This window comes from Actibacterium sp. MT2.3-13A (genome assembly GCF_018139985.1).
GTDB lineage: Bacteria > Pseudomonadota > Alphaproteobacteria > Rhodobacterales > Rhodobacteraceae > JAGSOU01.
In genome coordinates this window covers 109858-164551 of record NZ_JAGSOU010000008.1, presented here as the reverse complement: position 1 = coordinate 164551, position 54694 = coordinate 109858, and the positions used below count along the sequence as shown (strand labels likewise).

Sequence of the window (54694 nt, the reverse complement as noted above, 5' to 3'; positions counted from 1 at the left end):
GGCGGCGTGGCCAAGGCCGACCTGGGCCAAGAGAACGTGGCGGCGGTGACGGCCGGCTGCCCCAACCTCGGCCGGCATATCGAGAACGTGAAATCCTTCGGCGTGCCGGTGGTGGTGGCGATCAACCATTTCGTCACCGACACCGAGGCCGAGGTCCAGGCGGTGAAGGATTACGTCGCCTCGATGGGCTCGGAGGCGATCCTGTGCAAGCACTGGGAGAAGGGCTCGGCCGGGATCACCGAGCTTGCCACCCGCGTGGCCGAGATCGCCGATGCCGAGACGGCGAATTTCGCGCCGCTCTATCCCGACGAGATGGGCCTGTTCGAAAAGATCGAGACCGTCGCCACCCGGATCTATCGCGCCAGCGAAGTGCTGGCCGACAAGAAGATCCGCGACCAGCTGCGCGCCTGGGAGGAGGCGGGCTATGGCCACCTGCCGGTCTGCATGGCCAAGACGCAGTATTCGTTCTCGACCGATCCCAACCTGCGCGGCGCGCCGACCGGGCATGGCGTGCCCATCCGCGAAGTGCGGCTGAGCGCCGGGGCCGGCTTCATTGTGGTGATCTGCGGCGAGATCATGACCATGCCGGGCCTGCCGCGGCGGCCTTCGGCCGAGGCGATCATGCTGAATGACCTTGGCCAGATCGAGGGACTGTTTTAAGGGGGAACCGCCGGGCCGGGCATCGAGCCCGGCCCGGCGGTGATGCCTCCGGCGGGGATATTTGCGGCCAGCAGGAAGAAGGAAGCGCGCGACATGACGGCACAGATCATCGACGGCAAGGCCTTTGCGGCGGATGTGCGGGCCCGGGTGGGCGAGCAGGTGGCGCGCCTGAAGGCGGCGCATGGGGTCACCCCCGGGCTGGCGGTGGTGCTGGTCGGGGAGGATCCGGCCAGCGAGGTCTATGTCCGCAACAAGGGCAAGCAGACGCTGGAGGCCGGAATGGCCTCATTCGAACACAAGCTGCCGGCAGAGACCTCGGAGGCGGAACTGCTGGCGCTGATCGCGACGTTGAACGCCGATCCCGAAGTTCACGGGATTCTCGTGCAATTGCCGCTGCCGGCTCATCTGAACTCGGATCTCGTGATCAACGCGATCGACCCGGCCAAGGATGTCGATGGCTTTCACATTTCGAACGTCGGTCTGCTGGCCACGGGACAGAAGGCCATGGTGCCCTGCACGCCGCTGGGCTGCCTGATGATGCTGCGCGACCATCACGGCTCGTTGTCGGGGATGGAAGCGGTGGTGCTGGGGCGGTCGAACATCGTGGGCAAGCCGATGGCGCAGCTTCTGCTGCGCGACAGCTGCACGGTGACCATCGCGCATTCGCGCACCCGCGATCTCGAGGCCGTCTGCCGGCGCGCCGATATCCTGGTCGCCGCCGTGGGCCGGCCGGAGATGGTCAAGGGGGACTGGATCAAGCCGGGCGCCACGGTGATCGACGTGGGCATCAACCGGGTGCCCGCCCCGGAGAAGGGCGCGGGCAAGACCCGGCTGGTGGGCGACGTGGATTTCGCTGCGGCCAGCGCCGTGGCGGGGGCCATCACCCCGGTGCCGGGCGGGGTGGGGCCGATGACCATCGCCTGCCTGCTGGCCAACACCCTGACCGCCTGTTGCCGGGCCCATGGCCTGGCCGAGCCCGAGGGGCTGACCGCCTAACCGGCCGGCACGGGCACGATCGTGCCCAGGAGCGTGGCGACGTGGCGGCTGTCCTCGCCGGTCTCGGCGAAGACGTCGGCGCGGGCGACCACCAGCCGGCGGCCCGCGCGCAGAACCTCGCCGCGGGCCACCAGGCGCGCGCCGGTGGCGGGCGCAAGAAGGTGGATCTTCATCTCGCTGGTCAGCACCTCGATCCCGGGCGCCTGAAGGCTGAGCGCGGCGTAGCCACAGGCGCTGTCGCCGATGGCGAAAGTGGTGCCCGCATGGGCAAAGCCGTGCTGCTGGGCGGTTTCCGGGCGGATCGGGGCGGTGATCGTGCAGCGCCCCGGCGCGATCTCGGCGATCTCGGCGCCGAGGGTGCGCATCAGCCCCTGGCGCGAAAAGCTTTCCTTAACGATTTCGGGATAGGCCGGGTTGCGGGGGCTGTGTGTCATGCCGAGGGGTCTCCTGCCGGGTCTGGGGGAGGGGCTGCTTGCTTTCCGCGACGTGATCGGGCAAACCCCCTCGAACGCCATTGAAACATGCGGCGCGGCTGCGGGAAAGTGGACCTGCCGGTCGCTGCGAACGACGATTGAAAAAGTAAGTTTTAAAGGCCGTATGACGGGCATTTTACAGGAATTGAGGGCGCTATTGCTGCGGCCGTGGACCCTGACGGCCTGGGGGCTGATCTCCCTCGCCGTGGCCCTGGCCGGGCCATTCGGCACCTATCAGAGCCTCGCGCTGCCCGAACGGGTCGTCTACTGGGCCGGAATGACGGGTTTCGCGATTGTCGTCGGCAGTCTGCTGCGCGTCCTGCTGCGGCGCTGGCTGTCGGGCCACGGGGCCTGGACAGTCGCGCTGGCGGTGGCGGGGGCGCTGTCGGTCCTTCTGGTGGAGCCGCTGCGCCAGCTCACCTTGTGGATGATCGGCGACGCGACCGGGGTCGCGCCGCAGCGCTCGGAGATCATGGCGATCATCTTCACCGCCTCGATCGGCACGACCGCGATGCGTCGGGTGCTGGAGCCGCCGCCGCCCGTCCGCGACCCGGCGCCGCGCCTGCTGGAACGGCTGGAACCGGGGCGGCGCGGGCGGGTCATCCGGCTGGCGGTGTCAGATCACTATGTGGAGGTGGTCACCGATCGCGGCGCGCAGCGCCTGCTGATGCGGTTCCGCGACGCCATTGCCGAGCTGGACGGGATCGAGGGGCTCAGGGTGCACCGCTCGCATTGGGTGGCGCTGTCGGAGATTCGCGGGCGCGAGGCGGACAAGGGGCGGCTTCTGCTGGTCCTGTCGGATGGCGCGCGCGTGCCGGTGAGCCGGCAATACCGCGGCGCCGTGGCCGCGCGCGGGCTGGCCTAGCGCCGACGGGGCATCGGGATGGCCCGCGCCGCCGGGCCGGTCAGAACCGCGACGGCCTGCGGCCCCATCAGCCCCTCCAGCACCGGGTCGTCGCTGCGCAGCCCGCCGGTATAGGCGCCGAAGGCGGGCAGGATCACCCGATCCGCGTCGATCAGGAAGCACGGGCGCGAGATCGCCTGCCCGCGCAGGGAAAGCCGCGCCTTGGGGTGGTAATGGCCCGAGACCTCGCCGCGCGCGCCGGGCGTCGCGATGTGGCGGAAGCTCAGCGCGCGGAGGCGGAATTCGGCCAGATGCGTGCCGCCGAGCTCCACCGGGCCGGGGTCGTGGTTGCCCTCCGCCCAGATCCAGCGCCGCCCCGCCATCAGGCGCGACAGCGCGGCCCTGTCGGCGGGATCGAGGCCGTCGGCCGCGGCGACATCGTCGAAACTGTCGCCGAGGCACAGAACCGTGCGCGGCTCGGTGGCCGCGATCTCGGCGGCCAGGCGGGCCAGCGTCTCGCGCACCTCATAGGGCGGCAGGAGCGCGCCGCCGCGGCGGGCCAGACGCTCGGATTTGCCCAGATGCAGGTCGGAGACCGCCAGCAGCCCTTCGGCGGGCCACCACAGCGCGCCCGAGGCCCGCGCGGTGAGCGCGGCGCCGGCCAGGGTGAAATCGTATCCGTTCATGCGTCGTCCGTGACGCGCCGCGGCGCGGAATGCAAGAGGGTCAGGTCAGCCCGGCCTCGGCCATCAGCCGCGCGGCCGCCTCGGCCATCAGCCGTTCCTCGCCGGCGCCCTTCACCGGCACCCGGCCGACCTCGAGGAACAGCGGCGCGGCCAGCGGGCTGACGCGGGGCAGGCGGGCGTGGGTGATCCGGCCGTTGGTGCGTGCCAGCATCTCCTCCAGCCGGCCGAAATCCACGAGGCCCTTCAGCGCCTCCTCGCGGGTGATCTCCAGCATCAGGTGGCCGGGGTCGTATTTGCGCAGGGTGTCATAGAGGATGTCCGACGAAAACGTCGCCTGCCGCCCGGTCTTGCGCCGCCCCGGCGTCACCCTGTCGATCAGCCCGGCGATCACCGCCGAGCTGCGGAAGGTCCGCTTCATCACCGCGTTACCGGCCAGCCAGTCGGCGAAACCCTCGCGCAGGGTCTCGGTCTCGAACAGCGGCGCGGGGTCGGCGACCTCGTCCAGCCCCCAGATCAGCGTGGCGTAATCGGTGGCGACGAAGCCCAGCGGGTGCAGCCCCGCGCGCTCCATCTGCTGGGTCAGGAGCAGGCCCAGCGTCTGCTGCGCGTTGCGCCCGGCAAAGCCGTAGGCGACCAGATGCGCGCGCCCCTCGTGCGGGAAGGTCTCCACCAGCAGGCGTTCGCGCCCGGGCAGGTGCGAAAGGTCGCGTTGCAGGGCCAGCCAGTCGGCGGTGTGGCGGGGCAGGGCGGGCCAGTCGCCCTGCCGGAACATGGCGAGGATGCGGTCGGAAAGCTGGGTCGAGGTGGCGAATTTCGTGCCCATGTAGGTCGCGACGCGCGGCGTCCTGTCGGCGTGGCGGGTGACCTCGACCGTCATCTCGCGCAGCCCTTCGTAGCGCACCACCTGCCCGCCGATGAGGAAGGTGTCGCCGGCCGTCAGCGTCGCGGCAAAGCCCTCCTCGACCTCGCCCAGCGGCGTGCCGCCGCGGCCGTTTCTGAGCCGCACCTTCAGGGTTTCGGTATCGACGATGGTGCCGAGGTTCATGCGGATCTGCGCCGCGCTGCGCGGGTCGCGCAGTTGCCATTTGCCCTCGCGGTGCAACAGCCGCTGGTAGCGGTCATAGGCGCGCAGGGCATAACCGCCGGTGGCCGCGAAATCGAGGCAGGCGTCGAATTGTGCGCGCGTCAGGGCCGCGTAGGGGCCGGCGCCGGTGACTTCGGCATGAAGCGCGTCGGCCTCGAAGGGGCCGGCGGCGGCGGTGGCAAGGATATGCTGGCAGAGCACGTCGCGCGGGCCGGGGCTGCGCGGCGCGCCGTCCAGTTCGCCGGCGCGCGCGGCCTCAAGGGCGGCCACGCATTCCACCACCTCGAAGCGGTTCGCGGGCACCAGCAGCGCCTTGGAGGGCGCGTTGTAACGGTGGTTGGCCCGCCCGATCCTCTGCACCAGCCGCTTGACGTTCTTGGGCGCGCCGACCTGGATCACCAGGTCCACGTCGCCCCAGTCGATGCCGAGATCGAGGCTGCCGGTGCAGACCACGGCGCGCAATTCCCCCCGTGTCATCGCGGCCTCGACCCTCTCGCGCGCCTCGCGGGCGAGCGAGCCGTGGTGGATGCCGATCGGCAGCCCCGCGTCGTTGGCCAGCCAGAGATCGTGAAAAAAGATCTCGGCCTGGGCGCGGGTGTTGTGGAAGATCAGCGTGGTGCGGTGGCGCCGCACCTGATCGAGGATCGCCGGGATCGCGTAGCGCCCGCCGCCGCCGGCCCAGGGCGGGGGCGCCCCGGTTTCCAGCATGGCGATGTCGGGGGCGGAGCCGGGGTCGGCGGTCAGGATCTCGCAGGGGCCGGGATGCGGGGCGAGGAAACGGGCCAGCGCCGGCGGGTCCTCGACCGTGGCCGACAGGCCGACGCGGCGCAGGCCCGGGCAGAGGCGCTGCAGCCGCGCCAGCCCCAGCATCAGCTGATCCCCGCGTTTGCTTTCCGCCAGCGCGTGGATCTCGTCCACGATCACCCGTTTCAACCCGGCGAAGACGCGCGGCGCATCCTCGTAGGACAGGAGCAGCGCGAGGCTCTCGGGCGTGGTCAGCAGGATGTGGGGCGGGTCGGCGCGCTGGCGCTTGCGGCGACTGGCCGGCGTATCGCCGGTGCGGTCCTCGATGCGGATGGGCAGGCCTATCTCCTCGACCGGGGCGCGCAGGTTGCGGCGGATGTCGGCGGCCAGCGCCTTGAGCGGCGAGATGTAGAGCGTGTGCAATCCCGGATGAGGATTCTCGGCCAGATCGACGAGGGAGGGCAGGAATCCTGCAAGCGTCTTGCCGCCGCCCGTGGGGGCGATCAGCAGCAGCGCGGGCGCCTTGGCGCGCGCCAGCATGTCCCGCTGGTGCGGATGGACGGTCCAGCCGCGACGGGCGAACCAGTCCTGGAAAGAGGCAGGAAGCGGGGCCATACGCCCAATCTAGGGCGCCGGCGGCGGCGCGACTAGGGGCGCGGCGTCAGGGCGCGGATGGCGTCCTGCACGGCGCGGGGCAGGGCGGTGTCGGCGCCCTCGGGGGCGGCGTCCAGCGCGCTTTCCACGTCCTTGACCAGGATGCCGATGGAATTGTCCTCGGCCAGCCCGTCGCGGGCGAATTCGATCTCGTTGAAGCCCGAGGCGAACCAGTTCTGCCCGGAGGAGGTGTGGATCAGCGCCAGCAGCGCCGCCTCGTCGAGCCCGGCGGCATCGGCCCAGTCCAGCACCAGCCGGGTCATGGCGGTATTGGCGGCGGCCAGCAGGTTGTTCAGGACCTTGGCGCTCATCCCCGCGCCGAGCGCGCCCATGCGGTGGAAATGCCGCCCCATCGCGTCGAACAGCGGCTGCATCCGGTCGAGATCGGCCGCATCGCCGCCCAGCATGAAGGACAGCCGCGCCTGCTGCGCGGCGATGGCGGCGCCCGACATCGGGGCGTCGATCAGGGCGATATGGCCGGGCAGGCGCGGACGCAACTCGCGCAGATAGCGCGGCGACAGGGTGGAACTGACGATCACCGTCTCCAGCCCCGGCGCGCGGGTGACGAACCCCTGCGCGCCGAACAGCACGTCCTCGGTCTGCAGGATGTCGCGCACCACGGTGATCAGGTGCCGCAGACCGCCAGCAAAGCTGTCGGGGTCATCGGTCATCGCCGGGGCCAGGGGGCCGTAACCGGCCGGCGGGCGGATGTCGAAGCCGCGCGCGGCGAAGCCTGCGGCGCGCAGCGCGGCCAGCATCGGCGCGCCCATCCGGCCGCATCCGGCGATCCCCACACCGCGCAGCATCAATGCACGATCGCCTCGTCGCGGACGAACATGTTCGCCCAGGCCCGCTCGATCAGTTCGGGGCTCATCTGATAGGGGATGCCCTCGAATTCGCAGATCGCGATCATCTGTTCGATCAGGAAGACCGGCTGATAGTTGGCGTAGACATTGTCGATGGTGGGGTATTTTTCCTTCATCAGGTAGACCAGCGTGCGCTCGTCCAGCGGCATCTTCTTCTTGCGGGCCACCATCGCGAAAATCTTGAGGAAATCCTCCTGGCTGGGGCCGTCGATCTTGATCTTGAAGAAGATCCGGCGCAGCGCCGCCTTGTCGAAGATCTCGTTCGGGTGGAAGTTGGTGGAGAAGACTACCAGCGTGTCGAAGGGCACCTCGAATTTCTCGCCCGATTGCAGGGCGAGGATATCGCGCCCTTCCTCCAGCGGCACGATCCAGCGGTTGATCAGCGCCTGCGGCGGCTCCGCCTGCCGGCCGAGGTCGTCGACGATGAACACGCCGCCGGTGGATTTCAGCTGCAGCGGCGCCTGGTAGGTGCGCGCGGTCGGGTTGTAGACCAGATCGAGCATGGACAGCGACAGCTCGCCGCCGGTGACCACCGTGGGCCGGTCGCACAGCACATAGCGCGTGTCGAACCGGCCGGAACTGCGGCGCAGCGAGGTCGGGTCGTCCTGCATTGCCTCGGCCGCGGAATGCACGATCGGGTCATAGACGGTGATCACCTGGCCGGAATATTCCACCGCGCGGGGGACATAGATCCGGTCGCCCAGAGCATCGCGGATGCCGTTGGAGATCGAGGATTTGCCGTTGCCCGGAGGGCCATACATCAGGATCGACCGGCCCGAGGACACCGCCGGCCCCAGATGGTCAAGCAGGGAATTGGGCAGGATCAGGTGGCCCATCGCCCCGGTCAGCTGCTCGCGCGTGATCTGGATGTTCTTGATCGACTGCCGCTGGACCTGCTCCTGATAGACCTCCAGCGGCACCGGCATCGGGCCGTAATATTCCGACTGGCTGAGCGCATCCAGCGCGCGGGCCTTGCCGGAATCGGTCAGCTGATAGCCCATCTCGCCGCCCGAATTGGCATGCAGCGTGCCGGTGGCCTCGACCAGTTTCTGGCCGCGGGCGAGGTCGATCAGCTCCTGCGTGACGGGGACGGGCAGGCAGATCGCGCGGGCGAGGTCGCTGACGAACTCGATGTTCTGGCGGAACAGGGTCTTCAGCAGGATGTCGCGCATCATGACCATCGGCAGGCGCATCTGTTCCAGCGTGCGCGGGGCCGGCGGGGCCATGACGGAGGGGCTTTGAAGGGTCATCGGGGGTCTCGGGACGTGGCTGTTGCCCAACGCTATACGGGGCCGGTGTGGCAAGAATTTGGCGGATCAGGCCACGCGCAGCGCCTGCGCCGCCAGATAGATCACCAGCACCCCGCCCAGCGCCAGGCCCATCGGGAAATCCTTCTTGCGGTGCCACGATTCCCAGTCGGGCAGGGCGTTGACCACCGCCGGGATTCGCCGCGCGGTGCGGTGGGTCAGAAACGCCGCCAGCAGGACCGCGGAAAACATGTAGCAGAACATCACCGCGTCCGAGAGCGCCACGAAGGGGGCCATGGCGGCGGCGAATTTCGCGTCGCCCGCCCCGATCAGCCCGCCGGTGGCCAGCACGAACCCGATACCGAGCACCACGGCGAGATGCAGCCAGCGCCACAGATAGGCCTCCAGCGGCAGCGCCAGCAGGCCGACCACGGCAAAGACCGCCACCAGCGCCAGCACCGCCTTGTTGGGGATCTTCATCGCCTTCATGTCGGACCAGGCCACGAACAGGGCGATGGGGGCGACGAAGGGCAGGAACCACAGGGCGGCGGCGGGCGTCATCGGCTCAGTTCACCACCTTGCTGTCCAGCGCGCGCAGGCTGCGCACGGCGGCCTCGAAATGCTGCGGGTGGGTCTCGATCGCCTCTTCCAGCAGGCCCTTGCCGATGGCGACGTCGCCCTGCTTGATCGCCGAGAGCGCCAGCGTGTGCAGCAGCTGCGCGCGCTCGATCTGGGTCATCGGCATCACCGGCATCTGGTAGTTGCGCTGCGCGCCGCGGGCCAGCACCAGGTTGTTCTTGGCGGTGAACAGGCTCTGGTCGTAGCCGATGGCCTCAAGGAACAGACGCTCGGCCTCGCGGAAATCGCCGCGGGTCAGTTTCGAATAGCCCCAGTTGTTCAGCACGCCCGAGGGTTTCGTGGTCAGCCCGACGGCGGTCTCGTAGAAACTGTCGGCCTTGCCCCATTCGCGGTTGCTGTCGGCGACCATCGCCTCCAGACGGTAGCGCTTGTAGGTCTCGTGGGTGGGCGGGATGGCGTCGAGAACCGCCTCCGCCTCGTTCCATTCGCCGGTGCGGATCAGCGCGTCGGCGAAATCGACGCGGTCCTCGCTGGTTGCCTCGGGGTGTTCGCTGACCCTGCGCCAGGCGGCCACGGCCTCGGTCTGGCGGTGGGCGCGGATCAGCGATTTCGCCAGCCCGCGCTGGAAGTCGATGCGGTCGGGCTTCTCGGCCGAGACGCGCTTGAAATAGACCACCGCCTCGTCCGGGTCGGCCACGGTCAGCATGATGTCGTTCAGGCTGCTTTCGTCGCCGGCGATCACGTCCTGCACGGCGCGGTCGACCTCGGCCTCGCCGGCCTTCTGGCAGGCCGACAGGGCAAGCGCGCTGCCCAGGCAAAGGGTGACAAGGGAAACGAGGCGCATTTCCGCGTCCTTCTTGCTGCTCTGTCCTCAGGGCGTGGAGAGCAGAAGGTAGCGGCCGCTGCCCCGTCTCACCAGGCCGAATTTTTCATTATTGCCCGCATCATACGCGGGATTTTCCGATTTTGCGATAGCCAGGCGCAGGTTTTCGCGGATTGCGTCAGATTTGCCGCTGTCCAGCGCGAAGGCGATCTGGAACACCCGGCGCGCCTCGGGCGCCTGGCCGGTCTCCATCAGAACCACGCCGAGATTGTTCCAGGCCGGCGCGAAACGGTCGTCCTTTTCGGTGGCGCGGCGCAGGATGGTCTCGGCCTGGCCCAGCCGGCCGAGCCTCAGGTTGGCCGAGCCGATCGCCGAGAGCACATCGGCATTCAGGCCGTATTCCCCGGCGGCGCGGTAATAGGCCTTGAGCGCCAGCTCGTATTCGCCCGCGGCCATCAGCCGGTGTCCGACCACCAGCCCGTCCACCGCCTCGGTCACCTGCGGCGTGCCGGGCGGAGGCTTGGGCCCCTCGTTCAACGGCACAAGGCCGCCCGTCTGTTGACAGGCGGCCAGAAGCGCTGCGAGCGCGGCCATTCCCACCCGGTTTTTCAGCATGACCTCAGAAGTGTGACGAACTCAGCGTGACGTAGATGTCGTAGACCGACGGGCCGATCATGATCACGACCAGCGGCGGCACCGTGAACATCATGGTGCCAAGAGTGAGCTTGGTCGGCAACTTGTTTGCCGCCTCCTCGGCGCGCATGACGCGCTTGTCGCGCATCTCGGCGGCATAGACCCGCAGCGCGTCGGCGATCGAGGTGCCGAAGCTGGCCGACTGGATCAGCACGGTGACGAAGGAGGAAACGTCGGTCACGGCGCAGCGTTCGGCCATGTCCTTGAGCACCTGGGTCTTGTCCTTGCCAGCCTTCATCTCGTGCGCGACGATCTCATACTCGTCGGCCAGCGAGGGGTAGCTGGCGCGCATCTCATGCGCGACTCGAATGATCGACTGGTCCAGCGACTGGCCGGCCTCCACGCAGACCAGAAGCATGTCCAGGCTGTCGGGGAAGCCGTTGGTGATCTCCTCCTGCCGGGTCTGCAGGCGGCGCTGAATCCAGTATTTGGGCAGGAAATAGCCGGCGGCGCCGGGGATGATCACCGAGAGGATCATCTGCTGGGTGGTGACCTCCTGGGTGACCGAGACCAGGACAGCGTAGAGCACGCCCAGCCCGAGGCCGCCCAGACCCAACGCGAACTGGGCGAAGTGGAAGGTCCGCACCGCCGCCTTGGAGCGGTAGCCGGCCTGCATCAGTTTCAGCCGCGCGGCGGAATATTCCTCCTCGTCCTGCGGTTCGAGGAAATCCGCGAAACGGTCCAGCTTGTCGTTCTTCGTGGTATGGCGCAGCGCCTGGGGTTGCGCCGAAATCGCGGCGTGGCGGGATTCCTGCGTGCTGCGCTTGAGCTTTTCCATCGGGTCGTCGCTCTTCTTCAGCAAGACCGGCAACGTCACAAGGATCAGCAGCACGCCGAGCGCGCCCACCGCGTAGAGCGGCCCCATGGGACCTAGAAGATCAACCAGAAAGCCGTTGATTTGGTTCAGGATATTCATCTCTGCCTCAGACCTTGATATTGACCATCATCTTCATGAAGAAGACGTTGATGATCAGGAAGGCGGCGACGAAAAGGGCCGCGGGGACGAAGAAAATGGTTTCCTTCACGCTGTCGTAATAGTCGGGCTTGATGACGTTGATCATCACGATCACGACGATGGGGAAGCCGGACAGGAAGGTGCCCGACCACTTGGCCTCTGCGGTGATGGCCTTGACCCTGCGGAACAGCTTGAACCGGGCGCGGATCACCCGCGCCAGACCTTCGAGGATCTCGGCCAGGTTGCCGCCCGACTGCTGCTGGATGGTCACCGCCACCGCGAGGAAGCGCAGGTCCTGCATATCCATGCGTTCGGCGAGGTCTTTCAGGCTTTCCGAAATTTCCCGGCCATAGGCGGCTTCATCCGCGATCATGCCGAATTCGCTGCCCAGCGGGTCCGCGACCTCCTTGGCGACCATGCTCACCGCCGAAGAGAAGGGGTGGCCCACCCGCAGGCTGCGGACCATCAGCTCGACCGCGTCGGGCAGCTGCTCCTCGACCAGTTTCATCCGTTTCTTGGCCTTGCCGTTGATCCAGACATAGACCCCGCCGAAGCCCATCACCACGGCGACCAGCGCGCGCACCGGCAGCGAGGCGGCGGTGCCCACCGTCAGCCCGAGGAAGGCCAGCGCCGAAAGCATGACCATGATCAGGACCAGCGCCCGTGGCGAGAAGGCGATATTGGCCTTCTGCGCCTTGCTGGCCAGCAGCGAATAGAGCGGGATGCCCTTGACGTTGAGGTGCTGGTGCATCTCCTTGCGGAGCTGTTCCATCACCTCTTCGCGGGCGGTGCCCTTCTCCAGCAGTTCCAGCCGGCGGTTCACCCGGTTGTTCAGGCTGATCGACTTGCCGAAAACGGTGAGGTAGATGCCTTCGACAAGCACCAGGACCGAGATGAAGATCAGGCCGTAGATGATCGGTTCAGCACTCAGTTGCATGGGCGGGCCTCAATTGATGGGTTCGAAAATCGCCGCGGGCAGGTTGTAGCCCCATTGCTTGAAGCGGTCGGAATAATGCGACCGGACGCCGGTGGCGTTGAAGCGCCCGATGATCTTGCCGTTGGGTTCCAGCCCGAGACGCTCGTAGCGGAACACCTCCTGCATCGAGATCACGTCGCCCTCCATGCCGGTGATCTCGGTGATCGAGATCATCCGGCGCGAGCCGTCCTGCAGGCGGCTGGCCTGCACGATCAGGTTGACGGCCGAGGCGATCTGGCTGCGCACCGCCTTCAGCGGCATCTCGATCCCAGCCATGGCGATCATGTTCTCCAGGCGGCTGACCGCATCGCGGGCGGAGTTGGCGTGGATCGTGGTCATCGAGCCGTCATGGCCGGTGTTCATGGCCTGCAGCATGTCGATGACCTCCTCGCCGCGGGTCTCGCCCACGATGATGCGGTCGGGACGCATCCTGAGCGCGTTGCGAAGGCAGTCGCGCTGGGTGACGGCGCCCTTGCCCTCGACGTTGGCGGGGCGGCTTTCCATGCGGCCGACATGGGTCTGCTGGAGTTGCAGTTCGGCGGTGTCCTCGATCGTCAGGATGCGCTCGGAATTGTCGATGAAGGAGGACAGCGCGTTCAGCGTGGTGGTCTTGCCCGAGCCGGTGCCGCCCGAGACGATCACGTTCAGCCTGCAGGCCACCGCGGCCTGAAGGTAGACGGCCATTTCCTCGGTGAAGGCGCCGAATTTCACCAGGTCGTCGATGCCCAGCTTGTCCTTCTTGAATTTCCGGATCGACACCAGGCTTCCGTCCACCGCGATCGGTGGCACCATGGCGTTGAAACGCGAGCCGTCGGCGAGGCGTGCGTCCACATAGGGGTTCGATTCGTCGACGCGGCGGCCGACGGCGGAGACGATCTTGTCGATGATCCGCAGCAGGTGCCTTTCGTTCTGGAAGGTGACGTCGGTCAGCTCCAGCTTGCCGCCGCGCTCGACGAAGATCTGCTGCGGGCCGTTGACCAGGATGTCGCTGACCGATTCATCCTTGAGCAGCGGCTCCAGCGGGCCGAGGCCCATCACCTCGTCGAACAGTTCCTTGTTCAGGGTGGTGCGGTCCTCCTTGTTCAGGATGACGTTCATCTCCTCCAGCGCTTCGGAGGCAATGGCCTGGATCTCGGCCCGCAGGTCCTTTTCCGAGGCGAATTCCAGCGCCGCGAGGTTCAGATCCTCCAGCAGGCGCTTGTGCAGCTCGACCTTGATCTGCCCCAGCCGCTCCTTGCGCTTGCGGTCCTTGTCGCCCGAGGCGGGCTTGGCCGCGGCCTGCGGCATGGGCTTGCGGATCATTTCGGGCGCGGGAGCCGCGACGGGCTCCTGTGGCGCGGCCGGGGGGGCCGGCTGCGGCGTGGCGGCGGCGCCTTTCTTGTATCGCGAGAACATCTGGGATCCCTCTTCCTGCCTCTACCTGCGCTTGACGGCGGCCAATTCGCCCTGAGCGTGCGCGTGCAGCGACTCCGCCAGTTTGCGGATCTCCTTGCGCAGCGGGTTCTTCTTGGCGGTGTCTGCCAGGGGCAGGCCGTGATCTCCGGCCTGCACCACCTGGCGGCCGCCGTCGGGCAGCATCAGCTCGATGTCGATGTCCAGGCTTTCGGCCATGCGCTTGGCCCGGCTCTTGCCTGACAGATCGGTGAATTTCGGCGCGCGGTTCAGCGCGAAGCGCAGCTTCTCGTGGGGCAGTTCCTCGGACTTGAGGGCCCGGATCACCCGCAGGGTGTTCTGCGCCGAGCGCATGTCCAACTCGACCATCGCGAAATAGACATGGGCCTGGTTCAGAACCGCCTCGGTCCATTGCACCAGGGTCGTGGGCATGTCGATCACGATGAAATCGAAATGGCTGCGCGCGAGGTTCAGCAGCGCGTTGATGTCCTCGGAACTGACGAAGTCCAGCGGCAGGATGTCGGGCGGCGCGGTGAAGACATAGAGCTTGTCCTGGAAACTTTGCAGCGCCTGCATGAACGCGTCGTCATCCATCGCGCTGGTGTCGGCCAGCAACTCGTAAATGACTTCGCGGCGCGGCAGGTCGAGATAGGTCGAACTGGCGCCGAATTGCAGGTCGAGGTCGATCAGGCAGACCCGCGGTGCGTCCTTCTTGCTGAGTGTCGCCAGCTCCCAGGCCAGGTTCGTGGCCACGGTCGAGGCCCCGACGCCGCCCGCGAATCCGTGCACCGGAAGGATCACGCCGTCATGGGTGATTCCGTCCTTCAGGGCGTGGTTGGCGGTGGCCGGCGCAGCCGGTGGCGCGATGGCCTGCAGCACCGGGGTCGGGTGGCGCAGCCGGTCGATCGCCTCGTGCAGGGAGCCCTCGGGCAGGGGGTAGGGGACGAAATCGTCGGCGCCCAGGCGCAGCAGCTGGTGCAGCGCCATCGGGCCCAGTTCCTCGGCGATCAGGATCACCCGGATCTGCTTTTCCTTGGCGATGCGGATCAGATCGCCGATGGCGGGCAGATCGGCCTCGTCCTCCTCATCGACGGCGATGGCGATGAATTCCAGCATCTCCGCGTCGGGCTGCTGCAGAAAGGTCAGGGCATCTTCGAAGGAAAGATCGCCCCAGCTTTCGCCCAGTTCGGCTTCCATGTCCTCGATGAGCAGATCGAAGTTCTGCACATCGCGGGACACCGTGCATGCGACGATCGGCGCCGGTTCAGATTGCAACGCTGCGTTACTCGCCATCTCAAACATCCTTCATTCACCAGGCAACCCGCGTTGGCACACACACGAGACAGCCGTGCGGCGGCTGGCCTCGCGGGTGCCCGGCGCGACTCGTTCTTCGCGCCCACTGGCCCCTTCGTCCGGACCATGCTTTTCAATCTGGGCAACATTACGGCCTAAAAGCCGAAATTGTTTGGTGATTATCGCTCTTCAGCGCCACCTTGTTTGTCGACCAGAACCAACTCATGCGGTTCGGTCGCGCTGGTGACATATTCGCTGTAGGTGAACAGCGCGTATTTGCCGTCCAGGAGCGATGCAGGGCGGCGCAGGAAGCCCGAAACCTCGGTCACGGTGCGGCGGTTTTGCCGCTCGCGGCCCTCTGTGACGATCAGGGGCTGGGTTTCGCCGAAGGAAACGACGGCCTCGAGCTGGCGGCGCGGAATGCCCTGGGTCACGAGGTAATCGACGGCCACGTTCGCCCGGCGCAGGCCGAGCCGCTTGTTGTAGCGATCAGAGCCGACCTTGTCGGTATGGCCGTAGACGCGGAATTTCAGGTCCGGGTATTGGGAGATCCAGCGCGCCTGCTCGCGCAGCGTGGCGCGGGCCGCGCCGTCCAGCTCGGCGCTGTTGAAGGCGAAGTTGATGGTGCTGGGCACCTCCGCGGCGAAGCGGTGCGACAGGTCGATGGCCAGGTCGCGGGCGCTGGTCATCGCCAGCGTGTTGTTCATCGTGGCGTTTCCGAAATCGCCGGTGTCGATGTCGCTGCCCGCGCCCTGATCGGTGCAGGCGGACAGTCCGGCGATGGCGGCGGCGGTGACGAGGACAAGGGGGGCGCGCATCGGGATCACTCCATCACATAGCCGTAGGAGCCGCTGAAATCCTGCCGGGCGACCTCGCCCGCGGCACCGGTTTTCGGGGCGTTCGCCCTGGCGACATCGCCGAACAGGAACAGCTCTTTCTCGGTGGGCAGGCGCACGCGGTCGGTGGGCATCGACAGCGCCTCGCCGCGGGTGGGCGTGACCAGGTGGGCGGTGATGATGATCACCAGCTCGGTCTGGTCGCGGTTGTAGGAGGCGCTGCGGAACAGCGCGCCCAGGACCGGGATGTCGCCCAGCCAGGGCACCTGGCCCTTGAGCGACGAGAAATCGTCCTGCAGCAGCCCCGCGATGGCGAAGCTCTCGCCGTCGCGCATCTCGACCGTGGTCGAGGTGGAGCGCGTGGAGAAGCCGTTCACGTTGAAGGTGCCGTCGGAATAGGACACCGTGGTGTCCACGCCGCTGACGGTGGCGGTGAGGCGCAGGTTGATGTTGTCGCCGACCACGCGGGGGGTGAAATTCAGTTGCACGCCGAAGGGCTTGTAATCGACCTTGATGCCGCCGTCGCCGTCCGAGATCGGCACCGGGTATTCGCCGCCGGCCAGAAACTCGGCGGCCTGCCCGGACAGGGCGGTCAGGTTCGGCTCGGCCAGGGTGCGGACGAAGCCCTTGGTCTCCAGCGCCTCCAGCAGGATTTCGAATTCCATGCTGCCGGCGCCCAGCCCGAAGGAGAACACGCCCTGGCGCGAGGCGCTGCTGGTCGGGGCGGTGGCGGGATCGCCGTCGAACACGGCGCCGAGATTGGCGTCGGTGCCCAGCGTGCCCGAGCCGCCGCGATAGCCGATGTTGCCGCCATCGGCGCTGCCGCCGATCGCCAGGCTGGAGCTGAGCGACTTGCTGACCGAGCGGTTCATCTCGGCGAAGCGCACCTTCAGCATGACCTGCTGGCTGCCGCCCACCGACATCAGGTTCGACACCCGCTGCGGCGCGTAGCGCTGCGCGAGATCGAGCGCGCGGTCCAGCGCCGCGGGGGAGGAGACGATGCCCGACAGCACCAGCCCGTCATTGGCCGACCGCACCTCGATCGGCTCGTTCGGCAGCACCTCGCGCAGGCGCTCCTTCAGTTCGCTGACATCGGGGGTGACGCGGACTTCGACATTGGTGATCAGCCGGCCATCGGGGCCGAGCAGGGTGAGGGTGGTGCGGCCGGGCGTCTTGCCCAGCACATAGATGGTGCGGTCCGACAGGGTGGAGATATCGGCAATCGAGGCGTTGGCGATGGACAGTTCGGCGAACACCACGTCGCTTTCGATCACAACCGCCCGGTTCATCGGGACATTCAGCTTGCTCGAGGTGGCGCCCGACATCACGCGCAATGTCTCGGCCGTGGCCGCGGGCGCGGCTGCCAGCGTCACGGCGCACCCGATCAGGGCTGCCTTGAGAAGTGTCTTGATTGTCATGTGATCCTGCCTCTCCGATCACGCCTCAGCACGGGTCTCTTTCGCCCAATTACCGGCCACCATGCGGCAATCTTCGTTTTTTTGCAAGAATCAAGCTCTTGGGAGGCTGAACTTATGTGTGTAACCCGCAACACCGCGGCCCGACGGGGGGCGGAAACGGCACGGGCCGCCCCATGGGCGGCCCGGCTTTGACTGGCGCGGATCGGCGGCATCAGTTGGTGCAGGGGATCGGGATCTCCACCACCTCGGAGCCGCGGCGCGTGCGGATGGTGCAGACCTTCTTCTCTTCCTGCTTGGCGACGACCTCGGCCTCCTCGATGCCCAGAAGCTGGTTCTGGTCGATCTCGACGAGGCCCGCGACGGTCTCGTCCTCGGCGCCGACCAGCGACAGCGACAGCTGGCCGGTCGATTGCGCCTGGGCCAGGGCGGCCACCTGCTTGGGCGTGGCCTCCACCGTCACGGTGCGGGCGATGACCGGGTTTGCGCGGTCCTCGTCGGCGGTCTGGTCGACGGCGATCAGACGGACCGTGGCCTCGATCAGCTTGGTCACCTTCTCGTGGCCCTGCGCGGTGCCGGTCCAGTAGATGTCGACCCTGTCGCCGGGACGCAGGAAACCCGACACGCCCGAGCTGACATCGACGCTGATGGCGAAGGCGCGCATGCCCTTGGACAGGCGCGAGGTGATGCCCGCATCCTCGCCCGGCTGGGTCACCTTGACGGCGAGCAGCGGCTCTTTCGCCTCCATCGCGCGCAGCACCGTGCGGAAGCTGGGCTTGCCCTCGGGGAACAGCTCCGCGGCGGTGACGAAGGCGCCCTCGGGCAGGGCGGCCTTGGGCCAGGCCACCAGTTGCACGTCCTTTTCGGTCAGCTGCTCGCCGTAGCGCAGCGGCCGCTTCGCCACATAGATCTCGGCCAGCTCGATCTGCGGCTTGTTGGCCGCGCGCTCCTTGGCCAGGGCGCTTTCGTATTTCGAGATATAGCCCTGCGCCATGTAGACCGCGAAGCCTGCCAGCCCGAGGCCCAGAACCAGTACCAATCCAAAAACCATACGCATGGCGTTTCCTTCCATCGTGCTTGCGGCCGGCACCGCCTTTCGGGGCGCGGCCGTATGCTTCCTCCTGGTCAGATTGCCGGGGGAATGCGGCAAAAGCTGGGTCGATCGGGGGCCGTGGAAAGGATTCTGTGCGGCCGCTCCGTGGGCGCGTTACTGGCCGCCGTTCGTGCGGACGGTGACATTGCCGATCTTGCCGTCAAGCTCGGTGCCGAGGTCGTTGCTCGCTCCGCCGATCGCCGTCAGAACGCCGATGCCCAGCCCCACGATGGTGGCGGTGAGCACCACCCAATCGATCGTGACGGCGCCATCCTCGCGCTTAAGGAAATCTTTCAGATACAGGCGCATCGCGGCCTCCTTGCTGCTCTTGCCCCGCTCGGTGCGCGCGCTGGCGGTCCGCTGGGAGCGCAGGATCAGCACGGGCATCCTGTATCCTGGGGGACGAATGAGGCGAATTCGCGCCGGCCCAGTGTCAGCAATGCGCCTCTGGGCGTGGCCCGAAAAAAGAAAAGCCGCGCTCCGAAAAGCGCGGCGATTCTCGCTACTTGCAGGGTCAGGCTTACGAGCCTGCCGCCTGGCCGCCGTTCACCGACACGGTCACGGTTTCCAGCTCGGTCTCGATCTCGCCGGCCAGGTCCTCGATGGAACCGCCCACGGCGGCCAGGACGGCGATGCCCAGGCCGACGATGGCTGCGGTCAGCACGACCCAGTCGATCGTCACGGCGCCCGATTCTTCGTCGCGGAAGGTCTTGATGATGTCGAAGAGTTTCATGGTTATCCCTCCATAAGGATGCTTGCTCGTTTCGGTATCGCCTCTCCGGATCGCGTCGGGCTGGCCTCTTGTTTGCCCGATCCCCGTCTTGGCATGGCTGCTATATAGCCGGGAGAATCGGGCAAGAATTTGGCGTGCTGTTGTTAATTTTTCTATGGGGTGGGTGGAGGGGGTGCGTTTAGCTAATGCACTGCTATTAAACGATATTAACTCAAATTTAACCTTAATTAATGCTTTGTCGGCCCCGAATTTGCCGGTATTGAGGGGCCGAATCCCCGCGCGAATCCCGCAAATCTGTGGTCTCGAGGCCGGTTTTTTGCGATCCTGTCCGAAAATCCTCCGGGGCAGGGCAGGTCCGGCACAATGAACAGTATATTCAAGGCATTTCTGGCCGTATTGCTGGCCGGCGCCACGCCGGCCGCGCCGGAAACGCCGCCGCCGTATCCGAACTTCACCTTCAAGAGGGTGACACCGCCCCAGCCGGGCGCCACGCGCAGAATCACCGTCCAGATCACCCCCGGCGCGGCCCAGCCCGCCGCGCCGGCCCGCCTGCCCGCGGCGCAGGGCGGGGGGCGCTATGACTGGTACTGGGGGCTGGTCTCGCCGGCTCTGTCGGAAAGTGGGCCGGGGCGGCTGGGGCCGGCCCTGACGGCGCTGGACAGCGCGCCGGAGGGGCAGCAGGTGGACGCGCCGCGGTTGCAGGCGCTGCAACAGATCGCCCAGGCGCACGGCATCGAGATCCTGAAGGCGACCGTTGGCACCCAGGTCTCGCCGGCGCTGGTCCTGGCGGTGATCGCGGTGGAAAGCGGCGGGGATCCGGCCGCGCTCAGCGGCAAGGGCGCGGCGGGGCTGATGCAACTGATGCCCGCCACGGCGGAGCGATTCGATGTCACGGACGCCGCGGATCCGGCGCAGAACATCCGCGGCGGGGTGGCCTATCTGAACTGGCTGATGTCCGAATTCAAGCGCGACCCTGTTCTGGTCCTGGCCGGCTACAACGCCGGAGAGAACGCCGTGCGCAGCCACGACGGCGTGCCTCCCTTCGCCGAGACCCGGGACTATGTGCCGAGGGTGCTGGCCGCCTGGACGGTGGCCCGCGGCCTGTGCCTGACCCCGCCCGAGCTGGTCACCGATGGCTGCGTGCTGCGCGTGGCAAGCGCCGGCTAGCGTCCCGGCGCCGCCCCGATGGGCGGCCGGCGCCCGAGGGCCAAGAAAAACGGGGGCCCGCCGGGCCCCCGTTCTGGATTAAGATCAGGCGCCGCCGCGTCAGTCGACGATCGTGGCCTCGGTCGCGGCGCGCAGCTCTGCCTCGGTCACGCCATCGGCCAGCTCGACGAGTTTCAGCCCGCCCTCGACCACGTCCAGAACGCCGAGATTGGTGATGATGCGGTTCACCACGCCCTTGCCGGTCAGCGGCAGGGTGCAGGCCTTCAGCAGCTTGGACTCGCCGTGCTTGTTGGTGTGGTCCATCACCACCACCACGCGGCCGACGCCGGCCACAAGGTCCATCGCGCCGCCCATGCCCTTGACCAGCTTGCCGGGGATCATCCAGTTCGCCAGATCGCCCTTCTCGTCCACTTCCATCGCGCCCAGGATCGCCATGGCGATCTTGCCGCCGCGGATCATCCCGAAGGAGGTCGCGCTGTCGAAATAGGCGGTGTTGGGCAGCTCGGTGATGGTCTGCTTGCCGGCGTTGATCAGGTCCGGGTCCTCTTCGCCCTCATAGGGGAAGGGGCCCATGCCCAGCATGCCGTTTTCCGACTGCAGCGTCACGTTCACCCCCTCGGGGATGAAGTTCGGCACCAGCGTCGGGATGCCGATGCCGAGGTTCACATAGGTGCCGTCCTGCAGCTCTTTCGCGGCGCGTGCCGCCATCTGGTTGCGGTCCCAGGCCATTATGCTTCCTCCCGCTTGCGCACGGTGCGCTGTTCGATCCGCTTTTCATGCTGACCCTGGATCAGGCGGTGCACATAGACGCCCGGCAGGTGGATGTGGTCGGGGTCGAGGCTGCCCACGGGCACGATTTCCTCGACCTCCATCACGCAGACCTTGCCGCACATCGCCGCCGGCGGGTTGAAGTTGCGCGCGGTCTTGCGGAAGATCGCGTTGCCGGTCTCGTCGGCCTTCCAGGCCTTCACAATCGACACATCGGCGAAGATCCCTTCCTCCAGGATATAGGTCTCGCCGTTGAACTCCTTGTGCTCCTTGCCCTCGGCGATCACGGTGCCCACGCCGGTCTTGGTGTAGAAGCCCGGGATGCCCGCGCCGCCGGCGCGCATGCGCTCGGCAAGCGTCCCTTGCGGGTTGAATTCCAGCTCCAGCTCGCCCGAGAGATACTGGCGCATGAATTCCGCGTTCTCGCCCACATAGGAGGACAGCATCTTCTTGATCTGGCGGGTGTCCAGCAGCTTGCCCAGCCCGAAGCCGTCGACGCCGCAATTGTTCGAGGCGACCGTGATATCCTTCACGCCGCTCTCGACCAGGGCGTCAATCAGAAGCTCGGGGATGCCGCATAGGCCAAAGCCCCCCGCCGCGATGAACATGCCGTCGAACAGAAGCCCGTCGAGGGCCTCCGCCGCCGAGCCGTAGACTTTCTTCATGGAATTCTCCTCCGAAACGGTCTCGCTTACGGGGCGTTCTGACGCAGGGCGGATGCGGTGTCAAATATTTGCCACCCAAAATGCCGCCCCGCAGCATCGCGTCACTTCTTCTTTCGGCCGGTGCCCTTCTTCGCGGTCTTCTCGGCGATCAGCTGCAGGGCCATCTCCAGGGTGACATCGGCCGGCTCCATGTCCTTGGGCAGGGTGGCGTTGACCTTTTCCCATTTCACATAGGGCCCGTAGCGGCCGGCCATCACGTTCACCGGCCCGCCCTTTTCGGGATGTTCGCCCAACTCCTTCAGCGGCGCGGCGGTGGAGGCGCCGCGGCTCTTCTTCTGCGCGAGGACCTCGACCGCGCGGTTCATGCCGATGGTGAAGACCTCGTCCACATCGGCGAGGTTGGCGTATTTCCTGCCGTGCTTGACGAAGGGGCCGTAGCGGCCGATGCCGGCCTCGATCATCTCGCCGTCGTCGGGATGCGGGCCCAGCTCGCGCGGCAGGCTGAGCAGCATCATGGCCCTGTCGAAATCCATCTCCTCGGGCGTCCAGCCCTTGGGCAGGCTGGCGCGCGGGGGCTTGGGCTGTTCCTCGGTCGGTTCGCCCTTCTGCACATAGGGGCCGAAGCGGCCGATGCGCAGGGTGATCTCGTCCTCGCCGTCATGGCCCAGCACCTTGCCGTCCAGCGCGTTGCCATCCTCGCCGCCGGGCGCCGAGAGCGGCCGGGTGTAGCGGCATTCGGGATAGTTCGAGCAGCCGATGAAGGCCCCGCCCGAGCGCGCGGTCTTCAGGTTCAGCCGACCCTGGCCGCATTTCGGGCAGACCCGCGGGTCGGAGCCGTCCTCGCGCGGGGGGTAGAGATGCGGCGCCAGCACCTCGTCGATCTTGTCCAGCACCTCCGAGATGCGCAGATCGGCGGTCTCGGCGATGGCGGCCGAGAAATCCTTCCAGAAACGGTCGAGCACGTCGATATAGTCGCGTTCGCCGGCCGAGACGTCGTCGAGCTCGTCCTCGAGGTTCGCGGTGAACTCGTAGCCCACATATTTGCGGAAGTAATTGCTCAGGAAGGCCGTCACCAGCCGCCCCTTGTCCTCGGGGATCAGGCGGTTCTTCTCGTTGCGGACATAGCCGCGGTCCTGAATCGTGGTCACGATCGAGGCATATGTCGAGGGCCGGCCGATGCCCAGCTCCTCCATCCTCTTGACCAGCGTCGCCTCGGTGTAGCGCGGCGGGGGCTGGGTGAAATGCTGCTCGGGCGTGACGCTCTGCTTGGCGGCGGGTTCGCCCTGCATGATCTGGGGCAGGCGCTTGTCGTCCTCGTCGACCACCACGTCGTCGCGGCCCTCTTCGTAGACCTTGAGGAAGCCGTCGAACAGCACCACCTGGCCGGTGGCGCGCAGGCCGACCTGGCCGTCGGCGCTGGCGATGTCCACCGTGGTGCGCTCCAGCCGGGCGCCCTCCATCTGGCTGGCCAGCGTGCGCTTCCAGATCAGGTCATAGAGCTTCTTCTGGTCGGCATCCGTGACCTTCAGCGCCTCGGCGGTGCGGGTCATGTCGGTGGGGCGGATGCATTCATGCGCTTCCTGCGCGTTCTTGGCCTTGTTCTTGTAGATGCGGGGCTGGGCCGGCACATATTCGGCGCCGTAGCGATCCTTGATCGCCGCGCGCGCGGCGCTCACCGCCTCGGGCGCCATGTCGATGCCGTCGGTCCGCATATAGGTGATGTAGCCCGCCTCGTAGAGCCGCTGCGCCGCGCTCATGGTCTGGCGCGCGCCCATGCCGAACTTGCGGCTGGCTTCCTGCTGCAGGGTCGAGGTCATGAAGGGGGGCGCGGGGTTGCGGCTGGCCGGTTTCGCCTCGACCGAGGCCACGCTCAGCTCGCGGCTGTTGATCGCCTGCACCGCCATCTCGGCGGCGGTGCCGTTCTCGATATCGTATTTGTCGAGCTTCTTGCCCGCCAGCGTGGTCAGCCGCGCCTCGTAGCTCCGGCCGCGCGGGGTGGTGAGGATCGCCTTGACGGTCCAGTATTCGCGGGGGCGGAATGCCTCGATCTCCATCTCGCGCTCGACGATAAGGCGCAGGCAGACCGACTGCACGCGGCCCGCCGATTTCGCGCCGGGCAGCTTGCGCCACAGCACCGGAGACAGGTTGAAACCCACCAGGTAGTCCAGCGCGCGGCGGGCCAGATAGGCATGCACCAGCGGCTGGTCGACCTGGCGGGGATGTTTCATCGCCTCGGTCACGGCGGATTTGGTGATGGCGTTGAACACCACGCGCTTGACGTCTGTGTCCTTCTTGATCGCCTTGCGCTTGCGCAGCGCCTCTTCGAGGTGCCAGCTGATCGCCTCGCCCTCGCGGTCGGGGTCGGTGGCCAGGATCAGTTCGTTGTCGTCCTTCAGCGCGTCGGCGATCGCCTTGACGTGCTTTCGGCTGTCGCTGCCGATCTCCCACAGCATCTCGAAACCGTGTTCGGTGTCGACCGAGCCGTCCTTGGGCGGCAGGTCGCGGACATGGCCGTAGGAGGCAAGCACCGTGTAGTCGGAGCCCAGATATTTGTTGATTGTCTTGGCTTTGGCTGGGGACTCGACGACAACGACGGGCATGAAATTCCTTTCGACTCGGGCCTGGGCCTTATGGCGGCGCAAGATGTGGGCCGGAAGCGGAGTTTGTCAATGCGCGTCACGATGCGCTTGATCCGGGGGGCGCGGCGGCGGAAACTGGGGGCCGCAACGGAAGGATCCCGCCATGCGCGCCATTCTGATCGCCTGCCTCAGCCTCTTCGCCGCCGCCGCGGGCGCCTCGGACTGGACCGTCCCGGCGCGTGGCAGCGCGACCCGCGCGGCGCTGATGGACGCCATCCGCCCGCATGCCGAATGGGCGCTGGGCCGCCCCGTGGAATTCGTGGTCCGGGAACTGCGGGTGGCCGGCGACCTAGGCTTCGCGATGCTGAAGGCGCAGCGCCCCGGCGGCGTGCCGATCGACATGCGCGACACCCCGATCGCCCGGCGCGGCGGCTTCGACGCCGATATCGCGGAGGCCGCCGAGTTGCAGGTGCTCTACCGCAGGTCGGGAGAGACCTGGGTGGCGGTGCACTGGATGATCGGGGCGACAGATCCGTGGTTCACATTCGCGCCGCTGTGCCGGGAATATCATCCGGTCATCCATGACTGGTGCGCGCAGGCCCCGGTCTCAACACACGAGTGACAGCAGGCCGCCGGCCTGACGCCGTATCCTGCCGGCCAGTTCCAGTTCCATCAGCGCGGGCGTCACCGCCTGCGCCGGCGCGGCGAGGTCGCGGATCAACTGATCCTCGGCCAGCGGCGAGGGGCCGAGGCGGCTCAGGATCTCCGCCTGGAGGTCTGCGATCGCGGGAGCGGGGGCGCGAACCTGGGCGGCGCCGCGGGCCGGGGCGGGGCGCGCGGGCAGGGGGCAGGGGGACCCGCCCAGCGCCTCGATCACGTCCTCGGGGCCGCGCACCAGGATGGCGCCGTCGCGGATCAGAATGTTGCAGCCCGAGGCGCGCGCGTCGAACGGGTGGCCGGGCACCGCCAGTACCTCGCGCCCCTGGTCGAGCGCCTCGCGCGCCGTGATCAGGCTGCCCGAGCGCGCCGCGGCCTCGACCACCACCACCGCGCGCGACAGCCCCGAGATGATGCGATTGCGTCGCGGAAAATGGCGGGCGCGGGGCTGCAACCCCATCGGCTGTTCGCTTATCAGCAGGCCGCGGGCGGCGATCCGGTCGGCCAGCGCGGCGTTTTCGGGCGGGTAGATCACGTCGACGCCGCCGGCAAGAACCGCCACCGTGCCGCTGTCGAGCGAGGCGCTGTGCGCCGCGGTGTCCACCCCGCGCGCCAGGCCCGAGACGCAGGCGAAGCCGGCCGTGCCCAGCCCCTCGGCCAGCCGCCGCGCCATGCGCGTGCCCAGCGACGAGGCGTTGCGCGCCCCGACAAGCGCCACCATCGGCCGCTTCGCCAGCGCCGGGTCGCCCCGGAGCCACAGCAGCGGCGGCGGATCGGGGATCTCGGCCAGGGCGGCGGGGTAGTCGGCGCTGCCATAGGCGACCGGCCGGGCGCCGGCATCCCGGCCCGCGGCCAGTTCGCGCGCCGCCGTCTCGGCGCTGCAGGGGGCGTAATCCGCCGTGCCGGCGGCGCGGGCGACGCCTGGCAGGGCCTCCAGCGCCGCCTCGGCGCTGCCATGCGCGGCGATCAGCCGGAAGAAGGTCGCCGCGCCGACCCGACGCGACCGGACGAGGCGGAGCCAGGCGACCAGCGCGCGCTCCCCCTCGGGGGGCGCGAGGGGGCGCGAAAAGAGAGTTTGACCGTTCACGATCCTGCGACTCCGCTCATGCACGGGGCCGAATCTTCCCGCAGCAGGGTTAACGGGAGGTGAACGGGCAGGGGCCTTTCGGCGGCGCAATGGCGACGCGGTCGCGCCGGGGCGCGTCAGGCGGATGTCCTCCGCCCGGCGTTTCCCGCCCCCCACGCGGCCAGGAAGATCAGCGCCTGCGGTAGCCACAGGCCGATCACGCTGCGGAACATCTCGAAGCTGCCCTCGAAAACCGGCGCCACGAGAAACGCGTCGAGAAAGAGCGCGGTGGCCACGAAGGCCGCGGCGACCGAGACCGGCGCCACGCCGCCGCGGAGGCGCTGAAAGCCCCAGGCGGCGACCGCCGCCGCGAGCGGCGCGCCGATGGCGTGCAGCAGGAGCGTGGTCTCCAGCGTCGTGACGGCGCGCCCGAGTCCCATGATCGCGCCGCAAAAGGCCCAGACGGCAACCGCAAAGGCCAGAAGGATCAGATAAACGCGCATTGCGGGGTCCTCTGCCAGCACGACGGCATGATGCCACGGCGCGCGCCGGCGCGCGCGTCTTTATTTGGGGCAGGCCCCCCGCGCGTTGCGCGACCGGCCGGGGCGCGGGAAGGCCCGGGGCCCGCGCCCCGGCGCGGGCGTCACGCCCCCGCGCCGCCCACCGTCAGCCCGCCGATCAGCAGCGTCGGCTGACCCACGCCCACCGGCACCCATTGCCCGGCCTTGCCGCAATTGCCGATGCCGGGGTCCATCTGCATGTCGTTGCCGATGCCGCGGATGCGCTGCAACGCCGTCGGTCCGTCGCCGATCAGCGTGGCGCCCTTCACCGGCGCGCCCACCTTGCCGTTCTGCACGCGATAGGCCTCGGTGCAGGAGAAGACGAACTTGCCGTTGGTGATGTCCACCTGGCCGCCGCCGAAGCCCACGGCATAGATGCCGTCCTTCACGTCGGCAACCAGATCCGCCGGGTCGGCATTGCCCGACAACATATATGTGTTGGTCATCCGCGGCATGGGCGGGTGGGCGAAGCTTTCCCGCCGCCCGTTGCCGGTGGCCTCCATCCCCATCAGCCGCGCGTTCTGCCGGTCCTGCATGTAGCCCACCAGCACGCCGTCCTCGATCAGCGTGGTGCGGTGCGAGGGCGTGCCCTCGTCGTCGAAGCTGATCGAGCCGCGACGGTCCGGGATGGTGCCATCGTCGAGCACGGTCACGCCTTTCGCCGCCACCTGCCGGCCCATCAGCCCGGCGAAGGCCGAGCTGCCCTTGCGGTTGAAATCGCCCTCCAGCCCGTGGCCGATCGCCTCGTGCAGCAGGATGCCCGGCCAGCCGGGGCCGAGCGCCACCTCCATCACGCCCGCGGGCGCGGGTTCTGCGCCCAGGTTGACGACCGCGATGCGCAGCGCCTCGCGCGCGGCGTCCTGCCATGTCGCTCGGTCGATCATGCCCGACAGCCCGACGCGCCCGCCGCCGCCGTGGCTGCCGCTTTCGCGCCGGCCGCTCTCCTCGACGATGACCGAGACGTTGAGCCGGCTCATCGGGCGCGTGTCCTGCAGCAGCGTGCCGTCGGGGCGCAGGATATAGACCTCCTGCAGCGAGGCTGCGAGGCTGGCGGAGACCTGCACCACCCGCGGGTCGAGCGCGCGCGCGAAGGCGTCGATCTCGCGCAGGGTCTCGATCTTGACCGGAAAGGCGGCTTCGGCCATCGGATCGGCATCGGTATAGAGCCGGCGGTTGGTGGGCTGGGGGGGCGGCGCCATCACCCCGCCGCCGTCACCCACCGCCAGGCGCACGGTTTCGGCGGCCCGCCGGATCGCGGCCTCGCTGATCTCGGTGGAATGGGCATAGCCCGAGGTCTCACCCTTCACCGCGCGCAGGCCGAACCCCTCGGAGGCGTCGTAGCTGGCGTTCTTCAGCCGCCCGTCGTCGAAGACCAGCACCTCCGAGCGGCGCCGTTCCAGGAACAGTTCGCCATCCTCGGCCCCGTCGGTGGCGGCGCGCAGAAGGCCGAGCGCGCCTTGCTGATCCAGCGTTTTGTCGAAGGGCCGGAAGCTGCTATGCTGCATGTGCACCCCCTAGAGATGTCTTTGATGTGGAACAATTCGCGGCTTATTGACGCACCATCCGTGCTTGTCAGCCCTACGCTAATATGGTTTTTGGGGCCGGGAACACAACGGTATTCCGAGGCGACTCGGGGTCCGTTCGGCGGCCGGGAGGGCGCCGCGACGCGAACAGGGAAAGAACATGCGAATTTCGACGTTGCACACCGGCCTCGGGGCCGTAGCTCTTGGTATCTTCTCGGGCGCAGCCGCCCGCGCTCAGGATGCGATCGAGGGACTGGAAATCATCGGCAAGCCGGTGGACGGGGCGATGGGCTTCCAGCCGGCCGCGACCGAACTGGCCCATGACCTGCAGTGGCTTGACGGGATGATCACCTATATCATCGCCGCCATCACCCTGTTCGTCACGCTGCTGCTGGCCGTGGTCGTCCTGCGCTACAACAAGCGCGCCAACCCCAAGCCTGCGACCTTCACCCACAACTCGCCGATCGAGATTGCCTGGACGGTGATCCCGATCATTATCCTCGTGTTCATCGGCGCCTTCTCGCTGCCGGTGCTGTTCAAGCAGCAGGAAATTCCCGAGGGCGACGTGGTGATCAAGGCCACCGGTTACCAGTGGTACTGGGGCTATGAATACCCCGAGCACGAATTCGCTTTCGACAGCCTGCTGCTGGCGCGCGACGAGCTGGAGGATTATGGTTACTCGCAGGACGAATACCTGCTGGCCACCGACACCGCCATGGTGGTTCCGACCGGCAAGACCATCGTCGTGCAGGTCACCGGCGCCGACGTGATCCACTCCTGGACCGTGCCCGCCTTCGGGGTGAAGCAGGACGCCGTCCCCGGCCGTCTGGCCGAGCTGTGGTTCAAGGTCGACGAGGGCAAGGAAGGCATCTATTTCGGCCAGTGCTCCGAACTGTGCGGCAAGGACCACGCCTACATGCCGATCACCGTCAAGGCGGTCACGCAGGAGCAGTACGACGCCTGGCTGGAGGGCGCGATCGAGGAATACGCCGGCGCGCCGCGCGCCATGAAGCTGGCCTCGAACTGAGCGCTGACGGGGGAGGGGCCGCCGCGACGCGCGGCCCGCTCCCAGGGAGGCTGAGATGACCGACACGACCAGTGTCTTCGAGAATTCTCCGGAAGCGGAATTCGGCGACTATGTGGCGCTGCTGAAGCCGCGCGTGATGTCGCTGGTGGTGTTCACCGCGTTGACCGGCCTGCTGGTGGCGCCGGTGTCGGTGCACCCGCTGGTCGGCTTTGCCGCGATCCTGTTCATCGCGCTGGGCGGGGGCGCCTCGGGGGCGCTGAACATGTGGTGGGATGCCGATATCGACCGCATCATGCGCCGCACCCGCAACCGCCCCATCCCGGCCGGAAAGGTCTCCGAGGGCGAGGCGCTGGGCTTCGGCCTCGCGCTGTCGGGGATCTCGGTGGTCATGCTGGGGCTGGCCGCGAACTGGTTCGCGGGCGCCTTCCTGGCCTTCACCATCTTCTTCTATGTGGTGGTCTACACGATGTGGCTGAAGCGTTCGACGCCGCAGAACATCGTGATCGGCGGCGCCGCGGGCGCCTTCCCGCCGATGATCGGCTGGGCCGTGGCCACGGGCGGCATCAGCGTCGAAAGCGTGCTGATGTTCATGCTGATCTTCATGTGGACCCCGCCGCATTTCTGGGCGCTGGCGCTGTTCATGAAATCCGACTACGCTGAGGCCGACGTGCCGATGCTGACCGTGACCCACGGGCGCAAGGCGACGCGGACGCACATCCTGGTCTACACGCTGCTGCTGGCGCCCTTCGCGCTGGCGCTGGCGGCGACCTCGATCGGCGGGCCGGTCTACCTGGCCGCCTCGCTGGTCCTGAACGCGATGTTCATCGCGGGCGCGCTGCGCATCCGGCGCCGCGACGAGGCCGCGGCCGAGGCCGACGGCTACCGCGTCGAGAAGCGGTTCTTCGGCTTCTCGCTGTCTTACCTTTTCCTGCATTTCGTCGCCCTTCTGGCCGAGGCGGGTCTCGCGCAATTCGGCTGGGGAGGCTGGTAAGATGGCGTTTCAGGAAGAACACGAACTGCACAAGCGCCGCTTCGGCCGCAACCTCGGCCTGGGGATCGTGCTGGCGCTGTTCGTGGCGCTGGTCTTCGGGCTGACCATCGTCAAGGTTGGCGGCGAGAGGCCGCAGCCGGCCCCGGCGGGCGCGCCGGCCGCCACGGAGGCGGGCAAATGAGCCTGCAGGGCAAGCAGAAGACCCTGACCCAGCTGCTGGGCGTCGTCGTCGTGATGGGCGCGATGGCCTGGGCGGCGGTGCCGGCCTACAACCTGTTCTGCAAGGTCACCGGCTTCGGTGGCACCACCGACGTGGCCGAGACCGGCTCCGACGTGATCCTCGACAAGACCATCAAGGTCCGTTTCGACGCCAGCAAGGAGCGCGACTTCCCCTGGGAATTCAAGCCGGTGGCGCATGAGATGGAGATCCGCATCGGCGAAACCGGTCTCGCCTTCTACGAGGCCTACAACCCCACCGACCGGGTGATCGCGGGCACCGCCAGCTACAACGTCGTGCCCTATGACGCCGGCGGCTTCTTCACCAAGATCGACTGCTTCTGTTTCGAGATGCAGGTGCTGCAACCCGGGGAGAGGGTGCAGATGCCGGTCAGCTTCTACGTCGACCCCGAGATCGTGACCGACCGCGAGGGTCAATACATCCACACCATCACGCTGAGCTACACCTTCCATCCGGCCGACCTGCCGGAAGAGCAGGCCGGGCTGGCGACCACATCAACAAGAACCGTCAACTGACGTCTCAGGCGAGGGAACAAAAATGGCGCATGAGAAAAACCACGACTACCACATCCTGAGCCCCTCCTTGTGGCCCCTTACGGGCGCGGTGGGGGCCTTCATCATGCTTTTCGGCGCGGTCATGCTGATGCATGACAACGGGCCCTGGATGTTCCTGGCGGGCCTCGCCATCGTGCTCCACACGATGTACGGCTGGTGGTCCGAGACCATCGCCGAGAACAAGGCCGGCGACCATACGCCGGTGGTGCGCATCGGCCTGCGCTACGGCTTCATCCTGTTCATCATGTCCGAGGTGATGTTCTTCTCGGCCTGGTTCTGGACGTTCTTCAAGCACGCGATCTATCCGATGGGCCCGGAAAGCCCGGCGGTGGACGGCCAGTGGCCGCCCGCGGGCATCGAGACCTTCGATCCCTGGCACCTGCCGCTGATCAACACCCTGATCCTGCTGTGCTCGGGCGCGGCGGCGACCTGGGCGCACCACGCGCTGGTGCATGAGAACAACCGCAAGGACCTGCGCAACGGCCTGATCCTGGCCATCGCGCTGGGGATGCTGTTCACCTTCTTCCAAGCCTATGAATACAGCCACGCCACCTTCGGCTTCTCGGGCAACATCTATGGCGCCTCGTTCTTCATGGCCACGGGCTTCCACGGCGCGCATGTGATCATCGGCACGATCTTCCTGTTCGTCTGCCTGCTGCGCGTGCTCAAGGGGCACTTCACCCCCGAGCAGCACACCGGCTTCGAGGCGGCGGCCTGGTACTGGCACTTCGTCGACGTGGTCTGGCTGTTCCTGTTCGCAGCCATCTACATCTGGGGCGCCGCCTGAGGCAGGGCTCCCGCGTCGGGATTGCATTCCGGCGCGAAACCGATCACCACAGGCGCGGGGCCCCGGTCCCGCGCTTTTTCCGTTGAGGGGGACCGCCCGATATGACCAAACGCATGATCCTGCCGCTGATCTTCGGCGTCGTGGGCGCGGCGATCTTGCTGTCGCTGGGCACCTGGCAGCTGCGCCGGCTGGCCTGGAAAGAGGGCGTTCTGGCCGAGATCGAGGCGCGGATCCACGACAGCCCCGTGGCGCTGCCCGCAGCGCCCGACCCGGAGACCGACCGGTTCCTGCCGGTGCAGGCCGCCGGCCGTTTCACCGGCGAACAGGTCCGCGTTCTGGCCAGCGTCAAGCGCGTGGGCGCCGGCCACCGGCTGATCGCGGCCTTCGAGACGGACGGGCGGCGCGTGCTGGTCGATCGCGGCTTCCTGCCGCTGCAATCCGGCTCCGAGGCGCTGCCCGAGGGCACGCTCACCCTCACCGGCAACCTGCACTGGCCCGACGAGGTGGACAGCTTTACGCCCGGTCCCGAGCCCGACCAGAACCTCTGGTTCGCCCGCGACGTGCCGGCGCTGGCCGGCCACATGGGGACGGAGCCGGTGCTGATCGTGGCGCGCGAGGTCTCGGGGCAGGGCGGGGCGGTGGCGCCGTTGCCGGTCGATACCTCGGGGATTCCGAACGATCATCTGGGCTATGCCGTGACCTGGTTCGGTCTCGCGATTGTCTGGCTGGGGATGACAGGGCTGCTTCTGTGGCGTATCAGGCGGAAAACGGTTTGAAGGCGGGCGACATGCGCTATGTATCCACGCGGGGGGAAGCCCCGGTTCTGAGCTTCGAAGAGGCGATGCTGACGGGCCTGGCCCGCGACGGCGGGCTCTATGTGCCCGAGACAATCCCGCAGGTCAGCGCGGACGAGATCGCGGCGCTCGCCGGGCTGACCTACGAGGAGGTCGCCTTCCGCATCATGCGCCCCTATATCGGCGGCGCCTTCAGCGATGACGAGTTCAAGGCGATCATCGCGCGCGCCTACGCGGGCTTCGGCCACGCCGCCCGCGCGCCGCTGGTCCAGCTCGGCCCGAACCATTTCCTTCTGGAGCTGTTCCACGGCCCGACGCTGGCGTTCAAGGATTTCGCGATGCAGCTGATCGGCCAGCTGTTCCAGGCCTCGCTCAGCCGTTCGGGCCGGCGCGTAACCATCGTCGGCGCCACCAGCGGCGACACCGGGTCCGCGGCGATCGAGGCGTTCCGGGGGCTGTCCAACGTCGATGTCTTCATCCTGTTCCCGCATGGCCGGGTGTCCGAGGTGCAGCGCCGCCAGATGACCACGCCGTCCGAGGGCAACGTGCACGCGCTGGCGGTGCATGGCGATTTCGACGATTGCCAGGCCCGGGTGAAGGACATGTTCAACGACTTCGCCTTCCGCGACGGGGTGGGGTTGGCCGGGGTCAATTCCATCAACTGGGCGCGGGTGCTGGCGCAGGTGGTCTACTATTTCACCTCCGCCGTCAGCCTCGGCGCGCCGCACCGCGCGGTCAGCTTCACCGTGCCCACCGGCAATTTCGGCGACATCTTCGCGGGCTACATCGCCCGGCGCATGGGCCTGCCCATCGACAGGCTGGTGGTCGCCACCAACCAGAACGACATCCTGCACCGGGCGCTGAGCTCGGGGGGCTACATCACGCAGGGCGTCACCCCCTCGATCAGCCCGTCGATGGACATCCAGGTCAGTTCGAATTTCGAGCGCGTGCTGTTCGATGTCTACGACCGCGACGGCGCGGCGGTGGCGAGCCAGATGGCCGACCTGAAGGACAAGGGCGGCTTCCAGATCAGCCAGGGTGCGCTGCAGCGCCTGCAGGAGATCTTCGCCTCCGGCCGCGCCTCCGAGGACGAGACCCGCAGCACCATCCGCGACACCTTCGCCGCCACCGGCGAGGTGCTGTGCCCGCATACGGCGGTGGGCGTGAAGGTGGCGCAGGAACAGCCCGCCTCGGCCGCGCCGATGGTGACGCTGGCCACCGCGCACCCGGCGAAATTCCCGGCGGCGGTGGAGGCATCCTGCGGCCAGCACCCCGACCTGCCCAGCCGCATGGCCGATCTCTACGACCGTCCCGAGCGGGTGACCGAGGTCGCCAACGACCTTGCCGCGATCGAGGCCCTCATCCACGAAAGGCGCGCGCATTGAGCGTCGAACTTCACAGGCTTCCCAACGGCTTCCGCATCGTCACCGAGAACATGCCGGGGATGAAATCCGCGGCGCTCGGGATCTGGGTCAATGCCGGCGGACGGCACGAACGCCCCGAACAGAACGGTATCGCGCATTTCCTTGAGCACATGGCGTTCAAGGGCACCGCGCGCCGCAGCGCCCTGCAGATCGCCGAGGAGATCGAGGATGTGGGCGGCTACATCAACGCCTATACCTCGCGCGAGATGACGGCCTATTACGCCCGCGTGCTGGAGGCCGACGTGCCGCTGGCGCTGGACGTGATCGCCGATATCGTGCTGAACCCGGTCTTCGACCCGTCCGAGATCGAGGTCGAGCGCGGCGTGATCCTGCAGGAGATCGGCCAGACGCTGGACACGCCCGACGACATCATCTTCGACTGGCTGCAGGAGGCCGCCTATCCCGGCCAGGCGCTGGGGCGCAGCATTCTCGGCCCGGCCGAGCGCGTGCGCGCCTTCTCGCGCGAGGACCTGTCCGGCTTCGTGCGCGAACATTACGCGCCCGACCAGCTGATCCTCGCCGCCGCGGGCGCGGTGGACCACGACGAAATCGTCCGCCTGAGCGAAGAGCTTTTCGGCCAACTGCCCGCCGCCGGGCACGAGACCGCCACCCCGGCCCGTTTCGGGGGCGGCCAGCGGCGGGAGGTCAAGCCGCTGGAGCAGGTGCATTTCGCGCTGGCCTTCGAAAGCCCGGGCTACCGCGACCCGGCGGTCTATACCGCGCAGATCTACGCCACCGCTATGGGCGGCGGCATGTCCTCGCGCCTGTTCCAGGAGATCCGCGAGAAACGCGGGCTGTGCTACTCGATCTTCGCGCAGGCCGGGGCCTATGCCGACACCGGCATGATCACGCTTTACGCCGGCACCAGCGAGGCGCAGCTGCGCGAACTGGGCGATCTGACCATCGACGAACTGAAGCGCGCCGCCGGCGACATGAGCCCCGCCGAGGTCGAGCGCGCGCGCGCGCAGATGAAGGCCGGGCTGCTGATGGGGCTGGAAAGCCCCTCGGCGCGGGCCGAGCGGCTGGCGCGGCTGGTGGCGATCTGGGACCGGGTGCCCGATCTCGAAGAGACCATCGCCAAGATCGAGGCCGTCACCACCCAGGACGTGCGCGATTTCGGCGCCGGGCTGTTGGGCGGGGCGCAGCCGGCGCTGGCCATGTATGGCCCGGTGGGCGCGGCGCCCGATCTGGCGCAGTTGCAGGAGAGGATCGCCGCCTGATGCTCAGCCGGAAGCGCAAGGTCCGCATCGAAACCGAACGCATGACCCTGCGCCCGCCGGCGCACACCGATTTCCGCGCCTGGGCGGCGCTGCGGCTGGAAAGCCGAGATTTCCTGGCCCCGTGGGAGCCCGCCTGGGCCGAGGATCACCTCAGCCGCAAGGCGTTCACCAACCGCGTCTACTGGGCGCAGCGCGCGATCTCCAACGGCACGGCGCTGCCGCTGTTCCTGGTCCGCCGCGCCGACGAGGCGATTCTGGGCGCGATCACGCTGGACAATATCCGCCGCGGCCCGGCGCAGGCGGGCACGCTGGGCTACTGGGTGGGCCGGCCCCATGCGCGCCAGGGCTACATGCGCGAGGCGATCGAGGCGGTGGTGCATCACGCCTTCACCGCGCTGGACCTGTCCCGGATCGAGGCCGCCTGCCTGCCCGAGAACATCGCCTCGCGCGGCGCGCTGGAGCGCAGCGGCTTCAAATACGAGGGCGTCGCGCAAAGCTACCTTCAGATCGACGGGCGCTGGCGCAACCATGTGCTCTACGCCAATCTGCGCGGCGACCGCCGGGGGCGCACCCTGACCGGCTGAGGCGTGACGCGGGCGCAAATCGTGCTACCCTTCTGGCACGAGGAGGAGCTGCCGATGATCCGTTTCGCCCTTGCCCTGCTTGTCTTTCTGGCCGCGCCCGCGGAGGCCCAGGACCGCCGCCCGAGCCATTGCATCGCCCTGGCGCAGGCTGCCCCCGGCCTGGAATACGTCCAGCTTGCCGCCTTCGGCGCGCCGCTGGAGCGCAATACCGTGCGGCTCGGCTATATCGACCATTCCATGTTCGTGCTCGAAACCGCGGGCGGGCTGACGGCGGTGACCGACTACACCGGCTTCATCGGAAACCTCGACCTGATCCCGGACGTGGTGACCATGAACAACGCCCATGACAGCCACTGGACGGCCTTTCCCGACCCCGCGATCCCGCATGTGCTGGAAGGCTGGGCGCGGGAGGGCAGGCCCGCCGATCACCACCTCGATCTCGGCGAGATGCTGGTGCGAAACGTGCCCACCGACACCCGCGGCCGGGCGGGGGGCGTGCGCGTGGCCGGCAACTCCATCTTCGTTTTCGAGGTGGCGGGGCTGTGCATCGGGCATCTGGGCCACCTGCATCACGAGCCGGACGCGGCGCAATACGCGGCGCTGGGGCGGCTCGACGTGGTGATGGCCCCGGTCGATGGCGGTCTGACGCTGGACCTTCCGACGATGATCCGGGTGCTTCAGCGGCTGCGCTCGTCTGTCGTGATCCCGATGCATTGGTTCAGCGAATACTCGTTGCAGCGCTTTCTCGACGGGATGGAGAAGGATTTCGCGATCCTGCGCCCGGGCGAAAGCGCGCTGGAGGTCTCGTTGCGGGGGCTGCCGCCGCGGCCGAGCGTGGTGGTGCTGGAGCCCGCCTTCCTCCGCCCGCCGGAGGACTGACTTGATCCCGGGCCGCGCGCGTGCTTTGCCTGCGGGCAAAGGAGCCTGCCCATGCTGAACCCCGTCACCGAGTCCTTCCGCGAGACCCTGCGCGCCGGCCTGCCCGAGGCCGCGTTCCGCCCCCTCGGCCCGGCCTACCTGGAAGAGCCGCGCGGCCGCTATCACGGCATCGGCGGGCTGCTGGTCGCGCCGGGCACGACCGCGGAGGTCGCGGCGGTGGTCCGCGCCTGCGCCGCGGCGCGGGTGGGGATCGTGCCCTATGGCGGCGGCACCGGGCTGGTGGGCGGGCAGATCATGCCCGAGGGCCCCGCGCCGGTGATCCTGTCGCTGGAGCGGATGAACCGGGTCCGCGCCGTCTACCCGCGCGAGAACGTGCTGCTGGCCGAGGCCGGCGTGATCCTGTCGCAGGTGCAGGACGCGGCCGAGGCGGCGGGGCGGCTGTTCCCGCTGTCGCTGGCCTCCGAGGGCTCGGCGCGGGTGGGGGGGGTGCTCTCGACCAATGCCGGCGGCGTCAACGTGCTGCGCTACGGCAACGCGCGCGAGTTGTGCCTCGGGATCGAGGCGGTGCTGCCCGACGGCGCGATCCTCAATGGCCTGACGCGGCTGAGGAAGGACAACACCGGCTACGATCTGCGCGACCTGCTGATCGGCGCCGAGGGCACGCTGGGGGTGATCACCGCCGCCGCGCTGAAGCTCTTCCCGCGGCCGGCGGCCACGGGGGCGGCGATGATGGTGGTCGACAGCCCTGCCGCCGCGCTCGACCTGCTGGCGATGGCCGGGCGGCGCATCGGCACCGGCGTCTCGGCCTTCGAGCTGATCGGCGGGATGGGGCTGAGGTTCCTGTCGGAGCAGCTGCCCGAGGTGCGCCAGCCCTTCGCGGAGCAGCCCGACTGGACGGTGCTGATCGACCTCGGCCTCGCGGCGGGGCAGGACCCGGCCGCGGCGCTGGAGGGGCTGTTCGAGGAGGCCGCCGAGGCCGGGCTCGTCAGCGACGGCGTGATCGCACAGTCCGAGGGCCAGCGCGCCGCGTTCTGGGCCCTGCGCGAGCGCATCCCCGAGGCCAACCGCAAGATCGGCGCGGTCTCGTCGCACGACATCTCGGTGCCGCTGGAGGCGGTGCCCGAGTTCATCGCCCGCGGCGGGCCGGCGCTGGCCCGGCTGGGCGATTTCCGCATCAACTGCTTCGGTCATCTGGGCGACGGCAACCTGCATTACAACGTCTTTCCCGCGCCCGGCAAGACCCGCGCGGATTACGAGCATCTGCGCGGCGCGGTGAAGCGTGCGGTGCATGACCTAGTGCACGAACTGGGCGGCTCTGTCAGCGCCGAGCACGGGGTGGGGCGACTGAAGGTCGAGGACCTGGAGCGCTACGCCGACCCGGCCAAGCTGGCGGCGATGCGGGCGATCAAGGCGGCGCTGGACCCGGCGGGCATCATGAACCCCGGTGTCATCCTGCGCGCCGCCTGAACGAATTTTCGCAGAAAATTCAACGCGATTTTTCTGCGAAGAATCGGTTTACGCGCCTTCGAAGGCGCAGAGCGCGTGCACGTCCATGCCCATCGCCTCCAGCCTGGCACGGCCGCCGAGCTCGGGCAGATCGACGACGAAGGCGCAGCCCAGGATCTCTCCGCCCAGCCGTTCGATCAGCTTGATCCCGGCCTCGGCGGTGCCGCCGGTGGCCAGCAGGTCATCGACCAGCAGGATGCGCTCGCCGGGCTGGATCGCGTCGTCGTGGATCTCGACGATGGCCTCGCCATATTCCAGCTTGTATTCTTCGCTGATGGTGGTCCCGGGCAGCTTGCCCTTCTTGCGGATCGGCACGAACCCCACGGTCAGCTGATGCGCCACCGCGCCGCCCAGGATGAAGCCGCGCGCCTCCAGACCCACCACCTTGTCGATCCGCTGGCCGGCGAAGGGGTCGAGCATCTGGTCCACCGCGATGCGGAACCCCCGCGGGTCTGCGAACAGCGTGGTGACATCGCGGAACATGATTCCCTCATGGGGGAAATCGACGATGGTGCGGATATAGTCTTTGACGCCGGGACGTGCTTGCATCGGGGGCCTCTCTGGAACGATCGGCCCCGTTTTCCCCGATGCTCGCCCGCTGCGCAAGCCCGGCCGAGAGGTTACTTGTTACGCTCGCTGAAAAACCGGTAAATCCGATCCGGGACCCAGTTCAGATGCGGCTTGCGCCAGTCCATCCGGTCGCGGAGGAGCATGGATTGTGCCCACTGCAGGTTCATGATCTTCTTTCCCTGGTTGCCGTGCCGCAATAGTGTCTGGCACCATGAATGTAATGCAAATGTATATACATTAATTCCCGGAAAAATCAAGGACGGGGGCGCGCGACGGTGACCATGAAGGCGGACAAGAAGAACAAGAAGGACAGCCAGCTCGTCCTGCGCCTCGACAAGGAGGAGCGCGACGCCTTCGTCCGGCTCTGCAACGATCTCGACACCAGCGCCGCGCGCGAGATCCGCCGCTTCATCCGCCAGTTCCTGAAGAAACACCGCGCGGAGTGACGGCGCGGGCGAAACCCGCCCTGCGGCTGCGGCAAATCGGCCTTTCATTTCAACTTTCCGGGCGCGGGCGGTTTCCACCGGCGGCCGCATGCGGTATGCGCGCGGTCGCGAACAAAAAATCCAACAAGACAGGACAAGCCCCTTGCCCCGATCCATGCTGGCGGCATTTGCCGAGCGTTATGCCCCCTCGCAACTGACGAAACCGGCGGGCGGTCTGACCCCCGATCGGCTCAAGACCGAGCTGCTGGCCGGCCTGACCGTGGCGCTGGCGCTGGTGCCCGAGGCCGTGGCTTTCGCCTTCGTGGCGGGCGTGCACCCTCTGGTCGGGCTCTACGCGGCCTTCCTGGTGGGGCTGATCACCGCCCTGTTCGGCGGGCGTCCCGGCATGATCTCGGGCGCCACCGGCGCGCTGGCGGTGGTGATGGTGGCGCTGGTGGCCCAGCACGGGGTCGAATACCTCTTCGCCACGGTGGTGCTGATGGGGCTGTTGCAGGTTCTGGCGGGCGTCTTCAAGCTGGGCAAGTTCATCCGGCTGGTGCCGCACCCGGTTATGCTGGGCTTCGTCAACGGGCTGGCGATCGTGATCTTCCTCGCGCAGCTGACGCAGTTCCAGGTGCCCGGCACCGCCGAGGCCGCGGGCCACGGCATGTCCGGCGGGCAATGGATGACCGGCTGGCCGCTGGTGACCATGCTGGCGCTGGTGGCGGCGACCATGGCCATCATCTGGGTCACGCCCAGGATCACCAGGGCCATCCCCGCGCCGCTGGCGGGGATCGCGGTGGTGGCGGTGCTGGTCATCGCCTTCGACATCGACGTGCCGCGGGTGGGCGACATGGCCTCGATCGAGGGCGGGCTGCCCGCCTTCCACATCCCCGCCGTGCCGCTGACCCTGGAGACGCTGCAGATCATCTTCCCCTATGCGGTGATCCTCGCTGCGATCGGCCTGATCGAAAGCCTGCTGACCCTGAACCTGGTGGGCGAGATCACCGGTAAGCGCGGGGGGGCCTCCCAGGAATGCGTGGCCCAGGGCGCGGCGAACGTGGTCACCGGGTTTTTCGGCGGCATGGGCGGCTGCGCGATGATCGGCCAGTCGATGATCAACGTGAAATCGGGCGGGCGGATGCGCCTGTCGGGGATCTCGGCGGCGCTGTTCCTACTGCTGTTCATCGTGGCCGCCTCGCCGCTGATCGAGCAGATCCCGCTGGCCGCGCTGGTCGGCGTGATGTTCATGGTGGTGATCGGCACCTTCGCCTGGCAGTCGTTCCGCATCATGCGCAAGGTGCCCCGCGCCGACGCTCTGGTGATCGTGCTGGTGACCATCACCACCGTCGCCTACGACCTCGCCACCGCGGTGGTGGTCGGCGTCATCGTCTCGGCGCTGGAATATGCCTGGAGCAACGCCACCCGCATCCACGCCAAGACCTACGAGACCCCCGAGGGCGCCAAGGTCTACCAGGTGCAGGGCCCGCTCTTCTTCGGCTCCGCCGCCGGCTTCACCGAACTTTTCGCGCCCGAGACCGACCCCGCGCGCGTGGTGATCGATTTCGCCGACAGCCGCGTCGCCGACCAGTCGGCCCTGACCGCGATCGAGTCGGTTGCCGCGAAATACGAGGCCGCCGGCAAACGGGTGCAGCTGCGCCATCTCAGCCGCGACTGCCACCAGCTCCTGACCCGCGCCGGCCAGTTGATGGTCGACAGCGACGACGACCCCGATTACCAGGTCGCGGTCAACTATTCGGTGCGCACCGGCCAGTTGGGGGCGGGGCACTAGCCCCCTTCTTCTTGGTCCAAATACTCATCGCCGCACCCGCGAGGCGGGCGCGGCGCCTGGGTCACTCGCCCGGCCTGTTGAGGCTGAACACCTCGGTCACGCGCGCGTAGTCGCGGTAGCCCAGCCGGGCCAGCGGCTGGAAGGTGGTGACGTCGAACCGCCCCTCGCGCAGGCAGTCGTCGCGCATGTGCACGCCGGTGACCTCGCCCAGCACCAGGTGGTTGTCCGCGCCCTCGAGTTTGACGATCTGCGTCAGCCGGCATTCCAGGTTGGCAGGCGCCCCGGCCACGCGGGAACAGGCGACGGTTTCGCATTCGGCGCGCGCGATCCCGGCCAGCTCGAACTCGTCCACATCCCGGTCGTAGGCGCCCGAGGTCAGGTTCATCGCGTCGCGCATCGCGTATTCCACGATGTTGACGCAGAACACCCCGGTCTCGTCGATATTGGCCAGGCTGTCCTTGCCCATGTGCCGGTCCTCCTTGCGCGAGGTGGTGGCGAACATCACCTGCGGCGGCGTGTAGGCGACCGCGTTGAAGAAGGAATAGGGGGCGAGGTTTTCCCGCCCGTCGCGGCCGCGGGTCGAGATCCAGCCGATGGGGCGGGGCGTGACGATCGCGTTGAACGGGTTGTGGGGCAGGCCGTGGCCATCCTCGGGGCGGTAGAACATGTTGGGCGCTCCTGATCAGATCGGTTTGCCCCAGACCTAACCCCGTGCTAGCAGCCTTTCCAGAAGGAAAGCGAAAAAGGGGCAGGGCGTGATCCGGCTGGAGCAGGAACGGGCCGAGGACTGGTGGGAGATCGAGGCGCTCTACGACCTGTGCTTCGCGCCGGGGCGCGAGGCGCTGTCGTCCTACCGCCTCCGCGAAGGCGTGGCCCCGGTAGCGGCGCTGTGCCTGACCGCGCGCGACGCGGACGGCACCCTGGCCGCCGCCATCCGCTACTGGCCGGTGCGCGTCGGCGGGAAGGACGCGCTGCTGCTGGGCCCGGTCGCCGTGCACCCGACCCGCCAGGGCGAGGGGCTGGGCGCGCTGCTGATCCAGGAATCGCTGGCCCGCGCCCGCGCCGGAGGGTGGGCGCGTGTGATGCTGGTGGGCGACGCGCCCTATTACGGCCGCTTCGGATTCGAAAAGCTGGAGGGGGTGGAGATGCCCCCGCCCACCAACCCGGACCGCGTTCTGGGCCTGGCGCTGCGCGCGGGGGCGTGGGACGGCGTGACCGGCGCGGTCGAGCGTGCGGTCTGACCCGCTGATCTTCAGTATTGCTGGCGCAGCCAGCCCAGCACCGCCGGGCGCACCGACTGCTCGCCGCTGGCGCGCGCCTCGTCGATGACCGAGCGCACCTCGCGCAGGTCGATCCGGCGCAGCAGGTGCTTGACCGGCCCGATCGAGGCCGGGCGCATCGAGAGGTTGCGCAACCCGATCGCGGCGAAGCACATCGCCTCCACCGGGCGTCCCGCATCCTCGCCGCAGAACGACAGGTCGGTGCCGGTCGCGGCGCAGCGGGCGACGATCTGTTCGAGGAAGGTCAGGAAGCTGACGTTCAGCGTGTCATAGCGTTTGCGCACGCGCTCGTTCTCGCGGTCGGCGGCGAAGAAGAACTGCTTCAGGTCGTTGCCGCCGATGGAGATGAAATCGGCCATCTCGAAGAACTGTTGCGGCGCGAAGGCTAGGCTGGGGGTCTCCAGCATGGCGCCGATCTCGACCTTTTCGGGCAGGACGCGGCCCAGTCGTTCCTCGCGCTCCAACTCATCGAGCAGGGCCTGGCGGGCGGCCTTGAATTCCTCGAACTGGGCGATGAAGGGGAACATCACGGTCAGCGGCCGCCCGGCGGCGGCGCGGATCATCGCCTGCAGCTGCATCCGCATCACGCCCGGCTTGTCCAGCCCCACCCGGATCGCGCGCCAGCCGAGCGCCGGGTTGGGCTCGTCCTGCCGCTTCATGTAGGGCAGCACCTTGTCCGAGCCGATGTCGAGGGTGCGGAACACCACCCGCTTGCCGCCGGCCGCGTCGAGGACGCGCTTGTAGAGCGCGGCCAGCTCGCCGCGGCGGGGCATCTTGGAGTTGATCAGGAACTGCAGCTCGGTGCGGAACAGGCCCACGCCCTCGGCGCCCGAGCTTTCCAGCGAGGGCAGGTCGGCCATCAGCCCGGCGTTCATGTTCAGCGCGACGCGCTGGCCGCATTGCGTCTCGGCCGGCTCGGTGCGGATCGAGGCGTAGCGCTCCAGCGCCTTGGTCTGCATCGCCATCTTGTCGCGGAAGGCGTTGGCCACGGTGTCCTCGGGGCGCAGGTGCACCACGCCCTGTTCGCCATCGACCAGGATCGGGTCGCCGTTCAGCGCCTCGGTGGTGATGCGGGCGGCGTGGATGACCAGCGGAATGGCCAGCGCGCGCGCGACGATCGCGGCGTGGCTGCCGACCGAGCCCTCCTCCAGCACGATGCCGCGCAGGCGGCGGCCATAGGCCAGCAATTCGCCGGGGCCGATGTTGCGCGCGATCAGGATCGGGTCTTCGGGCATCTCGGCGCCGGTTTCGCGGCCCTGGCCGGTCAGGATCCGCAGCAGACGGTTTGACAGGTCGTCGAGGTCGTGCAGGCGCTCGCGCAGATAGGGATCGGGGACGGTCTGCATCCGGGCGCGGGCGGCGGATTGCTCCTTTTCCACCGCAGCCTCGGCCGACAGCCCGCGCGAGATGTCCTCTTCCATGCGGCGCATCCAGCCGCGGGAATTGGCGAACATGCGGTAGGCTTCCAGAACCTGAAGCTGTTCGCTGTCGCCCTCGCGGGCGGTGTCCAGCATCTCGTCCACCGAGACGCGCAGCTGGTCGACGGCGGCCTTCAGGCGGCGCAGTTCCTCGTGCGGATCGTCGGCCACGGGGTTGGTGATCACCACGCGCGGCTCGTGCAGCCAGACATGGCCGGCGGCCACGCCCTCCTGCGCCACGGCGCCGCGGAACATGGCCGGGCGCTGGTGCAGCGCGGCCAGCGCCGCGCCCTCGCCGACGAAGGCGCCGAGCTCCGTCATCTCGGCCAGCACCATGGCCACGACCTCCAGCGCGTAGACCTCGTCGTCGGAGAATTCGCGCGCCTCCTTGGACTGCACCACCAGCACGCCCATCGGCTCTCCCAGCCGCTGCACCGGCACGCCGAGGAAGGAGGAATAGATCTCCTCGCCGGTCTCCGGCATGAAGCGGAAGCCCTTGGCCGAGGGCGCATTTCCGGTGTTGACGGGGCGCGCGGTCTTGGCGACGCGGCCGACCAGGCCCTCGCCCACCCGCAGGCGGGTCTGGTGCACGGCGCTGGGGTTCAACCCTTCGGTCGCGCAGAGTTCAAGCGTTTCGGAATCGCGGAACAGGTAGATCGAGCACACCTCTGTGCGCATCGAATCGGCGATCAGGTGCGTGATGCGGTCAAGCCGCTCCTGCCCCTCGCCGGCCTCGGCAAGAGTGTCTCGCAAGCGGCGGAGCAGCTTGCGACTTTCGCTTTCGAAGTTTTCGGGCATTGCCCCCGTTATCCGGCTGCGTTCTCGAGTCCGAACGCATCATGAAGGGCCTGCACGGCAAGTTCCATATATTTCCGGTCGATGAGAACGGAAATCTTGATCTCGGAGGTTGTGATGACCTTGATGTTGATCCCCTCGCGGGCGAGGGCGTCGAACATCCGGTTGGCGACGCCGGCATGGCTGCGCATCCCGATCCCCACCACCGAGACCTTGGCGACGTCGGTGTCGGCCACCAGGCCGTGATAGTTGATCTCGCCGGCGGCCTTGGCCTTCTTCAGCGCGTCCTCGGCGCGGGCCACCTGATTGACCGGGCAGGAGAAGGTCATGTCGGTGCGGCCCTCTTCCGAGATGTTCTGAACGATCATGTCCACATTGACGCCGGCCTCGGCCAGCGGGCCGAAGATGGCGGCGGCGATGCCGGGGCGGTCGGCGACCGAGATCAGCGTCATCTTCGCCTCGTCCCGCGAATAGGCGACGCCAGAGACTGCATTCTGTTCCATGATTTCCTCCTCGTCGCAAACGAGCGTGCCGGAATTTTCGGTGTTTTCCTCGAAGCTGGACAGCACCCGCAGCCGCACCTTGTAGCGCATGGCCAGCTCGACCGAGCGGGTCTGCAGCACCTTCGCGCCGAGGCTGGCGAGCTCCAGCATCTCCTCGAAGGCGATCTTGTCGAGCTTTCGCGCCTTGTCCTCGATCCGCGGATCGGTGGTGTAGACGCCATCGACATCGGTGTAGATGTCGCAGCGCTCCGCGTCGAAGGCGGCGGCGAAGGCCACCGCGGTGGTGTCCGAGCCGCCCCGGCCCAGCGTGGTGATCCGGCCCTCGGGGCTGACCCCCTGGAAGCCCGCGACGACTGCCACCCTCATGCCTTCGGCGAATTTCGCGTCGATATTGGCGCGCGGGATGTCCTCGATCCGCGCGGCGGAATGGGCCGAGGTGGTCATCACCGGAACCTGCCAGCCCTGCCAGCTGCGCGCGGGGATCTCCATCTCCTGCAGCGTCAGCGCCATCAGCCCGGCGGTGACGTTCTCGCCCGAACTGACCACGGCATCGTATTCGCGCGCGTCGAACAGCGGCGAGGTCTGCTCGACCCAGCCGACCAGCTCGTTGGTGCGCCCCGACATGGCCGAGACGATGACGATCACGTCATAGCCTCGCTCGACCTCGCGCTTGACCTTCTCGGCGGCATTCCTGATGCGCGCCAGATCGGCCACCGAGGTGCCCCCGAATTTCATAACAAGAAGCGGCATGGCTGTCCCGTCTGCCCCGTTCAATCCGGGCTTCTCCTAGGCGAAGGCCGGGTCAAGGGCAAGAGGCGCCGCGCCCCGGCCGCGTCGATGCGGCGTCAATAGGGCAGTTCCTGCCCGTCCCAGGTCTCGAAACAGCCGGTGCGCGCCAGCGACAGTGCGGCGAAGCGCGCGCTCAGTCCGGCGGCGGCCTGCGGCGCGTCGATCTCGCCCTGCGGCCCGCCCATGTCGGTGCGCACCCAGCCGGGGTGGTAGATGCCCACGGCGATGCCCAGCCCCTCCAGGTCGGCGGCCAGGTTGCGGCCGAGGTTCAGCGCCGCCGCCTTGGAGGCGCGGTAGATGTAGGAGCCGCCCGGCGCCAGCGCGTCCGAACCCATCCGCGAGCTGATGATCGCGACCTTGGGCGCCTGAGCGGCCTGAAGGTTGGGCAGCAGCGCCTGCACGGTCAGGAAGACGCCGGTGACATTGGTGGCGAAGGTCTCGGCCCACATCGCGGCCGGGAAACCGTCGGCGAGGCTCTGGTGCTTGTCGCGATAGATGCCGGCATTGCAGACCAGCAGGTCGACGGGGCACCCGTCCAGCGCCGCCGCCAGCGCCGCATGCGACGCCGGGTCGGTCACGTCCAGCCGGTGCCAGTCGACGCCGGCCAGGTCGGGCGCGGCGCCGCGGGCGGTTCCGATGACCTTCTGCCCCGCGGTCGCGTAGTTCTGGGCCAGTTGCAGGCCGATGCCGCGCGTCGCGCCGGTGATGAGGATGGTCATCCGTGATCCTTCAGTTGGTTTTGCGTCCGGGGGTGAAGGGCAGGGGAGCCACCGGCACCCCGTCCTCGATCAGCTGCTTCGCCTCGTCGAGCCGCGCCTCGCCGTAGATCGCGCGTTCGGGCGCCTCGCCCTCGTGGATGCGCCGTGCCTCGCGGGCGAAATCGCGGCCCACATAATCGGAGTTTTCCTCGATCTTCTTCTTCAGCGCCGCCAGCGCCTGTTCCGCCGGGTGGGCGGGGGCGGAGAGCGGGCGTTCGGCCTGCCCGGCCGCGGGCTCCGCCCGGGTCTTGGCGCCGATCCGCGGGGCCATCAGACGTTTCTCGACATCGCCTCCGCCGCAGACGGAGCAGGCCACCATGCCCGCCTTGTGAAGCTTGTCATAGGCTTCGGCGGACTGGAACCAGCTTTCGAATTCGTGGCCTTCGCGGCAGCTCAGCGCATAGCGGATCATGGGCGCCTCAGGGGTTCAGGATAGGCGATAGATACGCATCCGGCGGCGGAAATCAATTCCCCCGGGGGTCAGTCCTTCAGACGGCGCGGATCGAAATTCTCAAGGATCTCGGCCAGTTCGGGCTCATTCACGCGCTGGGCGGCCTTTTTCGGCGACATCCATTTGCGCCTGCGCTCGGACCGTTCGGGGAACTTGTCGCGCAGGGTCTTTACCTTGAGCGGGTAGACCGCCACCGTGCAGGGCAGATCGGCGCCCTTGTCCATGCCCTTGGCGTAGGAATAGACGCCGAGCTTCCGGTCATAGACCTTGCCCTCGACGCCGGCCTCCTCCCAGGCCTCCTGCGCGGCGGATTGCGGCGGGCTCAGCCCCTCGATTGGCCAGCCTTTGGGGATCACCCAGCGCCCGGTGTCGCGGCTGGTGATCATCAGCACCTCGGGCCGGTCCTTGACCATGCGAAAGCACAGCGCTGCATATTGCGTGCGCGCCTCGCCTTCGAGGGCCCCGGCCCCCTTGGGGGCGGGCTTTGCTGCTTGTTGGATCGACACGGACTGCTCTTCCCTTTTGTGCGAAAGGATATGCGCGACCGCCGCGTTTGCGCAAGGGGCGGCGCCCCGGACCCGCGCAACCGGCGCCGCCCGGCGGGCTTGACCGCCGCGCCGGGCGCGATAGCTGTTCGGAAAAGACCGATCGCGGGACGGAGGCCCGCAGACCATGCGACTGCTGATCCTGATCGCGGCCCTCGTCGGCCTCGCGCTGCCCGCGGCGGCCCGCGCGCCCTTCACCTTCGCCTTCGCCTCGATCGACGGCGGCACGCTGAGCCTCGGCGAATGGGCCGGGCGCCCGGTGCTGGTGGTCAACACCGCCTCGCTCTGTGGCTTCACCCCGCAATACAAGGATTTGCAGGCGCTCTACGACCGCTACCGCGAGCGCGGGCTGGTGGTGCTGGCGGTGCCGTCGGACGATTTCCGGCAGGAGTTGGGCAGCGAGGCCGAGGTCAGGGAGTTCTGCGAGAACACCTTCGGCCTCGACCTGCCGATGACCGAGATCACCCATGTGCGCGGGCCCGACGCCCATCCCTTCTACCGGTGGCTGGCCGAGGAGCACGGCGTCGCGCCGCGCTGGAACTTCAACAAGGTGCTGATCGGACCCGACGGCGAACTGGCGGGCAGCTGGGGGGCGCGCGTCAATCCGATGTCGCGCCAGATCACCGGCGCGGTCGAGGCGCTGCTGCCGAGGTGAGCGGCGCGCCCCTCTTCCTCGGCTCGGAGATCTACCGTGGCTCCAGCTACGGGCCGTGGCATCCGCTGCGGGTGCCGCGCGTCTCCACGGTGATGGACCTTTCGCGGGCGCTGGGCTGGCTGGGGCCGGACCAGTATCGCACCAGCCCGCGCGCCAAGCCGGCGGCGCTGGCGCTGTTCCACGACCCCGGCTACATCGCCGCGCTGCAGGCCGCCGAGGCCGCGCAGGCGGTCAGCGCCGAGGTGCGCGCGCGCCACGGCCTAGGAACCGGTTCCAACCCGGTCTTTGCCGAGATGTTCCGCCGCCCCGCCACCGGCGCGGGCGGGGCGCTGCTGGCGGGCGAGTTGCTGGCGGGCGGCGGGGCCGTCTATCACCCCGCCGGCGGCACCCATCACGGGCTGCGCGACCGGGCCAGCGGGTTCTGCTATCTCAACGACCCGGTGCTGGCGATGCTGTCGCTGCGCCGCAATGGCGCGCGCCGCATCGCCTATGTCGATATCGACGCCCATCACGGCGACGGCGTGGAGACGGCCTTTTCCGGCGATCCCGACACGCTTTTGATCTCGGTGCATGAGGAGCGGCGCTGGCCCTTCACCGGCGGGCTGGAGGACGACGCCGGCGGCAACGCCTTCAACCTGCCGGTGCCGCGCGGCCTCAACGATACCGAGATGGCGCTGGTGCTGGAGCGGCTGATCCTGCCCCGGGTGTCCGATTTCGCGCCCCACGCCATCGTCCTGCAATGCGGCGCCGACGCGGTGGCAGAGGATCCGCTGTCGCGTCTCGCGCTGTCCAACAACGCCCATTGGGAGGTGGTCGCGGCGCTGCGCCCGCTTTCCCCGCGCTACCTTGTGCTGGGCGGGGGCGGCTACAACCCGTGGTCGGTCGGGCGGCTCTGGACCGGGGTCTGGGCCACGTTGAACGGGCTGGACATTCCGGCCCGCCTGCCCGAGCCTGCCGAGGCTGTGCTGCGCGGGCTCAGCTGGGAGGGTCACAGCCGGGGCCGCACCCCGCCCGGGCATTGGTTCACCACCCTGCGCGACGCCCCGCGCGCGGGGCCGGTGCGCCCCGAGCTGCGCGCGCGGCTGGACGTGCTGGACAGGAGGTCACCGCCATGATCCGCGCCTTCGTCGCCATCGACCTGCCCGATGACGTGCTGTTCGAGTTGCGGCTGGTGCAGCAGGGCCTGCCCGTGACCCGGCCGGTGGCGCCCAAGAACATGCACCTGACGCTGGCCTTTCTGGGCGATGTCGCGGAGTCGGCGCTGGAGGAGGCGCATTACGCCTTTGACGCGATCCGGGCCGAACGGTTCGATCTGGCGCTGTCGGGGGTGGGAATGTTCGGCGGGCACAAGCCGCGCGTCGTCTATGTCGGGGTGCGCGAGAGCCCGGCGCTGATGCATCTGCAGGCCAAGGTCGAACAGGCCGCGCGCCGCGCCGGGCTGACGCCCGATTCGAAACGCTACATCCCCCATGTCACGCTGGGCCGGCTGATCCCTGGCCGCTTCGACGGAGCGCGGCTGGAGCGGGCGGTGGCGGAGCGGGCGGATTTCGCCGCGCCGCCCTTCACGGTTGCGGATTTCCGCCTCTACCGCTCCGATCTGCGCCCCGGCGGCCCGATCCACTCGGAATTGGCGCGCTACCCGCTGGGCTAGACCTTGGGCGGGCAGCCCTGCATCACGCCGAGGAACCAACCCGCGTCGATATTGCCGCCCGACAGGATCACGCCCGCGCGCCTGCCGCGCATCCGGTCGCGCTCCTGCATCAGCGCGGCCAGCGCCGCCGCGCCCGCGCCCTCGGCCAGGTTGTGGGTGGCGGTGTAGTAGAGGCGGATGGCCTCGGCGATCTCCTCCTCGCTGACCGCCACGATGCGCTCGGCGCCCTTCGAATAGATGTCGAACGCCTCCTGCACCGGGATCCGCACGGCCATGCCGTCGGCGAAGGTGCGGGCGGTTTCGGTCTCGACCATGCGGCCCGCCTCGACCGACAGTTTCGCGGTCTGCGCGTTTTCCGAGACCACGCCGATCACCTGCGTCCTAAGCCCCAGCGCGTCGCGCGCCGCGATCGTGCCGCAGATGCCCGAGCCGCAGCCGATCGGCACATAGACGGCATCGAGATCGGGCTGCGCGGCGAAGAATTCCAGCGCGTAGGTCGCAACGCCGCGCACCAGCTCGCGGTGGAAGGGCGGCACGGGGAACAGCCCCTCGGCCTCGGCCACGCGCATCGCTTCTTCCCGCGCGGTGTCGAAATCCGCGCCGAATTCGATCAGATCGGCCCCGAAGGCGCGCATCGCGGCGTTCTTCTCGACCGAGTTGCCGTGCGGGACATAGACCCTGGCGGTCAGCCCCGCGGCGCGGGCGGCGCGCGCCTGGCTCTGGCCGTGGTTGCCGCGGGTGGCGGTGACGATGCCGGGCACGTCGGGTTGGGTGCGCCTCAGCCAGTCGATCAGGGTGATGCCGCCGCGCACCTTGAAGGCGCCGATGGGGGTGTGGTTCTCGTGCTTGACCCAGACCTCGCAGCCCGCGGCCTCGGCCAGCAGTGGCCAGGCATATTGCGGGGTGGGCGGCATCTGGGTGTGGACCAGCGCCGCGGCCTGTTCCAGGGCGTCGCGGGTGAAATAGGGGGCGGTCATGGGGTCTCTCCTTTTTGCGGGGCGCGGAGGTTGGTGTCGCCGGTCAGGTCGGCCAGCCGGTCGATCAGCGGGTCGAGCCCGGCGCTGTCATGCAGCCGTTCGGTCACGCGCGCGGCCGCCTCGGCCATGCGCGCGCGGCCGGCCTCGTCAAGGCTCAGCAGCGCGGCGCGCAGGTCGTCGGCCCCCTCGACCCGGCGCGAGCCGCCCGCGGCCTCGAGCGCGGCATAGACCTCGGCGAAGTTCTCCAGGTAGGGCCCATGCAGCAGCGCCGAGCCGTGGGCGGCGGGCTCGAACGGGGTGTGCCCGCCCTTGGCCACCAGCGAGCCGCCGACGAAGGTGGTGCCGGCCAGCGCATACCACAGCCCCATCTCGCCCAGCGTGTCGGCGAGATAGACCGGCGTCCCGGCATCCGGCACCTCGCCCGCCGAGCGGACGGCGAAGCCCAGCCCCTGCCGGCGCAGGATCGCCTGGATATCGGCACTGCGGCGCGGGTGGCGCGGGGCGAGGATCAGCCGCAGTTCGGGGCGCTCGGCCAGCGCCCGGCGGAAGCCCATCAGGATCGGCCCCTCCTCGCCCTCGTGGGTCGAGGCCGCCAGCAGCGTCGCGCCGTGCGGGAACAGCGGGCGCAGGCGGGCCAGCTCGGCGGGGTCGGGGGCGGCGGGGGCGGCGCCGGTCTTCAGGTTCAGGGCCGGGGCCAGCCGGTCGGGCGGCAGGCCCAGCGACAGGAACCGCGCCTCGGACCCCGCATCCTGCGCCGAGAGCAGGCTGATCGCGCCCATCACCCGGCGGGTGAGGCCCGGCAGCCGCGCCCAGAGCCGCGCGCTGCGCTCCGAGATCCGGGCGGAGAGCACCAGCACCGGGCGGTGCCGCCGCGCCATCTCGGTCAGGCGGTTGGGCCAGAGTTCGGATTCGATCACGATCAGCGCGTCGGGCTGCCAGTTGCCGAGGAACCGGCGCAGGCACAGCCGGTAGTCCAGCGGCGCCAGCCGCACCTCGGTGCGCGGCAGGCCCCAGCCCTGCGCCAGCGCCCGCCCGGTGGCGCTGTTGCAGGTGATCACCAGCCACAGCCGCGCATCGCGCGCCAGCAGCGCCGCGATCAGCGGCCGGGCCGCCGTCAGCTCGCCGTTGGAGGCGGCGTGCAGCCAGATCACCGCGCCGCGCCGCGCCGCGCCGGCGCCGTGGCCGCCCAGCCGCTCGTCCAGCCCATCGCGCCGGTCGCGCCGCGCGAGGCCGAGGGCGATGACGGGCGCGGCAAGGGTCAGCAGAAGCCGGTAGAGGAACAACGGGCGCACTTTCGCTTTCGGACGGTTGCCAAAGGGTTACGCGGCGCGCGGGCGGCTGGCAAGCGCTGCGGCTCCGGCGCCACCCGCCCACGGTCGGGCGCCATCGCGCCCACCCCGGGCGCCCTCCGCGTTCGTCCGGCCAATCGCGCCGCGCTTGACCCGGATCAAGGCCGCGCCGGGCCGAAAGCAGGTATCAGGGTGCCGCACGCCCAACGGCCGGACCAATCCATGACCCAGACCAGGACCGATATCGACGAGATCATCCGCGCGGGCCGCTCCCGCAGCCCGCTCCGGCGCGTGCTGTGGCTGGTCGTGCTGCTCGGGCTCGGGGCCGGGGGCTGGCTGTGGTGGGCCGCCGGCCGCCCCGAGGGCGAGCGCCGCTACGAAACGGTCGAGGCCGCGCTCGGCCCCGTCGTGGTCACCGTCACCGCCACCGGAACGGTCGAGCCCACCAACCTGGTCGAGATCTCGTCGGAGCTGAGCGGTACGCTGCGCGAGGTTCTGGTGGACTACAACAGCCCCGTGAAGGCCGGGCAGGAGCTGGCGCGGCTGGACACGGATAAGCTGGAAGCCTCGCTCGAACATGCCCGCGCGATGCTGGCCGCGCGCCAGGCCCGCGTGGCCGAGGCCCGCGCGACGGTCAGGGAGACCCGCGAGAATTACGACCGCATGGTGGAACTCGACCGGCGCGGGATCGTGTCGCCGCAGGATTTCCGCGCCGCCCAAGCCGTCTATGCCCGCGCCCAGGCCGCGCTGCAAAGCGCGGCGGCCGACCAGCGCGTCGCCGAGGCCGATCTAAAGGTCGAGGAGGCCAACCTCGCCAAGGCCTGCATCTGTTCGCCCATCGACGGGGTGGTGCTGGACCTCGACGCCAATCCCGGGCAGATCGTGGCCTCCTCGCTGCAGGCACCGGTGCTGTTCACCATCGCCGAGGATCTGCGCCGGATGGAGCTGCGCGTGGATATCGACGAGGCCGACATCGGCAAGGTCGAGGTGGGGGATGCAGCCGAATTCAGCGTCGAGGCCTATCAGGACCGCCGCTTCCCGGCGGTGATCTCCGAACTGCGCTACGCCTCCGAGACCATCGACGGCGTCGTGACCTACAAGGCAATCCTGTCGATCGACAACGACGCGATGCTGCTGCGCCCGGGCATGACCGCGACCGCCGACATCACCGTCGCCCGCATCGAGGAGGCGCTGACCGTCTCCAACGCCGCGCTCCGTTTCGCCCCGCCGACCGAACCGGAGGCGGAGGAGAACAGCGGCCGCGGGCTGCTGGGGCTTCTGTTCCGCCCGCCCTCGCGCGCGCCGGCCACACGGGTCACCGTCAGCCCCGAGGGCTGGCGCACCCTGTGGGTGCTGCGCGAGGACGGGATGCAGCCGGTCGAGGTCCGCACCGGCGAGACCGACGGCATGGTCACGGCGATCGTCGAGGGCGGCCTCGTCCCCGGCGACCGCGTCATCGTGGACATCGTGAGCGAATGACCGATGCCGCGCCCCCCCTGATCGCCCTGTCGGGCATCACCAAGACCTACGGCGCGGGCGCCGCCGAGGTGCACGCGCTGCAGGATGTGGACCTGACCATCGCGGCGGGCGAGTTCGTGGCCATTATGGGGCCCTCGGGTTCGGGCAAGTCGACGGCGATGAACATCTTGGGCTGCCTCGATACGCCGACTGCCGGCAGCTACCGCTTTCTCGGGGCCGAGGTGGGGGCGCTGGCGCGCGACCAGCGCGCGCTGCTGCGGCGCAACTGCTTCGGCTTCGTGTTCCAGGGCTTCAACCTGCTGGCGCGCACATCGGCCCTCGACAATGTGGAACTGCCGCTGATCTACAAGGGGCTGGCGCGGCGCGACCGCAACCGGCTGGCGCGCGCGGCGCTGGACAAGGTCGGGCTGGGCGCGCGCGCGCATCACGACCCCTCGCAGCTGTCGGGCGGGCAGCAGCAGCGCGTGGCCATCGCGCGGGCCATCGTGACGAGGCCGGACGTGGTGCTGGCCGACGAGCCCACCGGCAATCTCGACACCGCCCGCAGCCGCGAGATCATGGAGCTGCTGACCCAGCTCAACCGCGACGAGGGGATCACCATCATCATGGTCACCCATGAGCACGACATGGCGGAATACGCCCGTCGGCTGATCCATTTCGTCGACGGCCGGGTGGAAAGCGACGGCGCGGCAAACGGGGGCCCGGCGGATGCTGTTTGAGACCCTCCGCCTGGCCCTGCAGGCCATCCTGCGCAACGCGCTGCGCTCTTTCCTGACGGTGCTGGGCATCGTGATCGGGGTGGCGGCGGTGATCGCCATGGTCACCATCGGCCAGGGCTCCACCGCGCAGGTCGAGCGTGACGTCGCCAAGCTCGGCACCAACCTGCTGATGGTCCGCCCCGGCCAGGCGCGCGGCGGACCGGGCGGGGGCGGCGGCAGCGCGGCCAGCCTGACGTTGCGGGATGTCGAGGCGATCGAGGCGCAGATTCCGGCCGTGCGCGTGGCCACGCCCTCGAACGCGCGCACGATGATCGCGATCGCGGGCAACCGCAACCACGCCACCACCGTGACCGGCACCGACAACCGCTATCTCGTCGCCACCGACTGGGCCGTCGCCGAGGGGCGCGAGTTCTACGAGAGCGAGCAGCGCAGCGGCGCGGCGGCCTGCATCCTGGGCGAGACCGTCCGCCAGGAGCTGTTCGGCAACGCCAGCCCGCTGGGCGAGATGATCCGCCTCAAGCAGATCTCGTGCCGGGTGATCGGTGTGCTGGCGGAAAAGGGCGCCTC

General features: G+C 68.6%; 57 protein-coding genes (2 of these 57 running past the window's edge). 25 read left to right on the top strand and 32 right to left on the bottom strand.

The features are described from left to right. A protein-coding gene (locus KCI33_RS09545; RefSeq protein WP_212524554.1) for a formate--tetrahydrofolate ligase crosses the window boundary here: on the top strand, window positions 1-660 show its 3' portion. 1017 nt of this gene lie to the left of the window's left edge; the window shows 660 of its 1677 coding nt (coding positions 1018-1677); the start codon falls outside the window, past its left edge; it ends in the stop codon at window positions 658-660. Window positions 661-753: 93 nt separating this feature from the next. After that, window positions 754-1656 (top strand): bifunctional methylenetetrahydrofolate dehydrogenase/methenyltetrahydrofolate cyclohydrolase FolD, encoded by a 903-nt coding sequence (gene folD / locus KCI33_RS09540; protein ID WP_212524553.1) that lies wholly within the window; start codon window positions 754-756, stop codon window positions 1654-1656. Here folD and KCI33_RS09535 read toward each other — a convergent pair. Continuing rightward, a complete protein-coding gene (locus tag KCI33_RS09535; protein WP_212524552.1) occupies window positions 1653-2090 on the bottom strand; it encodes a PaaI family thioesterase in 438 nt (145 codons plus the stop codon). The genes folD and KCI33_RS09535 overlap by 4 nt on opposite strands. Window positions 2091-2286: 196 nt before the next feature. Here KCI33_RS09535 and KCI33_RS09530 point away from each other — a divergent pair, with 196 nt between their 5' ends. Beyond that, the gene (locus tag KCI33_RS09530; protein ID WP_212524551.1) at window positions 2287-2994 is read left to right on the top strand and encodes a LytTR family DNA-binding domain-containing protein; all 708 of its coding nucleotides are present in this window, start codon (window positions 2287-2289) and stop codon (window positions 2992-2994) included. Here the strand turns inward: KCI33_RS09530 and pdeM are convergent. The 16 genes from pdeM to KCI33_RS09450 form a co-directional block, all read right to left on the bottom strand. Beyond that, window positions 2991-3659 carry a ligase-associated DNA damage response endonuclease PdeM gene (gene pdeM / locus KCI33_RS09525; protein WP_212524550.1) on the bottom strand — a complete coding sequence of 223 codons (669 nt, stop codon included), beginning with the start codon at window positions 3657-3659 and terminating at the stop codon, window positions 2991-2993. The genes KCI33_RS09530 and pdeM overlap by 4 nt on opposite strands. Window positions 3660-3699: 40 nt before the next feature. Beyond that, window positions 3700-6102: a ligase-associated DNA damage response DEXH box helicase gene (locus tag KCI33_RS09520; protein WP_212524549.1), complete on the bottom strand. Its 2403-nt coding sequence runs from the start codon at window positions 6100-6102 to the stop codon at window positions 3700-3702. Between the two features lie 32 nt (window positions 6103-6134). Further along, a complete protein-coding gene (locus KCI33_RS09515) occupies window positions 6135-6947 on the bottom strand; it encodes an NAD(P)-binding domain-containing protein (protein ID WP_212524548.1) in 813 nt (270 codons plus the stop codon). Next, entirely contained in the window at window positions 6947-8257 is a 1311-nt protein-coding gene (locus KCI33_RS09510; protein WP_212524547.1) for an ATPase, read from the bottom strand. Before KCI33_RS09510 ends, KCI33_RS09515 begins: the two co-directional genes overlap by 1 nt. A gap of 66 nt (window positions 8258-8323) precedes the next feature. Continuing rightward, window positions 8324-8815, bottom strand: a complete 492-nt coding sequence (locus KCI33_RS09505) for a prepilin peptidase (RefSeq protein ID WP_212524546.1) — start codon at window positions 8813-8815, stop codon at window positions 8324-8326. Between the two features lie 4 nt (window positions 8816-8819). Beyond that, window positions 8820-9677, bottom strand: coding sequence for a tetratricopeptide repeat protein (locus KCI33_RS09500; protein ID WP_212524545.1), 858 nt, complete (start codon window positions 9675-9677; stop codon window positions 8820-8822). A gap of 27 nt (window positions 9678-9704) precedes the next feature. Continuing rightward, entirely contained in the window at window positions 9705-10250 is a 546-nt protein-coding gene (locus KCI33_RS09495; protein ID WP_249138998.1) for a tetratricopeptide repeat protein, read from the bottom strand. A 25-nt stretch (window positions 10251-10275) separates the two neighbouring features. Beyond that, window positions 10276-11265 (bottom strand): type II secretion system F family protein, encoded by a 990-nt coding sequence (locus KCI33_RS09490; RefSeq protein ID WP_212524543.1) that lies wholly within the window; start codon window positions 11263-11265, stop codon window positions 10276-10278. 7 nt (window positions 11266-11272) lie between these two features. Next, on the bottom strand, window positions 11273-12241 hold the full coding sequence (locus KCI33_RS09485) for a type II secretion system F family protein (RefSeq protein ID WP_212524542.1): 969 nt from the start codon (window positions 12239-12241) through the stop codon (window positions 11273-11275). A 9-nt stretch (window positions 12242-12250) separates the two neighbouring features. Next, the gene (locus KCI33_RS09480; RefSeq protein WP_212524541.1) at window positions 12251-13675 is read right to left on the bottom strand and encodes a CpaF family protein; all 1425 of its coding nucleotides are present in this window, start codon (window positions 13673-13675) and stop codon (window positions 12251-12253) included. 21 nt (window positions 13676-13696) lie between these two features. Next, complete coding sequence (locus tag KCI33_RS09475) at window positions 13697-14965, bottom strand: AAA family ATPase (RefSeq protein WP_212524540.1); 1269 nt, start codon at window positions 14963-14965, stop codon at window positions 13697-13699. 179 nt (window positions 14966-15144) lie between these two features. Then, window positions 15145-15783, bottom strand: a complete 639-nt coding sequence (locus tag KCI33_RS09470) for an OmpA family protein (protein WP_212524539.1) — start codon at window positions 15781-15783, stop codon at window positions 15145-15147. Between the two features lie 5 nt (window positions 15784-15788). Beyond that, the gene (locus KCI33_RS09465) at window positions 15789-17219 is read right to left on the bottom strand and encodes a type II and III secretion system protein family protein (protein WP_212524538.1); all 1431 of its coding nucleotides are present in this window, start codon (window positions 17217-17219) and stop codon (window positions 15789-15791) included. Window positions 17220-17430: 211 nt separating this feature from the next. Next, the gene (gene cpaB / locus KCI33_RS09460; protein WP_212524537.1) at window positions 17431-18273 is read right to left on the bottom strand and encodes a Flp pilus assembly protein CpaB; all 843 of its coding nucleotides are present in this window, start codon (window positions 18271-18273) and stop codon (window positions 17431-17433) included. Between the two features lie 150 nt (window positions 18274-18423). After that, the gene (locus KCI33_RS09455; RefSeq protein WP_349252199.1) at window positions 18424-18696 is read right to left on the bottom strand and encodes a hypothetical protein; all 273 of its coding nucleotides are present in this window, start codon (window positions 18694-18696) and stop codon (window positions 18424-18426) included. A gap of 133 nt (window positions 18697-18829) precedes the next feature. Beyond that, window positions 18830-19042 (bottom strand): pilus assembly protein, encoded by a 213-nt coding sequence (locus KCI33_RS09450; RefSeq protein ID WP_212524536.1) that lies wholly within the window; start codon window positions 19040-19042, stop codon window positions 18830-18832. A 363-nt stretch (window positions 19043-19405) separates the two neighbouring features. Here KCI33_RS09450 and KCI33_RS09445 point away from each other — a divergent pair, with 363 nt between their 5' ends. Then, window positions 19406-20209, top strand: coding sequence for a lytic transglycosylase domain-containing protein (locus tag KCI33_RS09445; protein WP_212524535.1), 804 nt, complete (start codon window positions 19406-19408; stop codon window positions 20207-20209). A 99-nt stretch (window positions 20210-20308) separates the two neighbouring features. Here KCI33_RS09445 and KCI33_RS09440 read toward each other — a convergent pair whose 3' ends face one another. The 3 genes from KCI33_RS09440 to topA all read right to left on the bottom strand — a co-directional run bounded on the left by KCI33_RS09440 (window position 20309) and on the right by topA (window position 24242). After that, window positions 20309-20938 carry a CoA transferase subunit B gene (locus KCI33_RS09440; protein ID WP_212524534.1) on the bottom strand — a complete coding sequence of 210 codons (630 nt, stop codon included), beginning with the start codon at window positions 20936-20938 and terminating at the stop codon, window positions 20309-20311. Further along, window positions 20938-21642, bottom strand: coding sequence for a CoA transferase subunit A (locus tag KCI33_RS09435; protein ID WP_212524533.1), 705 nt, complete (start codon window positions 21640-21642; stop codon window positions 20938-20940). The genes KCI33_RS09440 and KCI33_RS09435 overlap by 1 nt, the downstream gene beginning before the upstream one ends. 101 nt (window positions 21643-21743) lie before the next feature. Next, entirely contained in the window at window positions 21744-24242 is a 2499-nt protein-coding gene (topA, locus tag KCI33_RS09430) for a type I DNA topoisomerase (protein WP_212524532.1), read from the bottom strand. Window positions 24243-24384: 142 nt separating this feature from the next. Here topA and KCI33_RS09425 point away from each other — a divergent pair, with 142 nt between their 5' ends. Next, window positions 24385-24843 carry a hypothetical protein gene (locus tag KCI33_RS09425; RefSeq protein WP_212524531.1) on the top strand — a complete coding sequence of 153 codons (459 nt, stop codon included), beginning with the start codon at window positions 24385-24387 and terminating at the stop codon, window positions 24841-24843. Here the strand turns inward: KCI33_RS09425 and dprA are convergent. From dprA to tldD, 3 genes are all read right to left on the bottom strand, one after another. Continuing rightward, the gene (gene dprA, locus KCI33_RS09420) at window positions 24829-25908 is read right to left on the bottom strand and encodes a DNA-processing protein DprA (protein WP_212524565.1); all 1080 of its coding nucleotides are present in this window, start codon (window positions 25906-25908) and stop codon (window positions 24829-24831) included. The genes KCI33_RS09425 and dprA overlap by 15 nt on opposite strands. Window positions 25909-26081: 173 nt before the next feature. After that, on the bottom strand, window positions 26082-26447 hold the full coding sequence (locus KCI33_RS09415) for a hypothetical protein (protein ID WP_212524530.1): 366 nt from the start codon (window positions 26445-26447) through the stop codon (window positions 26082-26084). Between the two features lie 140 nt (window positions 26448-26587). Then, a complete protein-coding gene (tldD, locus tag KCI33_RS09410) occupies window positions 26588-28009 on the bottom strand; it encodes a metalloprotease TldD (protein ID WP_212524529.1) in 1422 nt (473 codons plus the stop codon). Between the two features lie 178 nt (window positions 28010-28187). Here tldD and coxB point away from each other — a divergent pair, with 178 nt between their 5' ends. From coxB to KCI33_RS09355, 11 genes are all read left to right on the top strand, one after another. After that, entirely contained in the window at window positions 28188-29054 is an 867-nt protein-coding gene (gene coxB, locus KCI33_RS09405; protein ID WP_212524528.1) for a cytochrome c oxidase subunit II, read from the top strand. 55 nt (window positions 29055-29109) lie between these two features. Beyond that, a complete protein-coding gene (gene cyoE, locus KCI33_RS09400; RefSeq protein WP_212524527.1) occupies window positions 29110-30045 on the top strand; it encodes a heme o synthase in 936 nt (311 codons plus the stop codon). Between the two features lies 1 nt (window position 30046). Continuing rightward, on the top strand, window positions 30047-30226 hold the full coding sequence (locus tag KCI33_RS09395) for a hypothetical protein (protein ID WP_212524526.1): 180 nt from the start codon (window positions 30047-30049) through the stop codon (window positions 30224-30226). After that, window positions 30223-30798: a cytochrome c oxidase assembly protein gene (locus KCI33_RS09390; RefSeq protein WP_212524525.1), complete on the top strand. Its 576-nt coding sequence runs from the start codon at window positions 30223-30225 to the stop codon at window positions 30796-30798. The genes KCI33_RS09395 and KCI33_RS09390 overlap by 4 nt, the downstream gene beginning before the upstream one ends. A 22-nt stretch (window positions 30799-30820) precedes the next feature. After that, on the top strand, window positions 30821-31624 hold the full coding sequence (locus KCI33_RS09385; RefSeq protein WP_212524524.1) for a cytochrome c oxidase subunit 3: 804 nt from the start codon (window positions 30821-30823) through the stop codon (window positions 31622-31624). A 101-nt stretch (window positions 31625-31725) separates the two neighbouring features. Beyond that, on the top strand, window positions 31726-32400 hold the full coding sequence (locus KCI33_RS09380) for an SURF1 family protein (RefSeq protein WP_212524523.1): 675 nt from the start codon (window positions 31726-31728) through the stop codon (window positions 32398-32400). A gap of 11 nt (window positions 32401-32411) precedes the next feature. Continuing rightward, window positions 32412-33803 carry a threonine synthase gene (gene thrC / locus KCI33_RS09375; protein WP_212524522.1) on the top strand — a complete coding sequence of 464 codons (1392 nt, stop codon included), beginning with the start codon at window positions 32412-32414 and terminating at the stop codon, window positions 33801-33803. Further along, on the top strand, window positions 33800-35062 hold the full coding sequence (locus tag KCI33_RS09370; RefSeq protein WP_212524521.1) for a pitrilysin family protein: 1263 nt from the start codon (window positions 33800-33802) through the stop codon (window positions 35060-35062). Before thrC ends, KCI33_RS09370 begins: the two co-directional genes overlap by 4 nt. Next, window positions 35062-35646: a GNAT family protein gene (locus KCI33_RS09365; RefSeq protein ID WP_212524520.1), complete on the top strand. Its 585-nt coding sequence runs from the start codon at window positions 35062-35064 to the stop codon at window positions 35644-35646. Before KCI33_RS09370 ends, KCI33_RS09365 begins: the two co-directional genes overlap by 1 nt. Before the next feature lie 54 nt (window positions 35647-35700). Further along, entirely contained in the window at window positions 35701-36525 is an 825-nt protein-coding gene (locus tag KCI33_RS09360) for an MBL fold metallo-hydrolase (RefSeq protein ID WP_212524519.1), read from the top strand. A gap of 51 nt (window positions 36526-36576) precedes the next feature. Then, window positions 36577-37992 carry an FAD-binding oxidoreductase gene (locus tag KCI33_RS09355; RefSeq protein ID WP_212524518.1) on the top strand — a complete coding sequence of 472 codons (1416 nt, stop codon included), beginning with the start codon at window positions 36577-36579 and terminating at the stop codon, window positions 37990-37992. Window positions 37993-38040: 48 nt separating this feature from the next. Here the strand turns inward: KCI33_RS09355 and KCI33_RS09350 are convergent, their stop codons facing one another. Then, window positions 38041-38580 (bottom strand): adenine phosphoribosyltransferase, encoded by a 540-nt coding sequence (locus tag KCI33_RS09350; RefSeq protein ID WP_212524517.1) that lies wholly within the window; start codon window positions 38578-38580, stop codon window positions 38041-38043. Between the two features lie 296 nt (window positions 38581-38876). Between KCI33_RS09350 and KCI33_RS09345 the strand changes: the two genes are divergently transcribed. Both KCI33_RS09345 and KCI33_RS09340 read left to right on the top strand, forming a co-directional pair. Beyond that, window positions 38877-39047, top strand: coding sequence for a hypothetical protein (locus KCI33_RS09345; protein WP_212524568.1), 171 nt, complete (start codon window positions 38877-38879; stop codon window positions 39045-39047). Between the two features lie 142 nt (window positions 39048-39189). Further along, window positions 39190-40818 carry a SulP family inorganic anion transporter gene (locus KCI33_RS09340; protein WP_249138997.1) on the top strand — a complete coding sequence of 543 codons (1629 nt, stop codon included), beginning with the start codon at window positions 39190-39192 and terminating at the stop codon, window positions 40816-40818. A 61-nt stretch (window positions 40819-40879) separates the two neighbouring features. On the opposite strand, the gene KCI33_RS09335 is transcribed toward KCI33_RS09340, so the two are convergent. Further along, a complete protein-coding gene (locus KCI33_RS09335; protein ID WP_212524516.1) occupies window positions 40880-41485 on the bottom strand; it encodes a flavin reductase family protein in 606 nt (201 codons plus the stop codon). A gap of 88 nt (window positions 41486-41573) precedes the next feature. Between KCI33_RS09335 and KCI33_RS09330 the strand changes: the two genes are divergently transcribed. Beyond that, window positions 41574-42059 (top strand): N-acetyltransferase, encoded by a 486-nt coding sequence (locus KCI33_RS09330; RefSeq protein ID WP_212524515.1) that lies wholly within the window; start codon window positions 41574-41576, stop codon window positions 42057-42059. An 11-nt stretch (window positions 42060-42070) separates the two neighbouring features. Here the strand turns inward: KCI33_RS09330 and ptsP are convergent, their stop codons facing one another. The 5 genes from ptsP to KCI33_RS17900 form a co-directional block, all read right to left on the bottom strand. Next, window positions 42071-44314: a phosphoenolpyruvate--protein phosphotransferase gene (gene ptsP, locus KCI33_RS09325; RefSeq protein ID WP_212524514.1), complete on the bottom strand. Its 2244-nt coding sequence runs from the start codon at window positions 44312-44314 to the stop codon at window positions 42071-42073. Window positions 44315-44322: 8 nt separating this feature from the next. Continuing rightward, entirely contained in the window at window positions 44323-45564 is a 1242-nt protein-coding gene (locus tag KCI33_RS09320; RefSeq protein WP_212524513.1) for an aspartate kinase, read from the bottom strand. Between the two features lie 95 nt (window positions 45565-45659). After that, on the bottom strand, window positions 45660-46322 hold the full coding sequence (locus tag KCI33_RS09315; RefSeq protein ID WP_212524512.1) for an SDR family oxidoreductase: 663 nt from the start codon (window positions 46320-46322) through the stop codon (window positions 45660-45662). A gap of 10 nt (window positions 46323-46332) precedes the next feature. Beyond that, window positions 46333-46773: a DUF1178 family protein gene (locus KCI33_RS09310; protein ID WP_212524511.1), complete on the bottom strand. Its 441-nt coding sequence runs from the start codon at window positions 46771-46773 to the stop codon at window positions 46333-46335. A gap of 68 nt (window positions 46774-46841) precedes the next feature. Continuing rightward, window positions 46842-47318, bottom strand: a complete 477-nt coding sequence (locus KCI33_RS17900) for an NUDIX hydrolase (RefSeq protein ID WP_349252198.1) — start codon at window positions 47316-47318, stop codon at window positions 46842-46844. Window positions 47319-47484: 166 nt separating this feature from the next. On the opposite strand from KCI33_RS17900, the gene KCI33_RS17895 reads away from it, so the two are divergent. From KCI33_RS17895 to thpR, 3 genes are read left to right on the top strand one after another with little or no spacing between them, the layout of a single operon-like run. Further along, complete coding sequence (locus KCI33_RS17895; protein WP_249138996.1) at window positions 47485-48012, top strand: glutathione peroxidase; 528 nt, start codon at window positions 47485-47487, stop codon at window positions 48010-48012. Continuing rightward, entirely contained in the window at window positions 48009-49127 is a 1119-nt protein-coding gene (locus tag KCI33_RS09300; protein WP_349252197.1) for an acetoin utilization protein AcuC, read from the top strand. The genes KCI33_RS17895 and KCI33_RS09300 overlap by 4 nt, the downstream gene beginning before the upstream one ends. Beyond that, window positions 49124-49663, top strand: coding sequence for an RNA 2',3'-cyclic phosphodiesterase (gene thpR / locus KCI33_RS09295; protein WP_212524508.1), 540 nt, complete (start codon window positions 49124-49126; stop codon window positions 49661-49663). Before KCI33_RS09300 ends, thpR begins: the two co-directional genes overlap by 4 nt. Here the strand turns inward: thpR and KCI33_RS09290 are convergent. Together KCI33_RS09290 and KCI33_RS09285 are read right to left on the bottom strand one after the other, a co-directional pair. Further along, window positions 49660-50640, bottom strand: coding sequence for a threonine dehydratase (locus tag KCI33_RS09290; protein ID WP_212524507.1), 981 nt, complete (start codon window positions 50638-50640; stop codon window positions 49660-49662). The genes thpR and KCI33_RS09290 overlap by 4 nt on opposite strands. Then, window positions 50637-51932 (bottom strand): glycosyltransferase N-terminal domain-containing protein, encoded by a 1296-nt coding sequence (locus KCI33_RS09285; RefSeq protein WP_349252196.1) that lies wholly within the window; start codon window positions 51930-51932, stop codon window positions 50637-50639. The genes KCI33_RS09290 and KCI33_RS09285 overlap by 4 nt, the downstream gene beginning before the upstream one ends. Window positions 51933-52151: 219 nt before the next feature. Here KCI33_RS09285 and KCI33_RS09280 point away from each other — a divergent pair, with 219 nt between their 5' ends. The 3 genes in view from KCI33_RS09280 to KCI33_RS09270 are tightly spaced (each overlapping or abutting the next) and all read left to right on the top strand, a layout consistent with a single transcriptional unit that may run on beyond the window. After that, the gene (locus tag KCI33_RS09280) at window positions 52152-53408 is read left to right on the top strand and encodes an efflux RND transporter periplasmic adaptor subunit (RefSeq protein WP_212524506.1); all 1257 of its coding nucleotides are present in this window, start codon (window positions 52152-52154) and stop codon (window positions 53406-53408) included. Beyond that, window positions 53405-54127: an ABC transporter ATP-binding protein gene (locus tag KCI33_RS09275; protein ID WP_212524505.1), complete on the top strand. Its 723-nt coding sequence runs from the start codon at window positions 53405-53407 to the stop codon at window positions 54125-54127. The genes KCI33_RS09280 and KCI33_RS09275 overlap by 4 nt, the downstream gene beginning before the upstream one ends. Beyond that, a protein-coding gene (locus tag KCI33_RS09270) for an ABC transporter permease (RefSeq protein ID WP_212524504.1) crosses the window boundary here: on the top strand, window positions 54117-54694 show its start. Its footprint extends 634 nt past the window's final position; 578 of the gene's 1212 nt are visible here — the first part of the coding sequence; the start codon lies at window positions 54117-54119; its stop codon lies off the right edge, out of view. Before KCI33_RS09275 ends, KCI33_RS09270 begins: the two co-directional genes overlap by 11 nt.

Excerpts from the sequence above, each read along its gene's own strand:
- folD (WP_212524553.1), top strand. The coding sequence starts at position 754 with ATGACGGCACAGATCATCGACGGCAAGGCCTTTGCGGCGGATGTGCGG.
- KCI33_RS09535 (WP_212524552.1), bottom strand. The coding sequence starts at position 2,090 with ATGACACACAGCCCCCGCAACCCGGCCTATCCCGAAATCGTTAAGGAA.
- pdeM (WP_212524550.1), bottom strand. The coding sequence starts at position 3,659 with ATGAACGGATACGATTTCACCCTGGCCGGCGCCGCGCTCACCGCGCGG.
- KCI33_RS09520 (WP_212524549.1), bottom strand. The coding sequence starts at position 6,102 with ATGGCCCCGCTTCCTGCCTCTTTCCAGGACTGGTTCGCCCGTCGCGGC.
- KCI33_RS09515 (WP_212524548.1), bottom strand. The coding sequence starts at position 6,947 with ATGCTGCGCGGTGTGGGGATCGCCGGATGCGGCCGGATGGGCGCGCCG.
- KCI33_RS09510 (WP_212524547.1), bottom strand. The coding sequence starts at position 8,257 with ATGACCCTTCAAAGCCCCTCCGTCATGGCCCCGCCGGCCCCGCGCACG.
- KCI33_RS09505 (WP_212524546.1), bottom strand. The coding sequence starts at position 8,815 with ATGACGCCCGCCGCCGCCCTGTGGTTCCTGCCCTTCGTCGCCCCCATC.
- KCI33_RS09500 (WP_212524545.1), bottom strand. The coding sequence starts at position 9,677 with ATGCGCCTCGTTTCCCTTGTCACCCTTTGCCTGGGCAGCGCGCTTGCC.
- KCI33_RS09495 (WP_249138998.1), bottom strand. The coding sequence starts at position 10,250 with ATGGCCGCGCTCGCAGCGCTTCTGGCCGCCTGTCAACAGACGGGCGGC.
- KCI33_RS09490 (WP_212524543.1), bottom strand. The coding sequence starts at position 11,265 with ATGAATATCCTGAACCAAATCAACGGCTTTCTGGTTGATCTTCTAGGT.
- KCI33_RS09485 (WP_212524542.1), bottom strand. The coding sequence starts at position 12,241 with ATGCAACTGAGTGCTGAACCGATCATCTACGGCCTGATCTTCATCTCG.
- KCI33_RS09480 (WP_212524541.1), bottom strand. The coding sequence starts at position 13,675 with ATGTTCTCGCGATACAAGAAAGGCGCCGCCGCCACGCCGCAGCCGGCC.
- KCI33_RS09475 (WP_212524540.1), bottom strand. The coding sequence starts at position 14,965 with ATGGCGAGTAACGCAGCGTTGCAATCTGAACCGGCGCCGATCGTCGCA.
- KCI33_RS09470 (WP_212524539.1), bottom strand. The coding sequence starts at position 15,783 with ATGCGCGCCCCCCTTGTCCTCGTCACCGCCGCCGCCATCGCCGGACTG.
- KCI33_RS09465 (WP_212524538.1), bottom strand. The coding sequence starts at position 17,219 with ATGACAATCAAGACACTTCTCAAGGCAGCCCTGATCGGGTGCGCCGTG.
- cpaB (WP_212524537.1), bottom strand. The coding sequence starts at position 18,273 with ATGCGTATGGTTTTTGGATTGGTACTGGTTCTGGGCCTCGGGCTGGCA.
- KCI33_RS09455 (WP_349252199.1), bottom strand. The coding sequence starts at position 18,696 with ATGCCCGTGCTGATCCTGCGCTCCCAGCGGACCGCCAGCGCGCGCACC.
- KCI33_RS09450 (WP_212524536.1), bottom strand. The coding sequence starts at position 19,042 with ATGAAACTCTTCGACATCATCAAGACCTTCCGCGACGAAGAATCGGGC.
- KCI33_RS09445 (WP_212524535.1), top strand. The coding sequence starts at position 19,406 with ATGAACAGTATATTCAAGGCATTTCTGGCCGTATTGCTGGCCGGCGCC.
- KCI33_RS09440 (WP_212524534.1), bottom strand. The coding sequence starts at position 20,938 with ATGGCCTGGGACCGCAACCAGATGGCGGCACGCGCCGCGAAAGAGCTG.
- KCI33_RS09435 (WP_212524533.1), bottom strand. The coding sequence starts at position 21,642 with ATGAAGAAAGTCTACGGCTCGGCGGCGGAGGCCCTCGACGGGCTTCTG.
- topA (WP_212524532.1), bottom strand. The coding sequence starts at position 24,242 with ATGCCCGTCGTTGTCGTCGAGTCCCCAGCCAAAGCCAAGACAATCAAC.
- KCI33_RS09425 (WP_212524531.1), top strand. The coding sequence starts at position 24,385 with ATGCGCGCCATTCTGATCGCCTGCCTCAGCCTCTTCGCCGCCGCCGCG.
- KCI33_RS09415 (WP_212524530.1), bottom strand. The coding sequence starts at position 26,447 with ATGCGCGTTTATCTGATCCTTCTGGCCTTTGCGGTTGCCGTCTGGGCC.
- tldD (WP_212524529.1), bottom strand. The coding sequence starts at position 28,009 with ATGCAGCATAGCAGCTTCCGGCCCTTCGACAAAACGCTGGATCAGCAA.
- coxB (WP_212524528.1), top strand. The coding sequence starts at position 28,188 with ATGCGAATTTCGACGTTGCACACCGGCCTCGGGGCCGTAGCTCTTGGT.
- cyoE (WP_212524527.1), top strand. The coding sequence starts at position 29,110 with ATGACCGACACGACCAGTGTCTTCGAGAATTCTCCGGAAGCGGAATTC.
- KCI33_RS09395 (WP_212524526.1), top strand. The coding sequence starts at position 30,047 with ATGGCGTTTCAGGAAGAACACGAACTGCACAAGCGCCGCTTCGGCCGC.
- KCI33_RS09390 (WP_212524525.1), top strand. The coding sequence starts at position 30,223 with ATGAGCCTGCAGGGCAAGCAGAAGACCCTGACCCAGCTGCTGGGCGTC.
- KCI33_RS09385 (WP_212524524.1), top strand. The coding sequence starts at position 30,821 with ATGGCGCATGAGAAAAACCACGACTACCACATCCTGAGCCCCTCCTTG.
- KCI33_RS09380 (WP_212524523.1), top strand. The coding sequence starts at position 31,726 with ATGACCAAACGCATGATCCTGCCGCTGATCTTCGGCGTCGTGGGCGCG.
- thrC (WP_212524522.1), top strand. The coding sequence starts at position 32,412 with ATGCGCTATGTATCCACGCGGGGGGAAGCCCCGGTTCTGAGCTTCGAA.
- KCI33_RS09365 (WP_212524520.1), top strand. The coding sequence starts at position 35,062 with ATGCTCAGCCGGAAGCGCAAGGTCCGCATCGAAACCGAACGCATGACC.
- KCI33_RS09360 (WP_212524519.1), top strand. The coding sequence starts at position 35,701 with ATGATCCGTTTCGCCCTTGCCCTGCTTGTCTTTCTGGCCGCGCCCGCG.
- KCI33_RS09355 (WP_212524518.1), top strand. The coding sequence starts at position 36,577 with ATGCTGAACCCCGTCACCGAGTCCTTCCGCGAGACCCTGCGCGCCGGC.
- KCI33_RS09350 (WP_212524517.1), bottom strand. The coding sequence starts at position 38,580 with ATGCAAGCACGTCCCGGCGTCAAAGACTATATCCGCACCATCGTCGAT.
- KCI33_RS09335 (WP_212524516.1), bottom strand. The coding sequence starts at position 41,485 with ATGTTCTACCGCCCCGAGGATGGCCACGGCCTGCCCCACAACCCGTTC.
- ptsP (WP_212524514.1), bottom strand. The coding sequence starts at position 44,314 with ATGCCCGAAAACTTCGAAAGCGAAAGTCGCAAGCTGCTCCGCCGCTTG.
- KCI33_RS09320 (WP_212524513.1), bottom strand. The coding sequence starts at position 45,564 with ATGCCGCTTCTTGTTATGAAATTCGGGGGCACCTCGGTGGCCGATCTG.
- KCI33_RS09315 (WP_212524512.1), bottom strand. The coding sequence starts at position 46,322 with ATGACCATCCTCATCACCGGCGCGACGCGCGGCATCGGCCTGCAACTG.
- KCI33_RS09310 (WP_212524511.1), bottom strand. The coding sequence starts at position 46,773 with ATGATCCGCTATGCGCTGAGCTGCCGCGAAGGCCACGAATTCGAAAGC.
- KCI33_RS17895 (WP_249138996.1), top strand. The coding sequence starts at position 47,485 with ATGCGACTGCTGATCCTGATCGCGGCCCTCGTCGGCCTCGCGCTGCCC.
- thpR (WP_212524508.1), top strand. The coding sequence starts at position 49,124 with ATGATCCGCGCCTTCGTCGCCATCGACCTGCCCGATGACGTGCTGTTC.
- KCI33_RS09290 (WP_212524507.1), bottom strand. The coding sequence starts at position 50,640 with ATGACCGCCCCCTATTTCACCCGCGACGCCCTGGAACAGGCCGCGGCG.
- KCI33_RS09280 (WP_212524506.1), top strand. The coding sequence starts at position 52,152 with ATGACCCAGACCAGGACCGATATCGACGAGATCATCCGCGCGGGCCGC.
- KCI33_RS09275 (WP_212524505.1), top strand. The coding sequence starts at position 53,405 with ATGACCGATGCCGCGCCCCCCCTGATCGCCCTGTCGGGCATCACCAAG.